At 48.9% G+C, this 55,233-nt stretch carries 62 protein-coding genes, 1 tRNA gene and 1 pseudogene; 18 read left to right on the top strand and 46 right to left on the bottom strand.

Features of this window, described 5'->3' with window-relative positions; genetic code table 11:
• Positions 1-154: 154 nt before the first annotated feature.
• Together BLS58_RS09550 and BLS58_RS09545 are read right to left on the bottom strand one after the other, a co-directional pair.
• Positions 155-2,317, bottom strand: coding sequence for a transglycosylase domain-containing protein (locus tag BLS58_RS09550; protein ID WP_090398321.1), 2,163 nt, complete (start codon positions 2,315-2,317; stop codon positions 155-157).
• Positions 2,318-2,427: 110 nt separating this feature from the next.
• Positions 2,428-3,174 carry a LiaF domain-containing protein gene (locus BLS58_RS09545; RefSeq protein ID WP_176764693.1) on the bottom strand — a complete coding sequence of 249 codons (747 nt, stop codon included), beginning with the start codon at positions 3,172-3,174 and terminating at the stop codon, positions 2,428-2,430.
• Positions 3,175-3,365: 191 nt separating this feature from the next.
• Between BLS58_RS09545 and BLS58_RS09540 the strand changes: the two genes are divergently transcribed.
• A complete protein-coding gene (locus BLS58_RS09540; RefSeq protein ID WP_090398318.1) occupies positions 3,366-4,085 on the top strand; it encodes a cytochrome c biogenesis CcdA family protein in 720 nt (239 codons plus the stop codon).
• A gap of 46 nt (positions 4,086-4,131) precedes the next feature.
• Positions 4,132-5,310, top strand: coding sequence for an amidohydrolase (locus BLS58_RS09535; protein ID WP_090398316.1), 1,179 nt, complete (start codon positions 4,132-4,134; stop codon positions 5,308-5,310).
• A gap of 116 nt (positions 5,311-5,426) precedes the next feature.
• Here BLS58_RS09535 and BLS58_RS09530 read toward each other — a convergent pair whose 3' ends face one another.
• The 3 genes from BLS58_RS09530 to BLS58_RS09520 are packed head-to-tail and all read right to left on the bottom strand — an operon-like array spanning position 5,427 to position 8,152.
• Positions 5,427-6,146 carry an EcsC family protein gene (locus BLS58_RS09530; RefSeq protein WP_245723125.1) on the bottom strand — a complete coding sequence of 240 codons (720 nt, stop codon included), beginning with the start codon at positions 6,144-6,146 and terminating at the stop codon, positions 5,427-5,429.
• Between the two features lie 45 nt (positions 6,147-6,191).
• Entirely contained in the window at positions 6,192-7,412 is a 1,221-nt protein-coding gene (locus BLS58_RS09525) for an ABC transporter permease (RefSeq protein WP_090398314.1), read from the bottom strand.
• On the bottom strand, positions 7,409-8,152 hold the full coding sequence (locus BLS58_RS09520; protein ID WP_090398312.1) for an ABC transporter ATP-binding protein: 744 nt from the start codon (positions 8,150-8,152) through the stop codon (positions 7,409-7,411). Before BLS58_RS09520 ends, BLS58_RS09525 begins: the two co-directional genes overlap by 4 nt.
• Positions 8,153-8,285: 133 nt before the next feature.
• On the opposite strand from BLS58_RS09520, the gene BLS58_RS09515 reads away from it, so the two are divergent.
• Both BLS58_RS09515 and serC read left to right on the top strand, forming a co-directional pair.
• Positions 8,286-8,702 carry an HIT family protein gene (locus BLS58_RS09515; RefSeq protein WP_090398311.1) on the top strand — a complete coding sequence of 139 codons (417 nt, stop codon included), beginning with the start codon at positions 8,286-8,288 and terminating at the stop codon, positions 8,700-8,702.
• Between the two features lie 66 nt (positions 8,703-8,768).
• Positions 8,769-9,878, top strand: coding sequence for a 3-phosphoserine/phosphohydroxythreonine transaminase (gene serC / locus BLS58_RS09510; RefSeq protein WP_090398309.1), 1,110 nt, complete (start codon positions 8,769-8,771; stop codon positions 9,876-9,878).
• A 444-nt stretch (positions 9,879-10,322) separates the two neighbouring features.
• On the opposite strand, the gene BLS58_RS09505 is transcribed toward serC, so the two are convergent.
• The gene (locus BLS58_RS09505) at positions 10,323-10,886 is read right to left on the bottom strand and encodes a YpmS family protein (RefSeq protein WP_090398308.1); all 564 of its coding nucleotides are present in this window, start codon (positions 10,884-10,886) and stop codon (positions 10,323-10,325) included.
• Positions 10,887-11,019: 133 nt separating this feature from the next.
• On the opposite strand from BLS58_RS09505, the gene BLS58_RS09500 reads away from it, so the two are divergent.
• The gene (locus BLS58_RS09500) at positions 11,020-11,211 is read left to right on the top strand and encodes a hypothetical protein (protein WP_090398306.1); all 192 of its coding nucleotides are present in this window, start codon (positions 11,020-11,022) and stop codon (positions 11,209-11,211) included.
• 54 nt (positions 11,212-11,265) lie between these two features.
• Here BLS58_RS09500 and BLS58_RS09495 read toward each other — a convergent pair whose 3' ends face one another.
• Together BLS58_RS09495 and BLS58_RS09490 are read right to left on the bottom strand one after the other, a co-directional pair.
• Positions 11,266-11,364 (bottom strand): YjcZ family sporulation protein, encoded by a 99-nt coding sequence (locus BLS58_RS09495; RefSeq protein WP_143018896.1) that lies wholly within the window; start codon positions 11,362-11,364, stop codon positions 11,266-11,268.
• 24 nt (positions 11,365-11,388) lie between these two features.
• Positions 11,389-11,478 (bottom strand): YjcZ family sporulation protein, encoded by a 90-nt coding sequence (locus BLS58_RS09490; RefSeq protein ID WP_090398302.1) that lies wholly within the window; start codon positions 11,476-11,478, stop codon positions 11,389-11,391.
• Positions 11,479-11,632: 154 nt separating this feature from the next.
• Here BLS58_RS09490 and BLS58_RS09485 point away from each other — a divergent pair, with 154 nt between their 5' ends.
• Complete coding sequence (locus BLS58_RS09485; protein WP_090398300.1) at positions 11,633-12,556, top strand: peptidylprolyl isomerase; 924 nt, start codon at positions 11,633-11,635, stop codon at positions 12,554-12,556.
• 82 nt (positions 12,557-12,638) lie between these two features.
• On the opposite strand, the gene BLS58_RS09480 is transcribed toward BLS58_RS09485, so the two are convergent.
• The 9 genes from BLS58_RS09480 to BLS58_RS09440 form a co-directional block, all read right to left on the bottom strand.
• Complete coding sequence (locus BLS58_RS09480; protein ID WP_143018895.1) at positions 12,639-12,911, bottom strand: sporulation YhaL family protein; 273 nt, start codon at positions 12,909-12,911, stop codon at positions 12,639-12,641.
• 71 nt (positions 12,912-12,982) lie between these two features.
• On the bottom strand, positions 12,983-13,924 hold the full coding sequence (gene yhaM, locus BLS58_RS09475; protein ID WP_090398298.1) for a 3'-5' exoribonuclease YhaM: 942 nt from the start codon (positions 13,922-13,924) through the stop codon (positions 12,983-12,985).
• Between the two features lie 46 nt (positions 13,925-13,970).
• Positions 13,971-15,329 (bottom strand): sensor histidine kinase, encoded by a 1,359-nt coding sequence (locus BLS58_RS09470; RefSeq protein ID WP_090398296.1) that lies wholly within the window; start codon positions 15,327-15,329, stop codon positions 13,971-13,973.
• Positions 15,326-16,006, bottom strand: a complete 681-nt coding sequence (locus BLS58_RS09465; protein ID WP_090398294.1) for a response regulator transcription factor — start codon at positions 16,004-16,006, stop codon at positions 15,326-15,328. Before BLS58_RS09465 ends, BLS58_RS09470 begins: the two co-directional genes overlap by 4 nt.
• A gap of 148 nt (positions 16,007-16,154) precedes the next feature.
• Positions 16,155-16,589 carry a hypothetical protein gene (locus tag BLS58_RS17545; RefSeq protein WP_090398292.1) on the bottom strand — a complete coding sequence of 145 codons (435 nt, stop codon included), beginning with the start codon at positions 16,587-16,589 and terminating at the stop codon, positions 16,155-16,157.
• A gap of 105 nt (positions 16,590-16,694) precedes the next feature.
• Positions 16,695-17,480, bottom strand: a complete 786-nt coding sequence (yidC, locus tag BLS58_RS09455; protein WP_090398290.1) for a membrane protein insertase YidC — start codon at positions 17,478-17,480, stop codon at positions 16,695-16,697.
• 28 nt (positions 17,481-17,508) lie between these two features.
• Positions 17,509-17,787: a hypothetical protein gene (locus BLS58_RS09450; RefSeq protein WP_090398289.1), complete on the bottom strand. Its 279-nt coding sequence runs from the start codon at positions 17,785-17,787 to the stop codon at positions 17,509-17,511.
• 62 nt (positions 17,788-17,849) lie between these two features.
• On the bottom strand, positions 17,850-19,136 hold the full coding sequence (locus BLS58_RS09445; RefSeq protein ID WP_176764692.1) for an ABC transporter permease: 1,287 nt from the start codon (positions 19,134-19,136) through the stop codon (positions 17,850-17,852).
• Complete coding sequence (locus tag BLS58_RS09440; RefSeq protein ID WP_090398285.1) at positions 19,129-20,031, bottom strand: ABC transporter ATP-binding protein; 903 nt, start codon at positions 20,029-20,031, stop codon at positions 19,129-19,131. Before BLS58_RS09440 ends, BLS58_RS09445 begins: the two co-directional genes overlap by 8 nt.
• 171 nt (positions 20,032-20,202) lie before the next feature.
• On the opposite strand from BLS58_RS09440, the gene BLS58_RS09435 reads away from it, so the two are divergent.
• The gene (locus BLS58_RS09435) at positions 20,203-20,382 is read left to right on the top strand and encodes a YhzD family protein (protein ID WP_176764691.1); all 180 of its coding nucleotides are present in this window, start codon (positions 20,203-20,205) and stop codon (positions 20,380-20,382) included.
• Positions 20,383-20,548: 166 nt separating this feature from the next.
• Here BLS58_RS09435 and BLS58_RS09430 read toward each other — a convergent pair whose 3' ends face one another.
• The 3 genes from BLS58_RS09430 to BLS58_RS09420 form a co-directional block, all read right to left on the bottom strand.
• Entirely contained in the window at positions 20,549-21,406 is an 858-nt protein-coding gene (locus BLS58_RS09430; RefSeq protein ID WP_176764690.1) for an HAD-IIB family hydrolase, read from the bottom strand.
• 122 nt (positions 21,407-21,528) lie between these two features.
• The gene (locus BLS58_RS09425; protein ID WP_090398280.1) at positions 21,529-21,891 is read right to left on the bottom strand and encodes a YlbF/YmcA family competence regulator; all 363 of its coding nucleotides are present in this window, start codon (positions 21,889-21,891) and stop codon (positions 21,529-21,531) included.
• A gap of 92 nt (positions 21,892-21,983) precedes the next feature.
• A complete protein-coding gene (locus BLS58_RS09420; RefSeq protein ID WP_090398278.1) occupies positions 21,984-23,126 on the bottom strand; it encodes a DUF445 family protein in 1,143 nt (380 codons plus the stop codon).
• 80 nt (positions 23,127-23,206) lie between these two features.
• Between BLS58_RS09420 and BLS58_RS09415 the strand changes: the two genes are divergently transcribed.
• The gene (locus BLS58_RS09415) at positions 23,207-23,434 is read left to right on the top strand and encodes a DUF5342 family protein (protein WP_090398277.1); all 228 of its coding nucleotides are present in this window, start codon (positions 23,207-23,209) and stop codon (positions 23,432-23,434) included.
• A 44-nt stretch (positions 23,435-23,478) separates the two neighbouring features.
• On the opposite strand, the gene BLS58_RS09410 is transcribed toward BLS58_RS09415, so the two are convergent.
• The 6 genes from BLS58_RS09410 to BLS58_RS09385 form a co-directional block, all read right to left on the bottom strand.
• The gene (locus BLS58_RS09410) at positions 23,479-23,679 is read right to left on the bottom strand and encodes an alpha/beta-type small acid-soluble spore protein (protein WP_090398275.1); all 201 of its coding nucleotides are present in this window, start codon (positions 23,677-23,679) and stop codon (positions 23,479-23,481) included.
• A gap of 258 nt (positions 23,680-23,937) precedes the next feature.
• Positions 23,938-25,461 carry an acyl-CoA carboxylase subunit beta gene (locus BLS58_RS09405; protein ID WP_090398273.1) on the bottom strand — a complete coding sequence of 508 codons (1,524 nt, stop codon included), beginning with the start codon at positions 25,459-25,461 and terminating at the stop codon, positions 23,938-23,940.
• A 12-nt stretch (positions 25,462-25,473) separates the two neighbouring features.
• Positions 25,474-26,256 carry an enoyl-CoA hydratase-related protein gene (locus BLS58_RS09400; protein WP_090398272.1) on the bottom strand — a complete coding sequence of 261 codons (783 nt, stop codon included), beginning with the start codon at positions 26,254-26,256 and terminating at the stop codon, positions 25,474-25,476.
• A gap of 12 nt (positions 26,257-26,268) precedes the next feature.
• Positions 26,269-26,481 (bottom strand): acetyl-CoA carboxylase biotin carboxyl carrier protein subunit, encoded by a 213-nt coding sequence (locus BLS58_RS09395; RefSeq protein ID WP_090398271.1) that lies wholly within the window; start codon positions 26,479-26,481, stop codon positions 26,269-26,271.
• 13 nt (positions 26,482-26,494) lie between these two features.
• Positions 26,495-27,826, bottom strand: a complete 1,332-nt coding sequence (locus tag BLS58_RS09390; protein WP_090398270.1) for an acetyl-CoA carboxylase biotin carboxylase subunit — start codon at positions 27,824-27,826, stop codon at positions 26,495-26,497.
• 18 nt (positions 27,827-27,844) lie between these two features.
• Complete coding sequence (locus tag BLS58_RS09385; RefSeq protein ID WP_090398268.1) at positions 27,845-28,990, bottom strand: acyl-CoA dehydrogenase family protein; 1,146 nt, start codon at positions 28,988-28,990, stop codon at positions 27,845-27,847.
• Between the two features lie 407 nt (positions 28,991-29,397).
• On the opposite strand from BLS58_RS09385, the gene BLS58_RS09380 reads away from it, so the two are divergent.
• Complete coding sequence (locus BLS58_RS09380) at positions 29,398-29,949, top strand: LemA family protein (protein WP_176764689.1); 552 nt, start codon at positions 29,398-29,400, stop codon at positions 29,947-29,949.
• A gap of 236 nt (positions 29,950-30,185) precedes the next feature.
• Here BLS58_RS09380 and BLS58_RS09375 read toward each other — a convergent pair whose 3' ends face one another.
• Complete coding sequence (locus BLS58_RS09375) at positions 30,186-31,583, bottom strand: SpoVR family protein (protein WP_090398264.1); 1,398 nt, start codon at positions 31,581-31,583, stop codon at positions 30,186-30,188.
• 126 nt (positions 31,584-31,709) lie between these two features.
• On the opposite strand from BLS58_RS09375, the gene BLS58_RS09370 reads away from it, so the two are divergent.
• A complete protein-coding gene (locus tag BLS58_RS09370; protein WP_245723123.1) occupies positions 31,710-31,982 on the top strand; it encodes an acylphosphatase in 273 nt (90 codons plus the stop codon).
• Here the strand turns inward: BLS58_RS09370 and BLS58_RS09365 are convergent.
• The 3 genes from BLS58_RS09365 to BLS58_RS09355 are packed head-to-tail and all read right to left on the bottom strand — an operon-like array spanning position 31,976 to position 36,067.
• On the bottom strand, positions 31,976-32,821 hold the full coding sequence (locus BLS58_RS09365; RefSeq protein WP_090398261.1) for an arylamine N-acetyltransferase: 846 nt from the start codon (positions 32,819-32,821) through the stop codon (positions 31,976-31,978). The genes BLS58_RS09370 and BLS58_RS09365 overlap by 7 nt on opposite strands.
• A gap of 15 nt (positions 32,822-32,836) precedes the next feature.
• Complete coding sequence (locus BLS58_RS09360) at positions 32,837-34,576, bottom strand: phospho-sugar mutase (protein ID WP_090398259.1); 1,740 nt, start codon at positions 34,574-34,576, stop codon at positions 32,837-32,839.
• 30 nt (positions 34,577-34,606) lie between these two features.
• Positions 34,607-36,067, bottom strand: coding sequence for a phospholipase D family protein (locus BLS58_RS09355; protein ID WP_090398257.1), 1,461 nt, complete (start codon positions 36,065-36,067; stop codon positions 34,607-34,609).
• A gap of 255 nt (positions 36,068-36,322) precedes the next feature.
• Between BLS58_RS09355 and msrA the strand changes: the two genes are divergently transcribed.
• From msrA to BLS58_RS09340, 3 genes are all read left to right on the top strand, one after another.
• Positions 36,323-36,850 carry a peptide-methionine (S)-S-oxide reductase MsrA gene (gene msrA, locus BLS58_RS09350; RefSeq protein ID WP_090398255.1) on the top strand — a complete coding sequence of 176 codons (528 nt, stop codon included), beginning with the start codon at positions 36,323-36,325 and terminating at the stop codon, positions 36,848-36,850.
• Between the two features lie 303 nt (positions 36,851-37,153).
• Positions 37,154-37,230: transfer RNA gene (locus BLS58_RS09345), tRNA-Pro, on the top strand.
• 501 nt (positions 37,231-37,731) lie between these two features.
• Complete coding sequence (locus BLS58_RS09340) at positions 37,732-38,766, top strand: hypothetical protein (RefSeq protein WP_090398253.1); 1,035 nt, start codon at positions 37,732-37,734, stop codon at positions 38,764-38,766.
• A 301-nt stretch (positions 38,767-39,067) separates the two neighbouring features.
• Here BLS58_RS09340 and BLS58_RS09335 read toward each other — a convergent pair whose 3' ends face one another.
• The 7 genes from BLS58_RS09335 to BLS58_RS09305 all read right to left on the bottom strand — a co-directional run bounded on the left by BLS58_RS09335 (position 39,068) and on the right by BLS58_RS09305 (position 42,252).
• Positions 39,068-39,865, bottom strand: coding sequence for a VLRF1 family aeRF1-type release factor (locus BLS58_RS09335; protein WP_090398251.1), 798 nt, complete (start codon positions 39,863-39,865; stop codon positions 39,068-39,070).
• Positions 39,866-39,882: 17 nt separating this feature from the next.
• The gene (locus BLS58_RS09330) at positions 39,883-40,065 is read right to left on the bottom strand and encodes a hypothetical protein (RefSeq protein WP_090398249.1); all 183 of its coding nucleotides are present in this window, start codon (positions 40,063-40,065) and stop codon (positions 39,883-39,885) included.
• A gap of 80 nt (positions 40,066-40,145) precedes the next feature.
• Positions 40,146-40,397, bottom strand: coding sequence for a hypothetical protein (locus BLS58_RS09325; protein ID WP_090398248.1), 252 nt, complete (start codon positions 40,395-40,397; stop codon positions 40,146-40,148).
• Positions 40,398-40,413: 16 nt separating this feature from the next.
• On the bottom strand, positions 40,414-40,695 hold the full coding sequence (locus tag BLS58_RS09320) for a hypothetical protein (protein ID WP_090398246.1): 282 nt from the start codon (positions 40,693-40,695) through the stop codon (positions 40,414-40,416).
• A 24-nt stretch (positions 40,696-40,719) separates the two neighbouring features.
• Complete coding sequence (locus BLS58_RS09315; protein ID WP_090398244.1) at positions 40,720-41,166, bottom strand: universal stress protein; 447 nt, start codon at positions 41,164-41,166, stop codon at positions 40,720-40,722.
• A 35-nt stretch (positions 41,167-41,201) separates the two neighbouring features.
• Positions 41,202-41,636: a universal stress protein gene (locus BLS58_RS09310; RefSeq protein WP_090398242.1), complete on the bottom strand. Its 435-nt coding sequence runs from the start codon at positions 41,634-41,636 to the stop codon at positions 41,202-41,204.
• A gap of 43 nt (positions 41,637-41,679) precedes the next feature.
• On the bottom strand, positions 41,680-42,252 hold the full coding sequence (locus tag BLS58_RS09305) for a recombinase family protein (RefSeq protein ID WP_090398240.1): 573 nt from the start codon (positions 42,250-42,252) through the stop codon (positions 41,680-41,682).
• Between the two features lie 263 nt (positions 42,253-42,515).
• Between BLS58_RS09305 and BLS58_RS09300 the strand changes: the two genes are divergently transcribed.
• Positions 42,516-42,899: an STAS domain-containing protein gene (locus BLS58_RS09300; protein ID WP_090398238.1), complete on the top strand. Its 384-nt coding sequence runs from the start codon at positions 42,516-42,518 to the stop codon at positions 42,897-42,899.
• A complete protein-coding gene (locus BLS58_RS09295) occupies positions 42,896-43,174 on the top strand; it encodes an extracellular matrix/biofilm biosynthesis regulator RemA family protein (RefSeq protein WP_090398236.1) in 279 nt (92 codons plus the stop codon). The genes BLS58_RS09300 and BLS58_RS09295 overlap by 4 nt, the downstream gene beginning before the upstream one ends.
• A gap of 821 nt (positions 43,175-43,995) precedes the next feature.
• On the opposite strand, the gene yhbH is transcribed toward BLS58_RS09295, so the two are convergent.
• Together yhbH and lepB are read right to left on the bottom strand one after the other, a co-directional pair.
• A complete protein-coding gene (yhbH, locus tag BLS58_RS09290; protein WP_090398234.1) occupies positions 43,996-45,171 on the bottom strand; it encodes a sporulation protein YhbH in 1,176 nt (391 codons plus the stop codon).
• A gap of 143 nt (positions 45,172-45,314) precedes the next feature.
• The gene (lepB, locus tag BLS58_RS09285) at positions 45,315-45,854 is read right to left on the bottom strand and encodes a signal peptidase I (RefSeq protein WP_090398232.1); all 540 of its coding nucleotides are present in this window, start codon (positions 45,852-45,854) and stop codon (positions 45,315-45,317) included.
• 190 nt (positions 45,855-46,044) lie between these two features.
• Between lepB and BLS58_RS09280 the strand changes: the two genes are divergently transcribed.
• Positions 46,045-47,010, top strand: a complete 966-nt coding sequence (locus BLS58_RS09280) for a hypothetical protein (protein WP_090398230.1) — start codon at positions 46,045-46,047, stop codon at positions 47,008-47,010.
• Between the two features lie 55 nt (positions 47,011-47,065).
• Here the strand turns inward: BLS58_RS09280 and BLS58_RS09275 are convergent, their stop codons facing one another.
• On the bottom strand, positions 47,066-48,967 hold the full coding sequence (locus BLS58_RS09275; protein ID WP_090398228.1) for a PrkA family serine protein kinase: 1,902 nt from the start codon (positions 48,965-48,967) through the stop codon (positions 47,066-47,068).
• A gap of 506 nt (positions 48,968-49,473) precedes the next feature.
• Between BLS58_RS09275 and BLS58_RS18000 the strand changes: the two are divergent.
• Positions 49,474-49,707: pseudogene (locus tag BLS58_RS18000) on the top strand (hypothetical protein); the annotation flags it as partial.
• On the opposite strand, the gene BLS58_RS09265 reads toward BLS58_RS18000, so the two are convergent.
• The 5 genes from BLS58_RS09265 to queG all read right to left on the bottom strand — a co-directional run bounded on the left by BLS58_RS09265 (position 49,657) and on the right by queG (position 53,349).
• On the bottom strand, positions 49,657-49,959 hold the full coding sequence (locus BLS58_RS09265; protein WP_090398226.1) for an antibiotic biosynthesis monooxygenase family protein: 303 nt from the start codon (positions 49,957-49,959) through the stop codon (positions 49,657-49,659). The pseudogene BLS58_RS18000 and the gene BLS58_RS09265 overlap by 51 nt on opposite strands.
• 275 nt (positions 49,960-50,234) lie before the next feature.
• The gene (gene trmL, locus BLS58_RS09260) at positions 50,235-50,708 is read right to left on the bottom strand and encodes a tRNA (uridine(34)/cytosine(34)/5-carboxymethylaminomethyluridine(34)-2'-O)-methyltransferase TrmL (RefSeq protein ID WP_090398225.1); all 474 of its coding nucleotides are present in this window, start codon (positions 50,706-50,708) and stop codon (positions 50,235-50,237) included.
• A gap of 13 nt (positions 50,709-50,721) precedes the next feature.
• Positions 50,722-51,615 (bottom strand): amidase domain-containing protein, encoded by an 894-nt coding sequence (locus BLS58_RS09255; RefSeq protein WP_245723122.1) that lies wholly within the window; start codon positions 51,613-51,615, stop codon positions 50,722-50,724.
• An 86-nt stretch (positions 51,616-51,701) separates the two neighbouring features.
• A complete protein-coding gene (locus BLS58_RS09250; protein ID WP_245723121.1) occupies positions 51,702-52,208 on the bottom strand; it encodes a methylated-DNA--[protein]-cysteine S-methyltransferase in 507 nt (168 codons plus the stop codon).
• A 13-nt stretch (positions 52,209-52,221) separates the two neighbouring features.
• The gene (gene queG, locus BLS58_RS09245; RefSeq protein WP_090398223.1) at positions 52,222-53,349 is read right to left on the bottom strand and encodes a tRNA epoxyqueuosine(34) reductase QueG; all 1,128 of its coding nucleotides are present in this window, start codon (positions 53,347-53,349) and stop codon (positions 52,222-52,224) included.
• Positions 53,350-53,416: 67 nt separating this feature from the next.
• On the opposite strand from queG, the gene BLS58_RS09240 reads away from it, so the two are divergent.
• Positions 53,417-54,109 (top strand): B3/B4 domain-containing protein, encoded by a 693-nt coding sequence (locus BLS58_RS09240; protein ID WP_245723120.1) that lies wholly within the window; start codon positions 53,417-53,419, stop codon positions 54,107-54,109.
• Between the two features lie 162 nt (positions 54,110-54,271).
• Here BLS58_RS09240 and BLS58_RS09235 read toward each other — a convergent pair whose 3' ends face one another.
• Positions 54,272-55,126 (bottom strand): helix-turn-helix domain-containing protein, encoded by an 855-nt coding sequence (locus BLS58_RS09235; protein WP_090398221.1) that lies wholly within the window; start codon positions 55,124-55,126, stop codon positions 54,272-54,274.
• Positions 55,127-55,233 lie beyond the last annotated feature (107 nt).

Genomic DNA, 55,233 nt, shown 5'->3' with positions numbered 1-55,233 from the left:
CAAATCGGGTGAATGGATTATTTGGGGGGCGAGGGACGCTCCAGCACACCCCAAATCGGATGAATGGATTATTTGGGGGGGCGCTGGCTACTCCCATCGAGCTTGCCCTGGGTTCCCGCTCAAAATTGTCCGACCCCGCCCTGTAAACACGCCGCTAAAGCCAGGACGCGAGGTGAACATCAGCGACGTTTGACGGTTCGCCTTCCTGGCCGGTCTGGGGGTTGTAGGGGACGACCATATACTCGTTGAGCGAGAACATATTGGCCCCGTTGATCGTATAAGAGCCTTCGCCCTCGACCTCTCCGACTTTATTGGCTTCGTCCCCGTCCACTTCATAAACGTTGTAGACGAGACGCTCATCTTCATCGGTGGACCATTGCAGCTCCACATTCAGAAACCCTTCGCCCTGCAAGGTGAGACCCGCTGACAGGTCATCCACGGATGCCAATTGCACGGGGGCTTCCAAATCTTCAACCCCCTCGGGCTTCTGAAAGGCAATCGCTTCCTGATCAACCGTGGCGTTATTCATAATCGACTTGAACATATTGGTCGGATAGGCACTGCCTGCTTCCAGATACGCATCTTCGGTCGTCTCGTCATACCCCATCCAGAGCGCACCGGTATACTGCGGCGTATAGCCGACAAACCAGGCATCACGATTACCGCCGGCAACCTCTTCAAAACCGGTTGTCCCCGTTTTGCCGGCAAGCGCGTGATCGGTATCCCCGGCCTGGCCCGTGCCTTCGTCCACAACATCTTCGAGCATCCGCGTCATATACCAGGCATCCTGCTCTGATAACAGCCTTTCCTGTTGTTGTTCATGAACAAATAGTTCTTCTCCGTCTGCCCCTGCAATTCTGGAGATAAAATAAGGTTCCGATTTCACCCCATCGTTGGCAAACGTCGTGTAAGCGGTAGCCATATCCAATGGCGAAACCCCTTCGGAAAGCCCGCCGAGAGCAAAGGATAGACCTTCATCTTCAAAAGGCTCGATGGCGCTTTCTGCCCATTCTTTGCTTTGCTCCACGCCCATTTGGTCGAGCAACCAGACGGCAGGCGCGTTGGCAGACTGCACGATGGCATCCCGCATCGTCATCGACCCGCTGTACTCGCCGCTGATATTTTGCGGAGCATAATCATCATAATCTTCATAGACGAGCGCTTCGTCTCGTAAGTTGGAGTAAGGTTTGTACTCGCCGGAAGCAAGCGCAGGTGCGAACACCGAGATCGGTTTGAAGGCCGAGCCCGGCTGCCGGGAGACGAGGGCGCGGTTCAACCCTTTTCGTACATAGTCCCTGCCTCCGTGAATCGCCTCCACAGCCCCGGTGTTATGATCGAGCAAAACAAAGGACGCCTGCACACTTTCATTATCCCCGGGGAAATGATCCTGATTTTGCATCGCTGCAAATGACGCTCGCTGCATCTGTTGATTAATCGGAAGCTGGATCGTGTAGCCGCCGGTCATCATTTCGTTTTCACTCATATCGAAGCGGTCGCGCCCTTCTTCGATCACCATATCTATATACGTATACAGTGATTCATCCATGGCAGGCTTTTCATGGAGCTCGGAAGAAATCGATTCTCCTTCCGCGACTTGTTGCTCGTTTTCATCGATAAAGCCATGCTGCTCCATAAGCGCGAGAACGGTGTTGCGCCTCGTCTCCGCATTATCCTCGTCAGACGCCGGAGAATAAATATAGGGGCCCTTTGGAATAGCGGCCAGCAAAGCCCCTTCGGCAACGTTCAATTCTTCGACGTCTTTATCGAAATACGTTTCGGCTGCACGGGAGATCCCATATGTTCCGTGTCCGAAATATGTTTGATTTAAATACATTTCCAGAATGTGATCTTTGCTGTACTTTCGTTCCAGATGCATGCTGATCAATACTTCTTTTGTTTTGCGCATCAATGTCTGGTCCTGATCGAGGAAAACATTTTTCGCCAGTTGCTGGGTGAGTGTGCTGCCCCCTTCAACAGCTTCGCCGGCGAGAATATCCCGATAAAGGGCGCGGCCAATCGCCCAGATATCAATACCCTGATGTTCATAAAAGCGATGATCTTCGACAGCCAGAAAGGCTTCCTGGACGGGTTCAGGCACTTCATTGATGGAGGCATTTTCACGATCTTCGGTGAATAAGCGGCCCAACTCTTCCCCTTCTTCATCCACGATAGTGGTTGTTTCGGCAAAGTCGAGTTGTGATTCATCTGCCAGCAAACTGCCGGAAATGAGCGCCAGCGCGTAGCCGCCAACGGCGATAACAAGCATGGAAAGAATAATAACGATCGTTATAAAAAAGCTCTTTTTGAACCGTTTCATAATTTCCTCCAATGGTTCGACTCTCACCTATTATAATATAGAAGTTTCCACAAAAACATGTACGTGTACGGCATATGTGTGAAAAATGATGGAAAAACCGCGATCTGCCCCTATTTTTGTTTTGGCTGGTGAATCTTCACATCCCCGAGAACCGTCGTGATTTTGAGGTTGAAGTGACCAAACGCGTGGTCGGGATGACCCACTTGCATCGTTTCGCGCTGGATGAACCCATCTTCCTGATGGCCAAGCGCTTTGACGCTCCCTAAAAGCGTGTTGATCTCAACCGTTGCCGACCATTCTTGCGGCAGTTTGATTTTGGCATCGCCGAGAACGTTCATGACGGCGATATCCATCGAATCCGCTTCAATGATCGCCCGGCTCAAATCGATCGTCGCGCTGCCGAGAACGATGTTCAATTCCAACTCATCACTGATAGAGAAGGCCTGTTTCTTGAGTTTATAATCCCCGAGAATCACCCATTTCTGCTTCGGGACAACGACATGGCTTTGGGAAGCCGGCACTCGTTCCCCTTCATCGGCCGTAAAATCTTTATCCACATCAATCTCCCTGACCGGCTTTTTGAACATGGAGAGGAGTAAAAATAAAACAGGGACACCGGCGAGAATAAGCCAGGAGTTCATGGTCGTCCAGTAGCCGACCATAAGAGCAGCGGACAGTACCATGAAAAAATAAGCCGCACTCTCGTGGCGATTCAACACCGAAAACAAAGTGATAACAGCAAAAATCAAGGGAAGAATAAAAGCGAATGGGCTCCATGCCCCTGCAAATATAAAATTAAAAATAAGTCCGAAGCCGAGCACGGTCATGCCGAGCATTAATATACGTTGTTGATTCATGTAAATCCTCCCCCGGTTTCCCCGTCTTTTGTTTTTTGCCTCTTTCATTGTAAAATAGTGCTATGAGGTCCCTTTTGACAATTTTACTACAATCCCCTGGAATGTGCATGTTTGAGACAAACGGTTGATATAATGGATATAGAATAAAGACTGCTAGACGCCACCAGTCATAGAGTCTTGGAGGTCATATTATGGACGATATTTCACTCTGGCTTGCCCTCGTTGCCGGTGTGGTCTCGTTTTTTTCCCCATGTATATTCCCACTTGTGCCGGCGTACCTGGCGCAATTGACCGGGACGAACATCTCCGACGGGGCCGTTAATGCAGAGCGGCGGATTATTATGTCCAGAAGTGTCGGCTTTATCGTAGGCTTTACCACTATTTTTTTACTTATGGGCGCTTCCGCGACGCTGATTGGCGAATGGTTCCAGATGTACAGCGGAGCCCTTGAACAAATCGGCGGCATTATCATCATCCTCTTCGGCTTGCAAATGACCGGTGTCATATCGCTGCGCTCGCTGATGACCGAAAAAAGGTTCGGCAACAAATCGCCGAAAAAATCGACGAGTTTCCTCGGATCCGTGGCCTTTGGCCTCGTATTCGCGGCAGGATGGACCCCCTGCATCGGCATCGTCCTCGGTTCCATTCTTGCCCTTGCCAGCACCGAAGGATCCATGCTTGCCGGGTCGGGCATGCTCTTCGTATACTCGATGGGACTCGGGCTGCCGTTTATGGCCGTATCATTGATCTATGCACGCTCGCTGAATAAACTCAGCCGCCTGAACCGATTTTTGCCGATCGTGCAACAGAGCGGCGGGGTAATCATGATCATTTTCGGCATCCTGCTATTTTCCGGTTATTTCCAGGTTATTTCCAGTTATCTTGCGCGAATCTCTCCCGGTTGGCTCTGATATGCTACAATATATTTAGCCTATTGTTGACGGGGAGAGTGAGCACATGGAAAAAGAACTCTATCAAACATTGGATGATTCTTATCAGGAAATGGTTGATATCCGCCGATATCTGCATCAATACCCGGAAATTTCGTTCCAGGAAGTGGAAACGCCCGCTTATATTGCCCGTTATCACGAAGCGCTCGGCCTTGATGTGAAAACAGGCGTAGGAGGACGCGGGGTGGTTTCGACGTTAAAAGGCAGGAAACCGGGGCCAACCGTTGCCTTAAGGGCGGATTTCGACGCGCTTCCGATTCAGGACGAAAAAGACGTTCCCTATAAATCCAAGGTCGACGGCGCGCTGCACGGATGCGGCCATGACGGCCATACGGCGACACTCCTCGTGCTTGCCAAAGCCTTAAGCGAACAGGCGGAGAATATTGCCGGCACGATCGTTTTCATCCATCAACATGCTGAAGAACACGCGCCGGGCGGAGCCCAGCAGATGATTGACGACGGTTGCCTTGATAACGTGGATGTAATCTTTGGTAATCATCTCTGGGCGCCTGATCCGCTCGGAACGATTCAACAACGCAGCGGTCCATTTATGGCCGCCACGGACCATTTTTACATCGATATTAAAGGCCAGGGCGGTCACGGAGCGGCACCGCACACGACGAGAGATTCGATTGTGATTGGTTCGCAAATGGTGAATACCATTCAAACCCTTGTTTCCCGGCGTGTAGATCCTTTGGAGTCCGCGGTCGTTTCCATCGGCAGTTTCGTCGCCGAAAATGCGTACAATGTGATCGCCGGTACAGCCTCTCTCGTTGGGACGGTGCGCACGTTCAAAGAGGACATTCGTACCCAGATCGAGCAAGAGCTGAATGACATTGTCACCGGCACCGCGAAAACGATGGGCGCGGAAGCCGCGTTTAACTACGAGCGCGGCTACGCACCCGTCGTTAACGATGATGAGAGCAACCGCTATCTCGCCAGCATCGCGGAAACCGTGCCGGGCGTCGAGCGTGTAGAAACGCGTGAGCCCATTATGGCGGGCGAAGACTTCAGTGCTTATCTCAAACAGAAAAAAGGAACCTTTTTCTTTACCGGGGCCGCGTTTCCCGACCGGGAAGTCAACTATCCCCATCACCATCCCAAATTTGATTTCGATGAACGGGCGATGCTGATCGCGGCGAAAACGCTTGGCAAAGCCGCGCTGCAATATAAGGAAAAAGCATAAAGAGCCTTTTTGAGGGACGACAAGCTTGTCGTCCCTCAAATGTCGTGTATGGCACCACGAATTAATCAGTAGCCCCATGATTTATCAGCGACCTCGCGATTTTATCAGCGATCTCACTACCCCTCGGCCTTCGCGTCACTGAACCAACGAATCCGGTAACAATTCTTCGCTGCTTCGCCCAACAAATCAAGAAAATGATAATTCACCGTTGCCCCTACAAAGGCTCCGAAGCCGGGGATCAGCTGTAACGTTTTCGGCACATCGATATAATCGCGATACTCCAGTTGAAACGTGACCCAATCGATCGCTTCCTCGGCTGTCAACTCACCGGAAAAAGAAGCGACAAATCCATCCCAGTCATCGATGCGCGCAAGCGTCTCCTGTTTATTTTTTACTCCGGTAAAAGCCATTTGAAAGACTTGCAGCAAAAAGAGACGTTCTTCAACTCTCACCGGATCGAAACCGTAAAGATGAGCCGCCGTGAACAGAAAGCGCATTTTTATCCCCAGGAGCAGCGGAAAATCGGACATGCCCAAAAAAATGCCTCCGGCGCCCGTTCCCGCCCCTTCCACGCTCGCGGTTCGCTTATAAAATTTAATCGCTTCATCTACCTCATCTTCCCGTTCTTTTAATGTCCCCTCCGTAAGCGGTTCTGTCTTCGTCACATATTGAGAGCCGGAAAGGGTCGTCACGATCATATTCCGAACCGCGGAAGCCACCGTTTCGTGGACGCGCGCGGGAATCCGCTGATTGATTTTATTCTGAAACCCTTTCGTCCACGTCTTCGTCATCGACGGATTTCTGGAAATCTTCCTGCGCCAGTCATTCAGTTCCACCTGCACTTCTTTTTCATACTGACTTGCGATAACGTTCCCCTCCCCTTAAGTTGCTGCAAAATACTTATCCAGTGAAAATCTCGTGTAATAGAAGCTTACCGCCACACCCGTAACGAACGCGAGGGCTGCCACCACGATGGGCACAGGTGTCAACGCCGTGATCAGCGTAAACCAGAGTGTTTGTACAAGCAAAACGCCCCGTACCAGGGATTTCACCGCATGTCGACGGGCACTGTCAGGGACGGGATAGATCGACGGCCACAGCAATACCTTATGGTGAAAATAGATGGTGGCCATCTGTGCGCCCGTCATATAAATAAACAAGCCGACGATGGCGATAATCATCCAGGCCCATGCCTCAGGAGAGGCGTAAATCAAGAGAGCCCCTACGAGACCTAAACGAAGGCAAAGCCCGAAATAGTTCCCGGAACGGGCAAAGGTTTTCCCATATAAATATATATACGTATTCGCTTTTCGATGACTCACCCGCTCAAATCTTTCAGCCAGCCAGGATCGCTTGCGGACCGTTTGCCCAATATGACGCACGTCTGTAAACGCATTGGCGAATCTGTAAAAGGCATTGAGACGCCGGTGTTCTTGCTGAAGCAATGTTTCCCACTTAAGAAAGTGGTTGAAATACAATTGCCGATAATACGTGCCCAGCACGGCTAGCATGATGGCGGCGGTGATGCCTGTGAATACCCACGCGGTTTGTAGCAGGAAGAAAACAAACACGAGATTGACGACGAACCGCAGCCAACGATGACGCCAATGGGAGACGGAAAACTGTTGGCGAATTTCCACCCACTCGGCCACGACGTTCCATAACTTCGCCAGCACCAAAACGGCGATCGTCACGAATAAACCCGTTTCAGCCCCCGGCAGACGGTCCATATAAAGAGGCGCCAGCAAAAAGAAAAGAAGAAAGATGACCGCCCCTTGCATCAGCCAGCTATAGATGAGAGACCGGCGCATATATGGCCCTAAGCGCGCTTCAAAAGGAAGGAGAAAAACGAGATCTCCCTCCTTGACAAACGTACGGGTGGGACTGCGCGTGAGTAAAAACGCAAACACAACCGTAAGCACCTGCAACACCGGAAAATCAGCAGGCAGCCAGTCCAGAAAAGACTGATAATAGACCCCTATGATCAATAGAATGCCCAATGTAGCCACTGCCAAGCCACTGTTCGCCATCAAACGTATGTAACGTATGGCTTCATTCCAGTAATTCCGAAAACGTTCACGCCAAAGATCTACTGGGTTCATACGGAAGCTTCCTTCGTCATTTCAATGTAGAGCGTGTCCAGGTCCGCTCCCGGCATATTGGCTTGCTGGCGCAATGCCTCTATCGTTCCCTGCATATAAACGTAGCCGTTATGCAACAAGATGAATCGATCGCAATGCTTTTCCGCCGTTGATAAAATGTGTGTACTCATTAAAATCCCGGCGCCCTGTTCTTTCATCATGATCATTCGTTCCAGGAGCGACTTGATCCCGACCGGGTCCAGGCCGACAAAAGGTTCATCGACGACATATAACTCCGGTTCGACGAGAAAGGCGCACATGACCATCACCTTTTGGCGCATTCCCTTGGAAAAATGGCTCGGAAACCAATGGGTCATTTTTTTCATCTGAAAGGTTTCAATAAGCTGTTCCGCCCGTTTTTGCCACGCCTTATCATCGATCCCATAAGCCATCGCTGTTAAACGAAGATGCTCCCAGAGGGTCAATTCTTCATAAAGAATCGGCGTTTCCGGAATGTAACCGAGCGCTTGCCGATAGCTTTCCATATCCTCTCCCATCGTTTTCCCGCGTACTTGAATGACGCCGTCGATCGGTTCCATGAGCCCGAGGATATGCTTGATCGTCGTGCTTTTCCCGGCCCCGTTCAATCCGATGAGGCCGACGATTTCACCGGCTTCGACATGAAAAGAAACCCCTTTAATGACGGGCTTGTTCGGGCTATACCCGCCGGCCAAATCTTCGATATTGAGCAATGATGCCATTGACATGTTTCCCCCTTGCAACGTCTCTTTTCTTCTATTGTACCTGTTGAATGGGAAAAATGGAAATGCTTACGAGCGTAGATTCTGATATGATAGAGCATATCACCATGTTAAGGAAAAGGAGAGAATTTTTATGGCTGACTGTATTTTTTGTAAGATCGTCGCAGGAGAGATTCCCGCGAGCAAAATCTATGAAGATGACGACATGCTCGCGTTTTTGGATTTAAGCCAGGTCACAAAAGGACATGCCCTATTAATCCCGAAAGAGCACCAACAGGATATTTTTTCCCTGAAAGAGGACACGGCCGCAAAGCTGTTTACGAAAGCACCGACGATTGCCACTGCCTTGCAGAAAACGTTCGACTGCGAAGGCCTGAACATCGTCAACAACAACGGCGAACAAGCCGATCAGTCCATCTTTCACTATCACTTGCATTTCATTCCGCGTTACGGCAATGATCCCCTTTTCCGGTGGGCTGACAACAGCAACGACTATACACAGGAAGATCTACAGGCTTACGCGCGGGACGTCCGCGAGAATTTCTCATAGGAAAACCTGGCATCAGGGCGCACGGCGAATGATTGAACCCTGATGCCAAAACATGGGAGGTAACATATGACAACGAGAAAAAGCAGCCATAATTTTAACGCGGGCCCTGCCGCTTTGCCACCGGAAGTTTTACAACAAGTAGCCGCCGAGCTGGAAAATTTCGATGACACCGGCATGTCCATTATGGAACATAGCCATCGCGCGGAGCCTTATGAACGCGTGCATCATGAAGCGATTGCGACGGCCAAACGTCTGCTTGGTATCAGCGATGACTACGAAGTCCTCCTTTTACAAGGGGGCGCGAGCCACCAGTTCGCAATGGTGCCTTATAATCTGCTCGACGCCGATCAGCGCGCGAATTACATATTGACCGGCGCCTGGTCCGAAAAGGCGAAAAATGAAGCTGATATCCTCGGCGATACGTATAGCGGAGGGAGCGGCAAAGACCAAGCGTATAGGCGTGTGCCTGATTTTGACACGATCGACGCCGCGGCCGAAGACGCTTACATTCACGTCACCTCAAACAACACCATCTACGGAACGGCCTGGCAAGATTTTGCCCGCATGTCGGAATGGGAAGCCCCTGTCGTCGCCGATATGTCCAGTGATATTTTCAGCCGCACGTTTCCGGTGGAGAACTTTGATTTGATCTACGCAGGCGCGCAAAAAAATATCGGCCCTGCCGGGGTCACCGTCGTGATTATTTCCAGGGCTCTACTCGAACGGATTAAAAACGTCAACCCCCGTGTGCCAGCGATCTTGCGTTATGACACCCACGCGGACAAGCATTCGCTTTATCATACACCGCCTACGTTCGCCGTTTATATGCTCAAAAATACCCTGCACTGGATTGAAGAAAACGGCGGCCTGTCGGCGATGGAAGCCCGTAATCGGCAAAAAGCGCAACTGTTGTACGATACGATTGATAACAGCGCCGGTTTTTATCGAGGCCATGCCCATCGTGATAGCCGTTCTGATATGAACGTCACCTTTACGCTTCCAACCGAAACTATCACGAACCGTTTTCTGGACGAAGCCAAAGACATGGGCTTCAGTGGCTTAAACGGGCACCGCTCCGTGGGCGGCTGCCGCGCTTCGCTTTACAACGCGGTCCCCTATGAATCCGTTGAAGCTCTGAGGGATTTCATGGTCTCTTTTCAGAGAAAAAATCAGTGATCGTCACCCGTCTTGGGGACACCTGCCTGACGTCACAGAGGGCCTCGACGGTCATTTGGGGTATGATTTCGCGAGTATTGTACCTCTCGGGGGGCCTCGCCTGTCATTCGGGGTATGATTTCGCGGGTATTGTACCTCTCGGGGGGCCTCATCGGTCATTTGGGGTACGATTTCGCCGGTATCGTACCTCTCGGCAGACCTCACCCGTCGTTTGGGGTATGATTTTGCGATTATCATACCTCTCGGCAGACCTCGCCCGTCATTTGGGGTATGATTTCGCCGGTATCGTACCTCTCGGCGGGCCTCGCCCGTCATTTGGGGTATGATTTCGCCGGTATCATACCTCTCGGCGGGCCTCACCTGTCATTTAGGGTATGATTTTGCGGGTATCATACCTCTCGGCAGGCCACGCTGGTCATTATGGATGAGATTGCGCGTAAATGATTAACCGTCCGGTAGCACACCCTCCAACTGAATCGTCCCATCCTCGAAGTCAGAGGAGGCGATTCGCAAATACATTTGCTCGCCGATGTCGATGTCATTGATATGTACGTCAATGATCTGTTCTTCGGGATAAACCTGCACGTATTCGGGCAGGTCGGCTTGTTGGCGGATCGCTTCCAGCGCGGTCGAGGACGGTAAATTGAACGGACCGAGTGACAGCCCATTTTCCTCAAGGCGCAGATTGCCGCTGTCGGTCACGGTCGGGAGTAAATACAGGCTAAGCTCAGCCCCGACCCCGAAAAACTCATACGTGCCGGTGAATACGATTTCTTCCCCCTCCATATTAATATCGAGAACATCATCGGTTTCCATCTGCATATATGTACTAATCTGCTCCAGGGACGTCTCGGCGGAAAAAAACACTTCGCCTTCCGGGAGAGACCCCTCCGGTCTTTCCTCCGGAGAAGGCGTATCAGAGCCGATCGGCGAGAATAACAACCAAATACTGCCAAGCACCAATACATTTACTCCGAGGAGAATGAAAAATCCCCATTTCCAGTTCAACTGCGTTCACCTCTCACAACATCATGACTACTGTCATGATATCATACGAACGCCTCGACCATATGGGATTTCACTATCATTTTTTAGCGATGTTTGTTACAGTACAATCAAGAGACTTATGGGAGGTTCCGGGATGTCAATTTTCATATTTGTGGTTCTCGCAGGCTTTTATCTGGCTGTTATCAATACAATGACGAATTCACTCGTCGTACAAAAAGAGATGGAAGAAGAAAAAATTCCTAACGTATTCACAACCATCAATGTTTTGATTATGATTCTGCTCGCTTCTACATATGTAAGACTTCTGGTCATTCATGACTTTTAGTCATTGAAGAAGGGCTGGCGTATATGAGCCAACCCTTTCGCCCATCACGGATCCCTAGTAGTGACCGTATCCACCCCAGGATGCTCCGATGATGATGAGCAGGATAAACAATACGACAACAAGCGCGAAACCTCCGCCGTAACCGTAACTCATGAGTATTTCCTCCCTTTTAAATGTTTAGTACCAAGAGGCACCTACGATAATGAGCAGAATGAACAGGACGACGATGAGCGCGAAGCCACCGCCATATCCATAACCGGCTGACATGATGCCACCTCCTCCCATTCTGAATTATCTTATGTAACGTGACGGCAAGTCGGGTGGGCATCTTTCCCAAAAATCTTTTTTTCTTACCGATGTTTTTATGATATAGTTATAATGATCTTGCGAAACGTTTGAGTGAAATAAGGAGTGTACGAGATTGAAAAAAACAAAGATTGCCCTCGCGTTAAGCTTGACAGGGGCTATCATGATAACTGCCTGTAATGATGATGGGGACGCGGAGAACAACGCGGATGAGGAAATTGTGAATATCAACGGCACCTCGTTGACTGAAGGGGACCTCACCGACGAATTAAAAAATGAATTCGGCGAGCAAACCTTTAATCAAATGGTTCAAGATACCATTTTAAGGCAACAGGCAGAGGAGCTTGATATCGGAGAGGAAGAAGTGGAGGACGAGCTCGACGATATGCGTGAACAAATGGGCGTCGAGGATGATGAGCAACTATTGGAAATGCTGCAAATGCAGATGCAAATCCCGGTGGACTCCATCGAAGAACTTGAAGAAGACTTTTTGCTTCCCCAGGTCGTCATTCAGGAACTTTCCACGGCAGAGGTGGATATAAGCGAAGAAGATAAAGAAGCTTATTATGAAGAGAATGAAGAAGAACTTACGGAAGTCGAAGCGAGACATATTCTCGTTGAGGATGAGGAATCAGCCGAAGAAGTCATAAGCGAGCTTGAAGAGGGCATGGCGTTTGAGGACGCTGTCGAAGAATACTCAGAGGATACCCAAAGCGTTCAGGAAGGCGGTAATGTAGGGACGTTCCCCCAGGAAGGCCATCAGATGGATGAAAATTTCGCGGAAGCTGCATTTGACCTGGATGTAGGCGAGATTAGCGAACCCGTGGAATCAGATTTTGGTTACCACATTATCGAAGTGCTTGAGCGCAACGAAACGTATGAAGAACTCGAAGAGGAAATCGAATCCCGATTGACCCAGGAGCAGTCGCAAATGCCGGAAGAAGTCATCCAGGAGCTCATGGAAGAGGCGGATATAGATATCACCGACAGTGAATATGAAGACTGGCTGCAAGATCCCGAGTCAATGATGATGCAATGATCCAGAAGTCGGAAAATCGATGAAAAGAAGAACACAACCAAAAGCCCCCTCCTTGTCGATTGGGAGGGGGCTTTTTTTAATGTCATTGTTCACCTTCCGAGCGTTGTTGCCGTTCATGTTCCATCCTGCGGATGTAGACGCTCCCTTCCTGCTCGATCCATTCGGCTTCTGCCCTTTTCTCTTCCAGACTTGTCCGAATCCACATATATCCCGATATAACCGCTGCGACAATAACGGCAGTGACCCACCACGGAATCGTCGTGATGGCGGTATCCGACACGAACCTTTGTAAAACGGCGAGCCCAAGAAAAATAAGCACAAGTGTGAAGAGCATTCGTTTGGATCTCTCCTGCACATCGACCACCCCTTGTATACGATTCCACCTATGGCTAATCTATGTGGCAGAGAGGGCTTGTATGACAACCGTCACTCGTTTTTCGGCTTGTAAAATGTACGGTTTTCCAGAGCGGGGATGCGCTCGCTGAACTGGCCGGCAGCCGTTTTATCCAAAGCTTGTTCCATCATATTCATTTTCGCATCGAGATTATCGATATAATGCAGGATTTCCGCTTCTGGTAAAAGCGGCGGCTTCGGGCTCCCCCACTCTCCCTTGCCGTGATGGCTTAAAGCGATATGCTCGAGCAACACCGGCTCTTCGCCTTCGATGTTCAGTTCCTCGGCGGCCCGACGAATGTCCGAGGCCACGATTGAGATATGGCCGATGAGTTTGCCTTCCGGCGTGTACTCCGTATCGATCGGCCCTGACAATTCCCGTACCTTCCCGAGGTCATGCAAAATTACCCCTGCATAGAGTAAATCCTTGTTCAGGCTCGGATACAAGGGGACGAGCGCCTTTGCTATTTGCAGCATGCTTACGACATGATAGGCAAGACCGGACATAAATTCATGATGATTCCGCGTCGCTGCCGGCATCTCCAGGAAGGCGCCCTGATATTTTTTGAGTAAATAGCGGGTAATGCGCTGGACTTTGGCATTTTCGATATCAAAGACGAACTGATTTACCTGCTCAAGCATGTCATGTTTCTCGAGTGGGGCACTTGGGACGAGATCGGTGATCGTTACCTGCTCCTGCTCGTCCGCCGGACGAATACGGGCGATTTTTAACTGCAGACGTCCGCGGTAGTCAAACACTTCTCCTTTGACATGAACGATCGTTTTCCCCCGGTAGGTCTGTTCATCTTCCGGCTTGATGGCCCATAACTTCGCTTCTATATCACCGCTGTCATCCGATAGACGCAGTGTTAAAAACGGTTTCCCGTTGCTTGCTATACCGCGTGTTGCCTGGCGAATAAGCAGATGACGCTCAATTTTATCTCCGACTTTAACGTAATGAATTCCTTTTTGCATAAATCATACAGGCTCTCTGTTGCTGCCCGCTTCCCCTCCCTTTCGTTTATGGTTGACGTGGCAACGTCATCTGGAAAGAGATGCGCCCCTGTTCGTTGAACACGCCGTGCCTGCCGCGGTGAAGTTCCGTAATTTGCCTGACGATCGCGAGCCCAAGGCCGAATTGACCTTTATCGCCTTTCCGAAAGGGGTCAAACATCGTCTGCATGTCTTCCTCCGCAATAGGCTCACCGTCATTCTCAACGATAAGGCTAACCTCGTTTTTCGTTTGTTCGGCACGGATCCAAATGGTGCTCTCGGCATATCGCATCGCGTTTTCGATAAGGTTTTCCATGAGGATCTGAATATGCTCCTTATCCCCCTGAAAAACAATATCAGCCCCTTCGACGATGAAATGAAGATCATCTCTTTGCAGGCGGTAACGTTCTTCCAATGGATAAGCGAGCGCTCCAAACGACAAGTCTTCCAGATTGATTTTTTCTTTTTGTAAATTTCCCAGTTTTGTAAAATACAACATATCCTTGACCCGTTTATCCATACGGTCGGATTCCTGAAGAATCACATCCATCGTCTCTTCCACCGATTTTTTCGGAAGCACGCCGTCCTTTACCGATTGCGCGTATGTTTTCACGACCATAATCGGCGTTTTCAGTTCATGGGATGCATGTTGGATGAACGTCTTCTGCGCATCGTCATACCGGATCAGGTTTTGGCGCATGAGCTCAAACTGATCGGAGAGTTTCTGGAAATCATCATCGCCTTCCCAGTGAAAAGGCTCTTTCCAGTTTCTTTTCGCAATTTGTTCGAAATGATTCCCGAGCAGGCGCAAAGGTTTCCGCAGGTAACGCGTTAACCACAAGACCGGGAGTAAACTTAACGCTGACGTGATGATCATGAGATAGACGAGGTTTTCCCACAATTGGTTGACCATCGTATCACGATAGGCGTCCCACATAAAAGAAACATAGAAGGCCTCCTCGGCCTCTTCTGTCTCTACCCGGGTGACGACGTAGAAAACGGTAGAGTCATCGTAGGTATACTCATAACGCGCGCTCTCTTCTTCCTGCGTCATGCCTTGCTCTATCATCGCCTGGTACGCTTCCATAAGCTCATCAGACAAATCCTCAGGATCTGTAGCACTCCCCCCGACTTGATCGGCATAGTATAAATGGCCGACTTCCCTGGACTGGGGATCAATCAGGGCATCGTCCGGGCTCGGCGGAGAAAATTCCTCGCTTAACGGGCTGACGAGACCCCGTTGTTCCTGTTCGATGATGCGATAGGTTTCTTCCGTGAGCGTCCCCTGAATGGAGATCGGATAAATAATGATCATCGACAAGCCGACCAATACGAGTAAAGAAAGAAACGATAACCAAATTCTCCGCGTGAGATTCATCCGCATCATGATGAAAGAATCCTATACCCATACCCATATAAAGTTTCCAGATGAATGCGGGGCATTTTTTTGCGCACGCGCCGCACGACATCGTCTACAGCTCTCTCCGACCCGAAATAGTTCTCTCCCCATACCTCTTCGATGATATCTTCACGCGACAGGGCGGTGCCGACCTGCACCGTCAACAGCAAAATCAAGTCCATCTCCTTGGTCGTCAAATCCACGATCTGCCGCTCATTTTGCTCGTCGACGACGGTTCGTGATTGCGGATCAATCGTATAATCGTTAAGGTCGATTTTCTTATTTTCCTCCTGCTCGGTTCCGTACACGCGGGTGAGTAATTTCTTGACCCGAATGATCAGTTCCTGCGGCAAGAACGGCTTGGATATGTAATCATCGCTTCCCATTTCCAGGCCGAGCACTCGATCCAGATCCTGGTCCCGCGCTGATATGAATATAACCGGAATATCGCCCTGGATTTCCCGAATGCTTTTTAGAATTTGATAACCGTCAATGCCCGGTAACATAATATCGAGCACCCATAAATGCGGTTCTTCCTCTACGGCTCCCTGGGCGCTGTCGCCATCCTGAAACAGTTTCACCGTCCAGCCTTCTTTTTCCATATATGCCTGCAGTGCCTCTGATAAGTTTTCTTCATCCTCAACAAGATAAATCGTATAACTCATCAACATTCCCTCATTTCTTCGTATAGAGGTCGTTTCACTTTATATTATCAATCATTGGCTTTCATGCCAACCATTTAGAGGTGGGAGGTGAGAAGTGGGAGGCGGGAAGATGAAGACCTCATCCGCCATGGATGAGGTCTGTGATGACTTAAAACAAGAGTGAGAGGGCGGCCAATCCTGCGAGCGGCAGGGCCACTCTTCGCCAGCGGAAACGGGGCGGGCCGAATCCCGGTCCGTATCCGTAACCATAACCGGGGCCATATCCATAGCCGCCGAATACGCGGTGATCCATTTGCATTTGTGGTTGATAATGGCCCCAGTGACTGTTTTGGTGGCCATATTTCTGGTCATGCTTTTTATCGTGACCGTTCCCATAATAGTGCTCATTCCCGGGATGGTAGCCGTGATGATGTTGCCCATGGTCAGGACCCCCATCATCACTTTCCAGGACGATCAAGTATACGTTCTCCACATCCACTTGTTCAACAAATCCGTAAAAGTTCTGCCCATCCTGCATATCCGCCTTCACGTGTCTTCCCATATGTTGAAGACATTGATGATACATCTGCTCGTTACGTTGCATGATAAACGCCTACCTCCTTTTACAACACCCTATTCAACTTGGAGGTGAGAAGTGAGAGGTGAGAGGTTGGATAACTAAAAAAAAGACCCTAATCAGGGTCATTTTTTAGTCAGCTTCACTTACGGTTTGGTCGGAACGCTCCGTTTTGCGTTCATTGCGATGGATCAGCCACGTCTGGGCCATCATGAAGAGGCTGCCCGTAAACCAGTAGAGCGACAAGGCGGCAGGCAAGGCAAATCCTGCCCCGACGATCATGATCGGCATGACGTAATACATGAGCTTCATTTGCGCGGCCATTTCCGTCGACATATGGCGCGTGCTTAATTGCATCTGCAGAAACATGCCGAGCCCGGCCAGCAACGGCATGATCATGTAGGGATCCGGACTGCCGAGATCCATCCATAAAAAACTATGGGTCGCGATTTCTTCCGTGCGGATAATCGCGAAATAAAAAGCCATTAAAATCGGCATTTGCACGAGTAACGGCAAGCAACCGGCCACCGGATTAATCCCGCTATTTTGGTAGAGGCTCATCATCTCCTGTTGCATCTTTTTTTGCTCTTCAGGGTTTTTCTGATCATATTTTTCCCGTAACTTCTCGATTTCGGGACGCAATGTTTGCATCGCCTTACTGCTTTTATGCTGTTTTAAAAATAACGGAAACAGGAAGAGTCTGATCACGACGGTCATGGCCATGATCGCGAGTCCGTAGCTTCCCTGCAAAATGTGGGCGGTCTGAATGATCAACCACGATAATGGAAACACAAAAAAATGATCCCAGACCCCTTCGCTTTCCGAAGTAATCGGCGCCCGATCCATGCCGCAACCGGCGAGACCAACGCCTAACAGAATGACGAGTAACAATCCCAAGAGGTGCTTTCTTTTTTTCACCACTGATCCTCCTTATGAATAAAATCCGCTACGTAAAATAAGGAGGAAAGGATGTTTCGTCATCGTCATCATCGTGACTCCGGTCCTGTAAAGCCGGTATTTTTTGTTGGATCCGCGGAGCGAGGCACATCGGTTCCGGCTGCAAAACGAGCTCACTGTTTGTCGGCTGTTGTTCCCCGTCACCGGCCATCCAGTGGACCGGCCATGTGTGCAGGAGGTGGCAATGAAAACTTATGACCACCAGGCCGGAGAGGATAAACATGACATAAATCCATTCCATATCTGCGAGCATCTCAAGCATCAGCATTCGTGCCACCTCCCTTTCGCGGATGTTTTTCTTACAATCAGCTTATCCAAGTGTTGCCATCTTCATCCATTTTTTCTGGCTAAGAGCAAGGCCTGTTTTAAACTCTTCCATGTGCGTGCATGATTATACAGCAACACGCCGCCCCGGTAAACTCTCGCGGCGATCAACGTAAGCAGGACTATCGTAACGACCATCACCCCGACCGCGAGAAGGACTTCCCAAACGGTTGCTTCTCCCATTCCCACACGCAAAAACATAATCATAGGCGTAAAAAACGGAATGTAGGACGTAATGGTTACAATCGGTGAAGCCGGATTGCCCATACTAAAAATCGAAATCATAAACGCGAGGATGACGAGCATATTCATCGGCCCCACGGCCTGGCCCACGTCTTCGATACGAGTCACAATCGAGCCGAGCATCGCCGCCAGGGTCGCGTATAACAAATAGCCGAGAATGAAAAACAAAAACGCATACAGGAATAGTTCCAGTGAAAATACCGGTTCGCCCAAGGCAAACATGTCCTGCTGCTCTCCGAGCATTTCATCCGCCTCAGCCTCTACATCAACGAACTGGGCAAAGGAGACCAGGGCGATCAGAAAAATGAGCGAGTATTGCGTAAGGCCGATGAGACCGACCCCGAATATCTTCCCGAACATTTGCTGGACGGGAGAGGCGCTGGAAATGAGGAGTTCCATCACGCGCGAAGATTTCTCCGTCGCGACTTCCGAAGCGATCATATTCCCGAGAAAAAGGACGGAAAAATAAATGATAAACAGCAAAATATTCACGAACAAACGCGCCTGGTTGAGTTCCGCTTCCGAACGCGCGGTGTCATCCAAGGCTGATTGTTGAAAAGCCACGGATTCGTCGAGCGCAGCCAGGTCCTCTTCATCAATATCCAGATCATCTGCCACGCGCGTTTCCCTTACATTTTGCAGGCCGGACTCGAGTTGGGACGGCAGGAAGGTTTCATTCACCGTCGGCGCGTAGAAGTGACCTTCTATATCCTCATCTTCTCCCGCCACTTGCAAATAGGCATCATACGGCCCTTCCATAACGGCTGCCTCGGCATCTTCCTCATCCGCCTGCGAAGCCTCATTCGTCATAATCTGGGCATCCCCGCCCTCAATCTCGGCGGCCAATGGCTCGTAAAGATCACCGCTTTCATCGAGGATAAGGACATCATAGACCTGCTCGGAGGCATCTCCATCGAAAAACTCGATGATGTTGTCCAAATTCAGAAACAGGACCATAAAAAAAGCCATCATGAGCGTCGTAAACATAAACGTTTTCGACTTTACTTTCGTCCAGTATGTATGGGCAAGGACGATCAACATCTTATACATAGGAGCGGCCAACCTTCTCAACGAAAATGTCATGCAATGTAGGCTCTTCCACAGAAAAATGCCGGACGTATCCGCCTTGGTCCTGCAAAGAGGCAAAAATGGCTTCGGCTACCCCTTCATCACGAATATCGATCGTCGTCTCCTGTGCGCCGACCGTCATGTCTAGCACGCCATCGATATGTTCCAGGAAATCAATCGGAAAGTCCGCTCGAACATGAAGCTTGCGCTTTTCATATGTACGTTTGATGTCTTTTAATTTGCCGTGAACCACCGGTGTGCCTTCATCCATGATGCAGAGATTTTCGCACAGGGATTCGACATGTTCCATATCGTGACTGGAGAAAACGATGGTCGTCCCCCCGTCTCTGAGTTCCTTGACCGCCGTTTTAAGCAGATCAACGTTAATGGGGTCCAGGCCGCTAAATGGCTCGTCCAGAATCAACAAATCGGGGCGGTGCAAAACCGCGGCGATAAACTGCACTTTTTGTTGATTGCCTTTCGATAAGTTTTCGACTTTGGCTTTCCGGTAGTGGGGAATGTTAAAACGTTCCAGCCACATGTTCACTTCGGCCATGACCTCTTTTTTGGAAAGGCCGCGCAGACGTCCCAAATAAATCATCTGCTCCATCACTTTAAGTTTCGGATACAACCCTCGCTCCTCCGGCAAATACCCAATCGTCCGCGCGGACAAGGATTGTGGAGCCTGTCCATCCCAGGTGACTTCTCCATCATTGGGCTCAAAAAGACCGATCATCATGCGAAAGGTCGTCGTTTTACCGGCACCGTTCGCTCCCAGCATCCCGAACATTTCCCCGGGTTCAACGAGCATTGACAACTGATCGACAGCTATCTTTTTGCCAAATCTTTTCGTCACATTTTCGATTCGCAAAGCCATACGGCTCACCTCTTTGCCATACTAGCAGGACAGGCCGCTGTGAACAAGGGAAGCGGCGTTCGATTCTGGAGGCGGGAGGTGGGCGCGGCGTGTTCGCTTGTGAATCTTTTCAAAAACGCGAGCTTTTGCTACTATAAAGGCATAACGAGAAGCGGAGAGGAGCCCATCATTATGAACTATGCGTTAACGGTATTTGCTCAAACGGGGGAAATGTTACTCAATGAATCCTTCACATTCGACTCTGATCAGGAAGCCATCGACCATGGCCGCGAGCGGCTGCAGGAAGAATCCTATATGAAAACGACCCACCGCCTCGTACGCTCCGGGGAGTTGTTGTTGTTTTATCGTTAAACGGGGGCGGGAGCGAGACGGCAATTGCGTTTTTGTCTTACAACCATCGTGCGGTTGGACAGCCCAAAACGGGCGATAGATCATCCGCGAGGTTTCACCCATACCACCGGCTCATACCTCAAACCGGACAAATTAAATCTGCCCCTCCGTGGGACAGATTTTTTGTTTAAAGATGGTGTTGCGAGACGTTCATCTGCTTTCTGAACACTTCTTTAATCATATATGCGAGCCCATCCTGATCATTGGATCGTGTGACCCAGTCGGCCGCTTTTCGCAAAGAGACTGGCGACTGCCCCATAGCTACGCCCAATCCTGCTGCTTTCAGCATTTCTTCGTCTTCTGCTTTGGCTGCTGTCGCGACCATTTCTTCGGGGCGAATGCCCAGTTCATGGCCGAGATAACGGAGAGCCTCTGTTTTATTCGCTTCTTGCAGCCTAAGATGAAGCGACGGCAGCTCCTTCCCTTGATCCATCACACTTAAACCCGGAATTTTTTCCTGAACGTGGGCGGCGGCTGCTTCTTTTTCCTCGTTGGAATCAAAATCGGCTTTCATTCTTAACGGTGATATTCGATGTAGATCGATATGTTCGCTCATATTTTCAACAACCGTCTGCGGATAAAATAAAGACTCGCTCACGCTCACGGTCATTTTTCCCAACAGATTCTGCGGTTGGTTGAGCCGGTTGGTCAGTTCAAAATTTTCATGTTCGACGATGATCTGGCAGCCGAACCGCTCCAGTTCAAACGCGACATCCCGGGCCATTTCCAGGGGCATACGCTGAACGTACAGAGGTTTGTCGGCGCGTCCGGCGATAAGTCCTCCCCCGTAGCAAATGATCTCGTGATCCATGCGCAGGACCTTCGCGATTTTATTCGCTTGCTGATAGGAGCGATGGGTAACGAGCGTTACGTAGACCCCCTTGTTGCGGACAAACTCAATCGCTTCTTTCGTTGATCTTGATAACCGACTGTTGTCTTTTAAAATGGCGCCATCAACAGCCAACGCTAAAAGCCGGTAGTTCAAGGTCATCCCTCCTGTTCGTACTCCTTGCCTTATTAATAAACAATATGTCCGACAGCAGGGATTTAGAACTCCGGGGCCGTTTGCCATTCCTATACAAAAAAATTGAGAGCAGCTGCCCTCAATTATTGATCTTCGTCTTCAGGTGTCCCATAGAGTGATTCCAGCGGCTCTGTAATGATTTTGTTCATGTCGCCGATCACAGTGCTCATCTTCTGTTCCTGATCCATTAACTTGGAAATGACTTCATGCTGTTGGACCATTTCAAATTGCTTTTGCGCTTGACTGATTTCTTCTTCTGATGGTTGCTGGCCCTGCATCTGCTTTTCCTGCAAATCCAACTGCACCTTCCGGAAATTGGAAAGCATCCGGCTCGCGACATCATCCTCTTCCACTTCTTCATGAAGCGCCTGTAAAGTCTGGAACTCATCACTTTCCCTTAATGCTTGCGCCAGTTCATGCGCTTTATCATGTAAATTCTCAGCCATGATTGTCCTCCTTTTTCTTCTTCCATCTTTGCCGTTTATCGCTTGATTTACACCTTTTCGAGGATAACATGCCTGTCCGCAAAAAGATAGCCCTAGAAAAACAACAGGATCATGATGCCTTGAACGATACCGATCACACCGCCTAAAAGACCTCCCAAATATTTAATCATGCGCAGCTCCCGATTGGAAATCTGCACGACAATGGCTTCCAGACGATCTAACGGGAAGGCTCTCACTTGTTCAGTCACGATATGATCCAATCGCAGCGAGGGCAGAATGTCAGCGATCCTCGTTTCCAGAAAGCGCCCGGATTGATGAACAGCCGTATCGACAAGCTCATCAACGAGGTTTACATTAAACGTCTCCGCCCATTCTTTCACGGGCGTGTGAAAGATACGATCGACGGGGACCTGATCACTCAGAAGCCGAATGACTTCCTGGCGGTAACGGGCTATCGTCTCTTCAGAGAAAATGTCTGTACCATCTTTCCGGAGCGCTTTTTGATACTCTTCATGCAGTTTTTTCTCCAGCCACTGTTCAATCTCCCTGGATGTGAGAACATCAATCACTTCCGGATAGACTCTCTCGACGACTTTATCAGTTCGTACAAACGAGTCCAGGAATTGAACAAGAGACCCGCGGCTACGGACGAAGGTTTGCACGATCGATTGTATTTGTTCCTTCCCTTCCCTGGAATGCAAATAAACACTTAAACGCTGTATGATCCAGTGGGATACGCTCGGGATCATATCAGACCCCTTTCGAACGACATCAGCCGGGAGCATTTGCTCCAGGGTTTCGTTTTGCATTTGCTCCCAGTAGGCGTCGACCCGACGGGCAACGTCGGCGGCCACCCGCTCTTTTACTTTGCGATCAGGTGAAGACCAGGGGCCATATTCCCCGATGATATCCTGTACGGAGCGCTCTTCGCGCCCCATCCATTTTTTTACCCCTTCTTTCACCCATTCTTTCACTTCATTTTGAAACCTTTGTTCGGTTAAGCGCCCTTGCACCCCTTCCACGGTTAGTAAATGTTCCATGACGATGCGACCGAGGTGTTGGGCGATCTCCTCGTGGCGTTTGGGGATTAATCCCGGGGTCAGCGGCAATTTCCATGCACCCACATAAATCGGTTTCCGGGGACGAAAAAGCATGGAAACAGCAATGACATTCGTAATAAATCCGATAATGGCCGCCAATATGACGGTAAATAATAAAAGCAACCAGCCGTTCATCGCAAGACTCCTTTAAGACATGCCTTCCCCAAACATGATATCATAATGACAAGATTAATGAAGACGGGGAGGTCCCGGTTATGCTTACACATTTTCAGTTTAAAACCCTCAAGGATAATTGGATAAGTAAAAAATGGAAGATCTCTTTTTTTCATCGGGGCAAATATTGTGCCGCCATCTATACCCAGGACGGAACGATCGACTGGCAAAATGAGCCCGTCGAAGACGATGTGGAACAGGTGGAAATGCAAGTGCATGATTTAATGCTTTATCATATTTATGAAGACCATAATCCAACACAGATGTAAAAAAGGCAGCCGCAGCTGCCTTTTTAGTCATCTGTATGCGATTGTTATCGCTGGTAGCCGTTCATTTGCTGCTCGGCCATCTGCACGAGACGCTTAGTGATTTCCCCTCCAACAGACCCATTAGAGCGTGATGTGGATTCACCACCAAGCTGCACACCAAACTCTTGCGCAATTTCAGTTTTCATTTGATCCAGTGCCTGGTCAACGCCAGGTACTACAAGCTGGTTAGAGTTGTTGCTTGCCATTTGATCTCACCTCCCTTGCTTGGTAACCATTAGTTTGTAACGAAAACCAAACTCTATCCTTTATTTCGATTAGTAAGTTCATCCAATCAGCGCCTAAAGAAAACTTGGCTTATCGCCAAGCCTTTACGGCGATAAGCCTTAGTTGCACTTATGCATGATAAGAAAGTGGTTTATACTTTCTTACCTGCCGACGCGAAAGGAAGCGAAATCGACGATTTCGCTTCCTTTCTTTCCGGCTTTCCAAGGCATTGAGATCCGCTACACCGGATCCACGTTATGCTTTTTAGCGGGTGGGCGAACGTTTTTCTGCGCATACATGTCGAAACGCGAAACGAGTGTCTCCCTTAAATCGGTCGGTTCCACGATATCATCAACGACGAGTTCCGAACCCAGACGGTGAATGTCAATGTTCTCTTGATATTCTTTTCGTTTTTCTGCGATATATGCTTCTCTTTCTTCCTCGGGCAGCTCGGCAATTTTATTGGCATACACAGCATTCACCGCCGCTTCCGGGCCCATGACAGCGATTTGTGCGCTCGGCAAGGCGACACAATAATCCGGTTCGAACGCAGGCCCGGCCATGGCGTACAGACCCGCGCCATAAGCTTTGCGTACGATGACGGAAATTTTCGGTACCGTCGCGCTCGCCATCGCTGAAATCATTTTTGCCCCGTGGCGAATAATGCCGGCCCGTTCCACCTTCGTACCAATCATAAAGCCAGGCACATCCGCAAGAAACAGTAACGGAATATTAAAGGCGTCACAGAGATTAATGAAGCGCGCCGCCTTGTCCGCGGAATCATAGAAAAGAACCCCGCCCTTTGCTTTTGGCTGATTGGCGATGATCCCGACCACCCCGCCGTCCATACGTGCCAAACCTGTGATCAGCTCCGGCGCAAACAAACGCTTGATTTCAAAAAAACTCTCGGCATCAATGAGCTGATCGATCAGCTTATACATATCAAACGGGGCATTTTGATTGTCCGGAATCAAATCAGCGATATCCTTGCCTCCCGGACTCGGCGCTTGCGGCGTAACAGCCACCGCTCTTTCCCGGTGATTTGCCGGAAAATAGGTCATGTATTGCCGCGCCTTGCTGATCGCTTCAGTTTCATCGCTCGCGAGAACATCCCCACACCCGGAGACACTGCAATGCATCCGGGCGCCGCCCATTTCCTCGAGCGTCACGTTCTCACCGATGACCTTTTCCGCCATACGCGGTGACCCTAGATACATGGAAGCATTTTCTTCCACCATAATGACGAGGTCACAAAACGCCGGAATATATGCGCCTCCTGCCGCTGACGGCCCGAATAACAGGCACACTTGCGGCACCTGGCCGGAAAGTTGCACTTGATTGTGAAAAATCCGCCCTGCCCCGCGCCTTCCCGGGAACATCTCCACTTGATCGGTAATGCGCGCACCGGCTGAATCGACGAGATAAAAGATGGGACATTGCAGATTTTCGGCCTGTTCCTGAATACGGATGATTTTTTCAACCGTACGCGCTCCCCATGAACCGGCTTTTACCGTGGAGTCATTGGCCATAAAACAGACTTGCCGGCCCTGGACATGGCCCATGCCCGTAATGACGCCATCCGCCGGCAAATCACCGGCCATGACGTTGGCGAATTTCCCGTCTTCCTGCATGTCAGCCCCTTCATCCAATAACTTGCGCAAACGTTCGCGCACGAACATTTTTCCCTTGTCGGCATTGCTCTTGTGATAACGTTCCGGGCCGCCCTGTTCAATGTCTGCGACCACCTCTTCATGCTTAACCATAACTTCCCTCCATCATTCGCCGTGATAATCCGGGGCTCGTTTTTCCTGAAAAGCGCGGATCCCTTCCAGGCGATCAGCGGTCGGAACCGTTCGCTTATAAGCACCGGTTTCAATATCCAAACCTGTGGACAAGCTCGTATCCAAACCTTCGTCAATCGCCTTTTTCGCCTGTTGCAAGGCAATGGGGCCGTTAGAAGCGATTTTTTCCGCTAAAGCCATCGCCTCCTGTTCAACCGCTTCCAAAGACGTGCTATATTCCAATATGCCATCATTCAATGCTTCCTGCCCGCTGAGCAACTGTCCGCTATAAATAAGTGCTTTCGCTTTCCCGGGCCCAATCAAACGCGCTAAACGCTGGGTTCCGCCGGCGCCGGGAATAATGGCCAGCGTCGTCTCCGGCAGGCCGTATTTTCTATCATTCGCTCCTATGCGCAAGTCGCAGGCGAGGGCGAGTTCAAGGCCTCCGCCAAGCGCGCTGCCATTCATGGCCGCTATGACGGGTTGAGGCAGCTCGGCAATCCTGTTCACCGTCTCCTTAATCCCGTTCACGGCCACGATCACTTCTTCTTCGCTCATCCCGGCCCGTTCTTTCAAATCCGCCCCCGCGCTGAACACTTTTCCTCCCGCAGCTGCGATGACGAGGACGTAAGTGTCCGCGTCTCGTTTTACGTTCATAAGTTCATCTCTGAGGGCGGCCAGGAGCTCTTTTGACAAAGCGTTCGCGGCCTGCGGACGATTCAGCCTAAGCAGCGCGATGCCTCGGCCGGGTTTTTCCAATTGCACGAGGTCCTCCATCGGTAAACCCTCCTATTCCAGTTCGAATAACGCTTCGCCCTCGTCGACAAACTCACCTTCCGCTTTCAGAACCGCCTTGATTGCTCCGCCGGATTCAGCCTCCACCGGAATCTCCATTTTCATGGATTCCAGAATCGCGACTTCTTCCCCCGCTTGAACCTCGTCTCCTTCCTGCTTTAACAACTTCCATAGATTTCCTGCCATGCTTACTTCAATCTTTGCCATGATGGATGTCCTCCTAAAAATGGTCTTTCACAAAATTAATCGTCACATTTGAGCTGACAAAATCGGGATGTTCCAGCACTTCACGTAAAAACGGGAGATTCGTTTTCAGTCCCTGGATCTCACTTTCGTTCAACGTTTTTTGCATGTTTCTGACGGCATCTTCCCGGTCTTTCCCACTGACAATCACTTTCGCGAGCAACGGGTCATAGTGCGGGGTGACTTCCGTGCCGGCGCGCACGCCTGTATCGAGACGGATTTGCTCGCCTTCGGGCACGTGAAACACTTCAATCGTTCCGGGTGAGGGGAAAAACGTCTTGGGATCTTCAGCATAGACACGCGTTTCGATGGCATGCCCATGCCGCTTGACCTGGGCTTGGTCAACGCTTAACTTTTTCCCGGCCGCGACGCGAATTTGCTCCTTTACGATATCGACCCCTGTCACCTCTTCGGTCACCGGGTGTTCCACCTGCAGACGCGTGTTCATTTCCAGAAAGTAAAACGCGTCATCTTCCACGAGAAATTCCAGTGTTCCGGCATTTTCATAATTCAGCGACTCCGCAGCCTGAATCGCCGCCTGTCGCAGGCGTTGTAAAAGGTCTTCCGAGAGACCGAGCGCTGGTGCTTCTTCGATAACTTTTTGGTGCCGGCGCTGAATCGAGCAATCCCTTTCCCCGAGGTGGATAACATTTCCAATTTGATCACCGATGACTTGCACCTCAATGTGTCGCGGCGCTTCTAACGCTTTTTCCAGATAAAGCGATCCGGAGCCAAAATAGCTCGTCGCTCTTCTTTGGTTGCTATGAAACGCTTTTTCCAATGCTTCGGCGTCAGCTGCTTTTTCCATGCCGATGCCGCCACCACCGGCCGCCGCTTTAAGCATGACCGGATAGCCGATCTCTTCGGCAAAAGAAACCGCTGCCTCCGCACTTGCGACAGGATCATCCGTACCGGGCATGACGGGCACCCCTGCCGCTTTCATATGTTTGCGCGCGGACACCTTGTCGCCCATAATCGTCATCGTTTCCGGAGAAGGTCCGATAAAAACGATATTCTCTTTAAGGCAGCGATTTACAAAATCGGCGTTTTCGGACAGAAACCCGTACCCCGGGTGAATGGCATCCACGTTTGCCTCTTTGGCGACCGCAAAAATTTTATCGACATTCAGATAGCTCTCGAAAACTCTGGGCGGCCCTACGTCGTACGCTTCATCGGCAAGGCTCGTGTGCAACGCGTCCCGGTCGGCTTCCGAATAAATGGCGACAGTCTTAATGCCGAGAGCCCGGCAACTTTGAATCACGCGACAAGCGATTTCCCCACGGTTAACGATCAATATTTTCGTAAACATGTCTATGCCTCCCGCGAATCAGGGACAACCGATTTCTCTTGATATCACCATACGCTGGATCTCTGAAGTCCCTTCTCCGATTTCCATTAATTTAGTGTCCCGTAGCATTCGTTCGATTCCATATTCGCGCATATAGCCGGAACCGCCATGAATTTGCAACGCCTGATTGCAAACTCTCGTCGACATTTCCGAGGCATACAACTTGGCAAAGGCGGCTTCTTTTTTAAACCGTTTTTTCTGATCCTTCAACCAGGCGGCTTTATGAACCATCGTTCTCGCCAAGTCGATTTCCATGGCCATATCCGCGAGCTTAAACTGAATAGCCTGGAACTTACCGATCGGGGCGCCGAACTGTTTGCGTTCATGCGCATAAGCAAGCGCTTTTTGATACGCCCCTTCGGCTATCCCCAGAGCTAAGGCGCCAATCGATATACGCCCGCCATCCAATGTATGAAGGAACTGTCCAAAACCTTTGTCCGGATCGCCCAAAATATTCTCCTCGGGAACTTCAACGTCGGTCAGGACAAGTTCCGTCGTATCAGAGGCACGTACACCCATCTTGTCATATGGACGCGTGATCTTGAACCCTTCCGCATCCGTCGGGACGATAAAAGCGGAAATTTTGTTGTCGCCGTTTGCTTTTTTTCCGCTTACCGCAGTAATAATCACCGCTTTTGCATAGGTGGCATTTGTAATCCAGCATTTCTCCCCGTTAATGACATAACGGTCACCCTGTAACGTGGCAGTCGTTTTCGTCCCTCCTGCATCCGAGCCGGCATTGGGTTCGGTGAGTCCGAACGAACCTAGAGCCTCCCCCTTCACGATCGGTACTAAATATTCTTCCTTTTGGGCTTTGGTTCCGAAGGAGTCCAACGGACCTGCCCCGAGCGAAACCGATGCCGCATAACTAAGCCCTGTGCCTCCGCAAGCTTTGCCGATTTCTTCGACGGCCAGCGCGTACGAAATCGTATCGGCCCCCGCGCCGCCATATTCTTCCGAAATCGGAAGCCCCAGGATGCCTAAAGGTCCCATCTGTGCAAACGTTTCTTCCGGAAAACGGCCGCTCTGATCCACTTCTTCCGCTTTCGGGGCGATTTCGGCCTCCGCAAAATCCCGAACCATATCCCGGATCATCCGCTGTTCTTCCGTGTATTGAAAATCCATATTCCCCTCCCTTTATAACAGTAGTTATAAGCTGATCAAGCGCTCAATCAGTGCACGCAAAAAGCACCGGATTGTATTCGCTTACATTCAGCGTACTATAAGCAATGGTATCCGTCCAGCTTAAAAATGGTAAAGAAAACTTGGCTTATCGCCAAGCCTTTAAGGCGATAAGCCTTAGTTGCACTTATGCATGATAAGAAAGTGGTTTATACTTTCTTACCTGCCAAAAAACAACGTCGTTACCTATAATAATATTGGTAGTTCTAGAGCAAAAAGGGCAATCATAAAATGAGAAAATCAACCGCTGAGATCAAGGCATTTATATGATATACTTGCTGTGAACATTGTTTTAGCAAATAAGAAATATACAAAATCCGAACATTGAAGAGAAGGGAGGATCCCTTGTCTTGGGGTTTGCAATTATCCTTGGCATACTGATCACCATAACTTTACTGGCATGGTTGATCGGTTACTCCGTGCTTTTAAAATTCGTCACCTACATGGAAACACGGTGGCAGAGAATCACGCATCTCCTCTCCCGTGTAGAACGTTCGACGACCGATTTTCTGGCGATCCTTGACCAGCACGGCCTTTTACCGGCCGGTACGACCGAATCACTGGAAAAAGTGATGGAGGATATGCAGGATCCGGCCAATGAACGCAGCGATCAATTACACGCTTTTGCGATTCTTAACGATCGCTTACAATTTCTTTTCGAACAAGCTGAAGCCGACGACGATATCACCGATGCAGAACTCAGGGAGGTCACAGAAGACCTGAAAACGACGTTGACACTACTGGAGACCGCCAATCAATCCTATAATGACGCAGTTAAAAGATACAATAAGAGTCTCACGGTCATCCCGACGAAATACGTCGCCAATGTCCATCAGTTTAAACCGCAACTTATGCTTGAAGAAACCTCGAACCGGTTATCGTCAAGCCATCACGCGATATAACCGGGAGCGACGGTCGATATAACTAAAAGAATATTCACCAGCAATTTAGAAGAATAAAGCTACGAAAAGCATAGATAAACGGCTTATTTTCTTCCGGAACGCGATTGGAAGGGACCTGAAGGGGTATGCTATATTACTTTATAGACAGGGATTGGTTCCCTGCTACTTTTTAAGTACCTTCTTGATGCGTGTATGTTTGATCTTGGGCGACCGGTAAGGTCGCCCCCTTTTTTTCGTCATTTCGTTTTCCGTTGCACACGCTGACCGTCAAAGGTGAAAATCGTCTGTTTCGCCTGTACGACCGTCTCCAAATGGACCGGGCGGCCCCAGAGTTGAAAAATATAGGGAAGCGTTTTTTCCAAATAATCGACGTCCAGTTCCGTGCCCTCATAATTATGCGTTAAAAACAGCTCGCCTGCTTTTAAGTAGTCGCCATCGGTGACGGTTATATATGGAAATCCTCCGTTCACACGCGAGGCCACCAATTCGTCGCGAATGTTCGTCCAGTCTTTATCCACGACCTCATAATTGGACCCCTTTTTCGCAAATACGTACAAGTCTTCCCGTTCGACTAAATCTTTCGTCAAATAATTACGAATAAAAGACGGATCGTTTTCGAGCTCCCTGACTTCAAAGATCTTTTCCCGGCCGCCGCCGGGCTGAACACCTCTTGCTTTCATATCCTCATCCGGATGATCATAGCGTTCTTCAATATCTTCAAAAATTTTCAGGCCCAGGTAGTAAGGATTGATGAACGTTTTCGATGGGGTAATGACATTCGCATTCAGATTGGCAAATTCAATCGTTTCGGCAAAAGTTAAATCCATCTCCCGCAGAATCCTTGCGTGCCAGTAAGACGCCCACCCTTCATTGAGAATTTTCGTCTCCATTTGCGGCCAGAAATAAAGCATTTCTTCCCGCATCACCGTCATCACATCACGTTGCCACTCTTCCAGTTCCAGGCTGTTTTCTTCGATAAACCACATGACATCTTTTTCCGGTTCCGCCGGTATCTTCTGTTTTTTCTTCCTCTCTTTCGGCTTTCGGAGCTCATCCGCCTCCCATAAATCCGCATATGGCGATGGGGCCGACGCCTCAACCTCTTCTTCCTGGCTGTCATCGTGGGTGCGTGCCATCATCGTCGGATCGACGTGTTCCTGAATGGCGAGCACGGCATCGATGAACGATTCGACTTCCTGTTTGCCGTGGGTTTGTTCATACGTGGCAATGCGCTCGGCGGTCGCACTCATGCTTTCCACCATATCGCGCCTCGTATTTTGAAAGCGCCAGTTGTTCTTGAAAAAATCACTGTGCGCAAGCACATGGGCAACGATCAACTGATTTTGAATGAGGCTGTTGTTATTGAGTAAAAACGCATAGCAAGGGTTTGAATTGATCACCAACTCGTAAATCTTGCTCAACCCTAAATCATACTGCACCTTCATCTTGTAAAACTGCTTTCCAAAACTCCAATGGGAAAAACGCGTCGGCATGCCATAAGCGCCAAATGTATAAATGATATCCGCCGGGCAAACTTCATAGCGCATCGGAAAAAAGTTTAACCCGAATCCTTCGGCGATTTCGGTAATTTCCTCGATCTTTTTTTCCAGCTGCCGCCGTTCATTTGCAGGCATTTCCATCCCCCCTGTTTCTATCTCTATCTATATGAGAACGCTGCGCCATGAATGCATGGCATGTTTGATGAACGCGAAATACAGGGAATATACTTAAGATATCCCGTAAAAAAGGAGGAGAGAGCATTGGCTAACATACACGCTGTCGTCCACGGAGCTGTGCAAGGCGTCGGCTTTAGAAGTTTTGTCCATCAGGAAGCGCAAAAAAACCATCTTCACGGCTGGGTGAGAAACCGTGAAGATGGTGCGGTCGAGATCGCTGCCGAAGGGGACTCGGCTACGTTGGAGAACTTTATCGAAACGGTGAAAAAAGGGAATACTTTTTCACGTGTTGAGCAGGTGAACATCGAAGATGATGTCACCGTTCACCACAATCAGCAATTTTCCATTCGTTACTGAAACCCTCCGGATAGAGAACGTGCTTCTTTCCATGGCAAATGGCCGTTTTCTTCGAGCTTATCCAGGGCGGTTTCCGCCGGCAATTTCGGGAGCGAGAACGTGCTTACGAGCGCCTCCAGCAATTCTGCACGCGTTTTGAGTTCTCTTTTTATTTTGCCCCCGGTGTGGGTGCGGATAGTGAGTTCTTTATTTTTCAGCGACAACATCCGCCGTTTACGCGCACACCATTTTTCACAGCGCAGTTGCTGCATATAAGGCGCGCTCGGTTCGTAAGAACGGTGGATAAGGTCCTGAAAATCATGAAGCTGGTAGCGATGATCGATGGAAAAGCCCCATTTCCGGTCAACAATGCGGTCAGCGATCGTACGGATGTACGTATACTCGCCCTCTTTTTCCCCCGCCATCAAGATGACTTTTTCACCTGCAAAGAGAGGCACACGCGTCTGTTTATGCTTGCTTAACGGCAAGGGCGTCAGCAGCGGAACAGGCGTCCCTACATCGACATAGAAGGGTTGCCCTGATTCCGGTGCGCGCACGAGCAGCGCCATATGATCCCCGCCGGGTTTGAGAAAAAACACCTGAAAGCCGAGCGCATCCAACAGGCGCGAAAATTGCAGATTGAGAGTGATGCACGTGCCTCCGGTGTGATAGCGACGGTGCCGCCACAGAAAGCTCTCAACATCCGCTGTCACAAACGCCTCACCATTAAAGGTGAGTTTGCCCACATTTTCGAATGGGAAGACGTGGCGATGTGCGTTCATCAAGTTTTTTAAATAAGGGGTAGAGGCCTTTTTGTGGGGGGTTCCCAGCACTTGTAAATAATCTTGCACCCAATCCATACCCTTCACCTTCAATCATGTGTGGCTTTTAGTTAAGCGGCGATTGATGTCTGCCATGACGGCTTCCTGAAGATGCGTAAGACTCTGGGTGGCCGTCGATTGATCACGCTTTTTTACGCCAAAATAACATTTGACTTTCGGCTCGGTGCCCGAGGGTCTGACACATACCCACGAGTCATCGGCACACTTATACTTGATCACATTCGAAGCGGGTAAGTTCAAGGGGCTTCGCTGGCCGCTTTCAACATCGATTGCTTCACCGCGGTGATAATCCTCGATCATGGTGACTCTGTATTCGTCTCCGAATGCATGGGGCGGTTCTTCACGAAGGGAGGCAAGCAAGGAGCTGATCTCTTCTTCCCCTTCTTTCCCTTTCAACGTCAACGATTCAATATCCTCCCGAAAATAACCGAAAGTCTGATATAAACGCTCCAGTCGATCGGTAAGACTGCGGCCTGCACGCTTTTCGGCGAGGGCAATCTCGGCTACGACGAGGGCTGCCTGCAAGGCATCTTTATCGCGCACGAAGGAGCCGAGCAAGTAACCGTACGATTCTTCATAACCAAACAGGAATGTTCCATCCTCCACCCCGTCTTCAAAATGCTGCATCTTCTCGGCGATGTATTTGAATCCTGTCAATGTATCCTCGCAATCGACGCCGTAGTGCCTGGCGAGCTGGCGGCCGCTCTCTGACGTGACGATCGTTTTGAGCACCTTTCCGTTGGCGGGGAGCTCATTTTTGTCAGAGCGTTGGGCAAGCAGATAATCAAGAAGCAGAAAGCCGGTTTCATTGCCGGTCAATAAACGATAGCCATCGTCCGCACGCTCATCGGGAACGGCCACCCCCAGGCGATCGGCATCGGGGTCGGTGGCAATGAGTACGTCGGCTTGTTTTTCCCGCCCCCAACGTTTCGCCCACGCAAAGGCTTCTGCTTCTTCAGGGTTCGGTTTCGTCACCGTTGAAAAATCAGGATCAGGTCTCGCTTGTTCAGCGACGATATGTACATTGGTGTATCCGTTGCGGTTAAACGCTTTTTTTAACGGTTCCAGCGCCGTTCCATGAAGCGGGCTGAACACGAGCTGCAACTCATCGCCATAGTCTTCTCCCAGCCGGGGCTGCTCGAGAACGGAGGCGAGGGCCTCTTCGTAGCGGTCATCGATGGAAGCTGGCAGCGTTTGTACGAGTTCGTTTTCTGCCGCCACCGGAATCGTCAGTTCATCCTCGATCGCCTCTACGTACTCGATGAGCACGCCTGCCGGTTCAGGTGTCAGTTGTCCCCCGTTTTCATCATAGACTTTCAGTCCGTTATACTCCGCCGGATTATGACTTGCGGTAATCATGATACCGGCGTTCGCCTCGCGTGCACGAACGGCAAACGATAACAGCGGCGTCGGTCGCAAGGAGGGAAACAGATCGACAGCAATACCTTCGTGAGCAAGCGTCAGAGCCGCTTCCTGCGCGAACAAGTCGGAATGTCTCCGGGAATCAAACGCGATAACGACTCGGCCTTCCCCCGCGGTTGCTTTTAAGTAGCGCGCTAAACCGAGCGCCGCTTTTCGGACCGTATACCGATTCATGCGATTAGGCCCCGGCCCAAGTTGTCCGCGCATGCCCCCGGTCCCGAAGGTAAGGCTGCGATAAAAACAATCCTCCAGTTGCGTTTCATCCTGATTTTGAATCATCTCTTCCAATTGGGCGCTTAAGCGCGGGTCAGCACGCAACCCTTCGCGCCAACGTTCAACTACTCTATCCATGTTCCATCCTCTCCCTCATGCATGTAAATTCTAGAAAGATGAAAGCCCGCTGGATTCCTGGATCCGATACAACCAATACTTCCAGAATGCGCCATCACCATGTTCATTGAAATCATCGGTGTAATGGCTCTCCTCATTGTTCCAGAGCGCATGAAAATAGTGATCGACCTCCTCCATGAGTGTGTGGTCTTGCGGAGCTCTAAGCACCACATTCGTCTCCAGGTTAAGATCATCAAGATTTCTGCGCGTTAAATTCGTCGAGCCTGCATTAACGAGCGCTGTTTCACCATCCGTCATGTAGAACATTTTCGTATGGTATTGCTCAATGTCCGTATTATACCAACGCACCTCGATGTTCTCACTATAATGTTCAAGCTCATCGGCCACAGGTCGGTTGGGAACCCCGATCCTTTCCTGTCCAAAAGATTCTTCATTGGGGTCAAGGATCAGACGGACATTCGCCCCGCGGTCGGCGGCCGCTTGCAACGCCTCGATAACATCACGTTCCGACAGATAAAACATGCCCAGCCACAGGTCATCCCCGGCTTCTGCATCCGAAATCGAGCGCAGCAACTGTTCCTTAATTTTTCCTTCCGTGACCAGTTTGGCATCGACACCGCTGGATGTATCTGCCTGTTCTCCATTATACTGCATGTGATCAAAGGCTGTCGTGTCTGCCCCGGACATTTCCGCGACCGCACGTTCACTTGCAATAACATCGTTGACGATTTCCCCACGGACGGATATAGCGGCATTCGAATGGTGCGCGCTGGCATCATGGGGATTCGCTGACGTGACGAGCGCCTCCTGTTCATTGACAACCAGTTTACGATGATTCGCCTTAAAGTTTAACAGATCCAAATAGGAACGGACCGTCACCGGCTCTGCTTCCGGATCAAAGACACTCGGAAGCCAGCCTCCTTTGGGCGTGCCAAACCATTGCAGGGCGAAGCGCCATAGCCCGGAATAAATAACGTTGGAATCACGGAGGTCGTCTAGATCGGCCCATATCACCTGAATACCCGCCTCTTCCAGCCTTTGAATATGTTCCGGGGTACGCGAGCCATAAAAGCTGTTCATACGGTCAGTGGTAACCACAATCGTCAAGTCAGGGTTGGCCTCCTGTTTTTCAACCAGTAAGTCGCTGAACCAGGACGACAACTCCGGAAAGGACATATCCGGCGGATAGTCATCATTGTACAAAAACATATCGACCAATATAAAATCTTCCGCTTCCGCAATCATCTGCTCGATATGTTCGAAGATCTCGTGATCTTCCTGAACCTCACCATCTCGTTCATGGGTGATATCAAAAAGGATGTCAGCTTCTGTATCCGTATGCCAATCGCTTTCATAAGAAATATTCTCCGGCAACGGCTTAAACATTCCATAGAGCATAGTCGCCGCGTAGCCAACGAGGAATATACCGGCGACCTTCGCAGCTTGGTAGCGTTTCAGAGGTTTTTGTTCAAGCCTGCGATTGAACGACATATATGACACCCTTTCCGCTTGGATTATTATCTCTGTTGTACCTATGTACGTATAGTATTATTCTAACACGAACCGAAATCGTTTCCAGCGCATGTTTTCTGTTTATTATGTTATGATTTTGATACTAGCAGTCATACGATTGGAAAATGATTCGGGATACTTAAGCAGCCAGGATGGTACTATTAAATGGTCTCGAGTGACGCCATTGCAGGCGAGCATACAGGATTTTATGGCTCCAAAAAGGAGGGACCCTTAATGACATATGCAAAAGCGACGTTTGCCGGCGGCTGTTTCTGGTGCATGGTACAGCCATTCGAAGAGATGCCGGGCATCATCAGCGTGCGTTCCGGGTATACGGGCGGCCACCTCGACAACCCGACGTATGAAAAGGTAAAGAACGGAGACACCGGCCATTACGAGGCGGTTGAAATTATTTATGACCCGGAACGGTTTCCCTACGAGCAGTTGTTGGATCTTTTCTGGACGCAAATTGATCCCACCGACGATGGCGGCCAATTTCACGACCGCGGCCCGCAATATCGAACCGCGATTTTTTATGACAATGACTTCCAGCGGGAGCAGGCGCAAGCGTCAAAGGAACGACTCGCGTACAGCGGAAGATTCGGTGACGCTCCGATCGTCACCGAAATTTTACCAACTGTGACTTTTTATGAAGCAGAAGAAAACCATCAACAGTTTTACAGGAAACAACCTGAGGCTTATAAACAAGACCGTCAGCAATCCGGCCGCGATTCGTTCATTCAAAAATATTGGCACCGCTGAGTCGGTGCCACGATCCTCGTTACCGCGCCTTTTGTAGTTTCGTATCTCGTTTGGAGCGCCATATATCGATGTTGGCGACCTAACGGCTTATGCGTTCTCGCGTTAGGGCCTCATCAAACCGTGTTGGCGACTTAACGCCTTGCGCATTCTTTCGTTAGGGCTTCATCATTGCTTTTTGATACCTCTCAGCCCTTTCTCCTCCCCCCGATTGGGCTTCATAAACGGATAGCCATCCGTCTCCTCACGAAAATTTTAACTTTAACTTGCCCAACGAGCCAGTTCGTACTATAATATTCGTTGTGACGGGATGTAGCTCAGCTTGGTAGAGCACAAGCATGGGGTGCTTGGGGTCGCAGGTTCAAATCCTGTCATCCCGACCATGATAAATACTGTTAAGACAAGGGTTCCAGCGTTTGCTGGAGCTCTTTTTTATTTGCACTTGCGGTCAACTGGTCACGGATTGGTCACGTTTCGCGCGGTAAAGCAATAAAGCATATGTTTATGTTCCCCTTGCACAGAAATGTATGTTCGTATATAATAAACAGGAACGCATATTCTTTAGGGGTTATTTTATGTACTTCATTTACCGTGGAAGTGGACTAAGAATACATTAATGATGGGGATGGTCGAAAAGCTCACACTAAACATATGCAGGGAGAGAAGTAATTCGCTCATATATTTTGAGAGCGATTTTCCTCCCCTTCTACATATTTCGTCGAAAAATCAATCATCGAGCAACAACTACACGCCACAACAAAAAGTTATGATGACCCATATTGAACTTACAAAATATTGATGGAAATAGTTTCTGCATATCGCTACAAAAGTTTGAAATTCTATAGTATCATGTCAATTGTAACTATATTTAGGGGGTTAAATTTATGAGAAAATACTTAGTGGCTATTGGCACCATATCGTTACTCTCTCTATCTGCTTGCGGCAGCGGTGAAGAAACAGAAGAAAACACCGAGGCCGAAGCATCCGGAAATGACGAAAAAGAGATAGAAGCAGAAGGTTCGGAAGATGAAGAACCAGAAACACATGATATAGATTTAGAATCTGAATGGGCGATGGATGGAAATTCCATTGAAATAGATGGTGAAACAAACTTCAAAGACGGGACGAAGCTTACGTATCATGTGTCTAACTTAGATGACGAAGATGAAGAAGATGTAAAAGTAGGAACCGTTGATGTTGAAGACGGATCGTTCAATGCTGATATTGACATTGGCAATTTTAGCGACGGGGAAATTGAATTGCTTTTCGGATACCTGCCCGGACCTCAATCAGATGACGTGCTAGGTACATACGGTCAACAAAGTGAATATATTGAAAGCGATGACATCATTAATGGCGAGTTGATGTATGAAGATTTTTTCATGAACACGACACCGACAGAAGTAAATGGTGAAGGTGATGACGTATCCGAAAATTTTAATTTACAAAGTGGATTCGCTATCATCGACGCTGAACATAGTGGCGAGCGTAATTTTATAGTGGAATTAAATAATGAAAGCGGCGGGCAAGAATTAATCGTCAATACAATAGGTATTTATGAAGGTGAGTCATTGGCTGTGATACCGCAAGAAGGCGAATATCACCTTGACGTTGATGCTGACGGGTCATGGGAGGCCGAAGTCAGTCAGGAGTTACCTGATACTGAGGACATTTATAGCGAGGATGACCATATCGAAGGTTCCGGAGACTCCGTCGTCTTTGTGGATATGCAAAGCGGGAATAAACGGATCGATTTGACCCATACAGGCGAGAGAAACTTTATTGTCACGCTGAACGGTCAGGATTTGCTTGTCAACGACATCGGGCCATATGAAGGCGCTCAGTCACAATCGTTTGACAGTGGTGAACATATATTTCAAATTGAAGCCGATGGCGATTGGACGTTGGAAATCGAATAATAGGAGGATGTAACCATCGAGTAAATCGAGCCTCGAAACCGGGGCTTTTCTTTCATCTAATAATAGAACATAAGTTTTAAAAAGGGGCGCGTTTTGATGCTTACATCACTATCGAGGGAAATGTTACCAGCAGTTATAAAAGATTGGGGATCGTCCATATTCACGAATTAACATTAGAAACTATGTGCAATAGACTAGAAAGTTAGACACTCCTGCTTGCTCATTGTAAACCAGAAGGGCTTTTTTCATGGTTATAGCCATTCCTTTCGCTGTGCTCAATAAGGGAGGAATACGCCCTCCCTTACCGAATCTGATCGTTGTATACTTCGTTGAGAATTTCATGGCTTGGCTTGGATCCCAGGTTCTTCGGAACCGTTCCAATTACATGCGTTTCATCCAAATGTTGACCGAGATCGCGGGTGGATACTTTACTGCCGACAAGGTATACACCGTTTAAATTTCTATTTTTTATTTCTTTGGTTAATATAGAAGCTAGGCTCTTATACCAGCGATGTTTGTTTTCCTCAAAGCGTCGTTGAAAATGATCTTCGCTGGTGTCCGTTGCCGAAGGCGGTGAAGGATCCTGATAATCCACCCAGTCTTCTTTCTTCAAGTCCCAGTGGAACTTTTTCTCCTCCCGTATTTCGCCGAGTGCTGCCTGAATAAAGGTCACGTCTCTCTGCTGTGTCACGATAATACCCGTCTCCGGATACTCATGCAATAATTGTTCCAGTTGTCCCGTTTCTGCTTGTCTTTCCCAATGAAATGATGTTTCGACAGGAGCCTGGAGAATTTTCACTTTCCATAACTGCCCATCGGCCGAAGCCATAAGGACGAAGCTTTTCTGCATATCCTTTTGCTTGTCATAAATTTTGGTCTCAGCTTTATCCAAAAGATTTTTTAAGGCATTCTTTTCCTCCTGGCTCTCGCTTTTTTTGGCATAGTCCTCAAGATCATTCATGCCGTTTTTAAGACGGATTTGCCATTCCCCGCGCGTTTGGCTTTGGTCGCTGATGTCGGTGTTCAAATAAATCGTAAGGATACCAATGTCATCTTCTTTCTCTTTTATCCTTTTAAGCTCTTTTGCCATCGTGACCATAGAGGTTCCCTCCTTTGCTACGTTTGTTCTGAGACTTCGACGGAGACGACATCCTTTTTATCGAAAAAAACGCCGTTTTTATGATAATTTCCGGTTTCTCCCAGAATCTCATTTTTAATTTCGTGTTCATTCTCAGCATCTTCCGTCATGTGTATGGTGTGACCATTCCGTAAAGATACTGTGACGTTGTGTGGTTTCACCTTTCTCTTCCTTTCATACATAGCTTCGGGCTTAAGTCTCGTGCCCGAAGCTTGTGGTTGTGGTTAGTGGAGATTACGCTTTACGCTTTTTCAACCACATAGGCTTTTTTCTTTCGGAAATATTTCTCCCCATCTTCGGATGAATGTTCAAAAAAGCCTTCGAATTCATGCGTCACTTTATATTCCCGTTCGGGTTCTGTAAAGAGCTGGTTTTCATTAGTCGACATCAGCACAACGTCTGTCGTACTTACAAAACTGTCAAGTTCATAGGCTTTATAGTTCTGACCTGTTACTAACCTGTTTGGTCCTTGTTTCCCCCTTATCCTAATCATCCAGGACCCATAAATATTAACCTTTTTGCGTCAAATTACCGGCACTTTCCAACGTGACAATGTTTTCCTGTTTCGAACTGTCAATATCCGCGACAATCGCCCGTCCTTCGTAGGATCCTTTCTCGGTCTCAAACGTAAAGTACATCGGCGTTTTGGAACTGACCGCTTCGAACAAGAGATTTTGTTCGCCGACATTATGGAAGGTGGCGGTCCATTGGTCATTTTCGGTGATCGCAAGGTTACCGACACGGAAGTTTATCACTTTGCCATCATTGGTATATAATGCGTCGACTTTCATCGATTTAGCCTCCCTCGCAAGATTTTAATGTTTCTCTGCCTGAACGGTTAGTACATCACACGGCACCCGTCGGCTAAGGCGACGATCATTTTGGCCTTTTAACCATTGACGGATTCCTTTTTTCCGTCTCGTCCCGACAATGATCAGCTGAGGATCGTATTTTTCCATGATGTCAGTGGCCAGAATTTTCTCCGGTTGACCGAAAGCCAATTCAGCTTTCGGGTAAAATCCACCCTCTTGATAGCACATATGCTGATAATCCACCAGCATTTGCCGCCGCTTTGCCGCAAGGTTGGATCGAAATGTGATGTTCGTTCTGTCGATATAGTGATGGAGATTGAGATTGATCACGTGGACCAAAATAAGCTGAGCGTTGTGTTGAACGGCCATATCCATCGCCTTTTGGCGAGCGAGCTGCCCTTCCGGCCGATCATCGACGGCGACAACAATAGTGTTCGGGGCATGGCTCATCCTGAAAACACCTCCGTTTTGTTAGACATGGTTCTTCATTCCCGCACGGTCAAAACGTCACATTTCGCCTCGCGGATAATCCCTTCAGCGTCGCTTCCCAAGAGGATATTTTCCAGTTTGTTGCCCTGTGTAGCCCCCACAACAACCAGATCAATATCATACTCCGGAACTAAGTGCCGGGTGATCCTTGCTTTTGGGGAGCCGGTATCTAAAATCATCTTAACGTGGGAAACGCCTTTTTCCTTCGCCTGTTGCTGATAGTCCTCAAGAATTTCATAAGCCTGGCGTTTCAGTTCTTTTAATTTTGGATCCATACGTTCCTGTGTACTGGCGCCCTTTGTATTCAACACCGTCGCGATATGCAGGGTGGCATCATGATCCCTCGCATAGGCGCACGCTTGCTGAAAAGGCTTGTTCCCTTCCGGACCATGAACATCAACGCCGAGTAAAATATTTTTATACGCGCCCATAAGATATCCCTCCCTTCGACTATTGTTGATTTTATGCCCCTTTTTAACTCCTTCTTTTCAGCTCACGATACAACGAAGCTCTGGAAATTTGTGTGATTTCACAGATGTGCTTCACGGTATGACGGCCTTCGCGATAAAGCTCAATGGCATGATTCATGCCCGGATGATGGCTGTCATACGTTTTTTTGCGCCCTTGGTATTTGCCTTCGTGTTTCGCGGCTTCCACACCTTCTTGTCTGCGCATCTGCCGAATATCGCTGGTCAATTGTTGAAGCTTCTCAATAATGCTTAGGAAATAGTCGTTGTACGGATTGTGCTCGGAGAAATCCAGCCACGATTCGGCCAAGGAGTACAACAAAGCGTCTTTGTCTCGCAGGTGAAGAATCACATCAAACAAGTCTTCGGTACTTCGAACAAGTTTGGCTAAGTCTGTCACATGGATTTCATCGCCGGCTTCAACGTTTTGTAGTAACTGCTCTCGTTCGGGATACGATTGGCTCACCCCGGCGGCGTGCTCATGATAAAAATCGTCGATCCCCATCGCTTCCATTTGCTGCACCTGATCCCGTGCTTCCGCGTTCTCCGATACGACACGTGTATAAGCCAGCTTAACCAAGCGAAATCACCTCTAAATGATACAATTCAACTGATATAGTTGCACTTTCATCATAACGAATGTTCATAACAGAAGCAATAGGGTGATGCTATGTTATTCCCCCGTATGAACCCCCTTTAAACAATGTTTTTTTAACAGAATTTTTGGTTTGACATAAATTGATGAAGGGAATAGAATGAACTGCCCGTTATTTTGAAACAATCTTATTGAATCATATATAATGAAAAAATTCAGCATACTGCCCACACAAAGGAGGAAGCAACGTGAGCGCGCAACGAGCAACGAATCACCGATCGGTCCCCATCCTGAAAGTCACGAAAAATATCGGTCTTCTACCACTTCTGGTCAGTATAAACGACACGATCACCCAGGACGTTTTACAGCAAAGTTCCGAGAAGACATACGCCCATCTCATCATTGATCTATCGGGGATCCCTTCCAACTCTCCCGATAAGCTTTCCAGAATGATCCTCGCCCTGGAGCACATCGGCGTGAATGTAATCGTCAGTGGCCTCCGTCCTGACACAGCCCAGAAAATAGGTCATGATGGTATGATCCCACTTGATACCAAGCGCTGTTTTCCTGACATCTACCACGCCTTAACATCCCTCGATGTGCCCATGGAGCCAAGAGAGGCCGAAAAATGAAGCCTTATTTAAACATTGGCTATGGCAACACCGTAATGACAGATCGTATTTTGCGCATGGAGGAAACAACCGATGCATCTGTTCGTCGGATTATGCGAAAAGAACAGGATGAAAATAGGCTCGTCGATGGAACCGCAGGAAACAAAACACACACGTTGATTTTTATGGATAGCGGCCACGTGGTCGCCTCTGCTATGCGAAAAAACCGTTTAATTCGAAGGTTAAACGGAAAAAGACCGGATCCGGCCGGTGAAGCGAAAAAGAACCAGGATTAACGGCTTTAACGTCCATGAGGCCTCGTCCTCATGGACCGCTTAATGCACAAAGAGGCTTATAAAAACGGCATTGACAACAATACCGCTGTTTCTTACAATGATTTTCGGCATTTTGATACAATGTTAATGAAATATACATGGGGATGACCTCATGTACAGTAGCTAGAAACGAAAAGAAGGAGGAATGGATATGTTCGAACTCACAGATATACCCCGCTTACTGATGTCAGCCTTAATTATTTTACCTATCGTCATGCTCATCAGGGAAAGCGGTTATTATCTGATAGCTACATTGTTAGGTTCGACGTACAAAAAACTTACCATCGGATGTGGGCCGGTGTTATTGCAAAGACCTACGTTGGAAGTCCGGAAATATTTCTTTATTATAGCGTTCCCATACCCCAAAGACAAGGTATCTCGCTCCGAGAGGTACAAGAAGCGCATTGCCATACCCCAAAGGCAAGGTATCTTGCTCCGAGAGGTACAAGAAGCGCGTTGTTATACCCCAAAGGCAGGGTATCTCGCTCCGAGAGGTACAAGAAGCGCGTTGTTATACCCCAAAGGAAGGGTAGCTCACTCCGAAAGGTACAAAAAGCGCGTTCCCATACCCCAAAAGCAGGGTAGCTCACACCGAAAGGTACAAAAAGAGCGTTCCCATACCCCAAAAGCAAGGTATCTCGCTCCGAGAGGTACAAAAAGCGCGTTCCCATACCCCAAAAGCAGGGTAGTGAATGAGCAAAGCCTCCCCACACACAATCAGTCAGACTTCACCGAACATCTTAAAAAAGCACGGGCCAAATCCCGTGCTTTTTTCATTGCCTTTATACAAATGCCTTTGCCTTTTCCTCCTCCTTGCGGAAAAACCATTGCAGTGCGTCGAAGACGTGCTTTTTCTCCTTTAGAATATAGTGGCGAAACCGGGGGTCTTCAATCGACTGAAACACGTTCATTAACGTCGAGTGACGGCTGTAAGCGTTGACTTCCCCGTAACCGAACATGTTCGCTTTCTCCATAATACCTTTGAGCAAATGCAGGCAATACTTATTGTCGGAGGTTAAATTGTCGCCATCGGAAAAATGGAACGGATAAATATTGTAAAGCTGGGGGTCGTATTGCTGTTCGATGCGTTCCAACGCGAGTTCGTAGGCTGACGAACAAATGGTGCCGCCGCTCTCCCCTTTCGTGAAAAACTGTTCTTCATCCACGACTTTCGCCTCGGTGTGATGGGCGATAAACTCGATCTCCACCGATTCATACTTCGTCCGTAAGAAACGGGTCATCCAGAAAAAGAAGCTGCGCGCCATATACTTTTCCCATTTCCCCATCGACCCGGACGTATCGAGCATCGCCAGGATAATCGCTTTGGATTCAGGCTTTTCCTTATCGTTCCACGTCTTAAACCGCAAGTCGTCGCGATAGATAGGATTGATTCCCGTCCTTCCTTCCATAGCATTCCGTTTCAGCGCCGACAGAATCGTCCTTCTTTTATCGATATTGCCCTGCAGCCCTTTCTTGCGGACATCGTTGAACTCAATGTCCTCGACGATCAAATTGTCATCTTCCTTGCTCTGTAAATTCGGCAGTTCCAAATGCTGAAATAGCGCTTCCTCAAGATCGGCAATCGATACTTCTGCCTCATAATAATCTTCACCGGCCTGATCCCCCGGTTTGCTCCCATTTTGACCGTCCTGGCCTTTTTGCCTGCCCGAACGGGCCACGATATCACCGACTTCGCTATCCCCGTCTCCCTGACCGACATGTTTATTCTTGTCGTCGCTGTAGCGGATTTTATATTCATCAAGGGAGCGGATCGGAATACGAACGACATCTCTGCCGTTGGACATCACAATGCTTTCATCCGTGACGAGGTCCGGTAAATTTTTAGTAATGGCATCCTGTACTTTTTCTTCATGTCTGCGTTGATCTTGATAGCCTTTTCTGTGGAGGGACCAGTTTTCTTCAGAAATGACAAAGGATGGTTGTCGATTTTTGCTCATCATAAACCCCTCCTTTGGGTTTTTGTACTTCACACCGACGCCTCTCTCGGACACGTCGTGTTATATCATCGTATGCAGTAAAATCGTAGAATTGTTATGTATTTTAAGTCCATATGAAAAAAGACCCGGCACAGGTCTTCATTCTAATTGATAAACGTGAATTCGCTTAACGGCCAGTAGCGAAGATTGGCTTTGCCGACGACGTTTTCATAGGACACGTATCCGATCTCACGACTATCCAGGCTATTATTGCGATTATCCCCGAGCACGAATAAATGATCTTCCGGAACTTCCGGTTCCAGGTTCAACCCCTCGAGGGTAAAATCTTCGGTGATTTCCCCGTTAAAATCGTCATCCAGGTAAAGTTCTTCCTGGGGTTCCCCGTTCACATAAAGGGTATTGTCTTCGTAACGAACGTCATCTCCGGGCGTTCCGATCACCCGTTTAATATAGTCATTTTCTTCGTCAGCGTGAAAAACAACCAGGTCATCACGGTCCGGTTCCGAGATTTCGTAGCCGATCTGATTAATAATGAGCCGTTCCCCGCTCTCAATGGTCGGCATCATCGATTCGCCCTGAACCATATAATTGGCAAAGAAAAAGGCTCGCACGATGACGACGATAATGATGACAACCGCAAATGTAGTCACCCAATCCCATAATTCTTTTGCTATCTTGTTCACATCTATTCCCCCATTTTCGCTTCCACCTATTAATGTATCACTCATTCATGTGAACGACAATCGAAAGGTTGCCGCTCACCTTACATACTTTTTGACTTTTCGCTTGCATTTTTCCTTCTTTTTGTAAAGAATATGGATAGGCATGTAACGGATTCTTTTACATTTACGTCTCAGGCTGTGAGGTGAAATTATGAAGCGCTGGCTCGCATCTTTTGTGCTCGTCCCATTTATGTTGATCCCCGCAATCGCTCATGCCAATGGACCCATCGGAGACATCGATCAACAGATGGACAGTGACACGCCTCCGGCCGTCGAAATGGACCGGGAAGGCGATGAGGTGACGCTTGACTGGGGGCCGCACCCGAATACCGGTTACCAACTTTCCATCGTTGACAGCTATGAAGGGGACAATGGCTGGAATATTGTCTATGAGCTTTCTTATCCTCCCGAGGATGATCAATCGGGCATCCTGCATACACAAGTGCATCCTCGGGCAACGACAACGGTTCCCGAAGAGGTGCAGAATGTGAATTTATTTGAACAAAACAACGGGGACACCTTTGCCCAGTTGCCGAACACAGCCATCGATGAACGCCATTCATGGACACTGGAGTTCGACGAGGAGCTGGCCGGTGACGATATAAGCAATGATTTAATCTATGTCATGGATGAAAACAATGAAAGGCAGGAGAATGTCATCCTTATCTCTTCGCCTTCGCAAATTACCGTCTTTCCCCCTCCTGATGGTTATGATACAGGAGAATTATATCGTTTGTATATCGACCCTTCCCTGGAAAATGAAATGGGCCAATCGTTGGAACAGGGGTATAAGCAATCTTTCTACATTAGCGAAGATACGGATTATCACGAATGGCAACCGCCTAACATGATTGAAAGTCAGACCTTTAGTTTCGAATCCCCCTCACAAGAGGACGGAGACGACAATGAAGCGGATATAACGGAAGGGGAGCGCATTTACAGCATCTTTCCGATGGCACTCGAAGGGGAAGGCGGGGAGGCTTATGTGATCCGCCATCTTGAACCCGATCATGAGGAGGAGGTCGTCATCCCTCCTGTGACCACCCCCTCTTTCTTCTTGCCCGTTCACCCTTTCCTGCCGTATCCTCACCATTACGGGTTCAACCAGGAATCGTAAATGTGAAAAGGGGGGGCTTGAAAAAGCCCCCCTGAGCTGGTTATGCCCGCCATTTTTAACGGTTCAACAAACTTCCCACATATTTGAGCAGCTCATTGGCCGAATGGGTATTGTAGCCATGTTCATCCACAAGCCGCGCGATCACTTCGTTAATTTTTTTCAATTGATCTTCATCCGGTGTTTGTACGGACGTAGTTATTTTTACGACATCTTTCAAGTCTGCAAACAGTTTCTTCTGAATCGCTTCGCGGAGACGTTCATGGGAGTTGTAATCAAATTTCTGGCCTTTACGCGCGTAAGCGGAAATACGGATCAGAATTTCTTCGCGAAACGCTTTTTTCGCATTCTCGGAAATGCCAATCTGCTCTTCGATGGAACGCATCAATTTTTCATCGGCATTTAACTCATCACCTGTGATCGGGTCATGGATTTTATGGTTGTTGCAATACGCTTCCACATTATCGAGGTAATTGTTCACGAGCGTTTTCGCCTGTTCTTCATACGAATAGACGAATGCTTTCTGGACTTCCGTTTTCGCGATTTCATCATATTCACGACGGGCGACAGAAATAAAGTCTTTATAGCGTTCGCGGTCTTCCTTGCTGATGGAGGCGTGCTGGTCCAGGCCTTCTTTGAGTGACCGTAACACATCAAGGGCGTTGATCGATGCGGCATCTTTGCGGATAATCGCCGAAGAGATGCGGTTGATCACGTAACGCGGGTCGATGCCGGTCATGCCTTCATCCTGATATTCATTCCTTAAGTCCTTCACATCCTGGTCCTTAAAGCCTTCGACGATTTCCCCGTCGTACAGATGAAGTTTCTGCATTAAGTCCACACCTTGATTTTGCGATTCCTTGAGCCTCGTCAGGACGGTGAAAATCGCGGCTGTCCGTAAAGCGTGTGGGGCAATATGCACATGGGCCATATCGCTTTCTGCGATCATTTTTTCATAGATACGTTCTTCTTCGGTCACCTTGAGGTTATACGGCACGTTCATGACGATCATTCGCGACTGCAGCGCTTCGTTCTTTTTATTATTGATAAAAGAGCGATATTCCGCTTCATTCGTATGAGCGACGATCATTTCATCAGCGCTGATCAAGGCAAATCGGCCCGCCTTGAAGTTTCCTTCCTGGCTCAGGGAAAGCAAATGCCAGAGAAATTTCTCATCACTCTTCAGCATTTCCTGAAATTCCATCAACCCGCGATTCGCTTTATTCAGCTCCCCGTCGAAACGATACGCTCTCGGATCGGATTCCGAACCATACTCGGCAATCGTGGAAAAATCAATGCTGCCGGTGAGATCGGCAATGTCCTGGGATTTCGGATCCGATGGACTGAACGTGCCAATACCGGTCCTGTGATCCTCGGAGAAGAAGATCCGTTCAACCATCACATCTTCGACCCGACCCCCGTATTCTTGTTCCAGTCGCATCGTGTTTAATGGCGAGAGGTTCCCTTCTATGCGAATGCCGTACTCCTCATGGAACTCCTCCCGTAAGTGAAAAGGAATTAAATGCAGGGGATCTTCCTGCATCGGACAACCCTTAATCGCGTAAACGGCCCCCTCATCCGTATAGGAGTATGCCTCCAAGCCGCGCTTTAGGAGGTTAACGATCGTGGATTTCCCGCCACTGACCGGGCCCATAAGTAAAAGAATACGTTTTCGTACGTCGAGACGTCTGGCCGCGGAATGAAAATATTCCTCCACAAGTTGCTCAATCGCATCTTCAAGTCCGAACAGATGATCACTGAAAAAGGGATATTTTTTGACCTCCCCGTCTTCACTTTCCTCAATCCCCTGGTTTCTGATCATATTGTAAACACGGGAATGGGCTGTCTGGGCAATTTCCGGGCGTTCTTTCAACAATTCCAAATACTCTTTAAAGGTACCTTCCCACTTTAACCTCTCGTGATCATCACGGTGTTTTTGCATTTTACCTAAAATATCCACCGAATGGCCTCCCTTTTCATTTTTAATTCCTTGTAAAAGAAGCCTGAGCATTCTGCTCTCTGGGGCCCCCGGGCTTTTTGTATTTGCATTTGTTAAGTATTTGCATTCTATGCAGCCAAGCAGGCCTTGATAACCTTATGAGAAAAAAGGTCGTCCGGATGGATGTATGAACGAGATTGGATGAAAAAAACCGAGAAATTCGCCACATTATCCTTCCGGTGCAAATCCGGTAAACATTGGCTGTACCAGCGCACCCCAAAATGGAAGATAGGATATTTTAAGGTGCGCTGACTGCTCACCGCACACCCCAAATCAGAAGCAGGGCTTTTTTGAGAGGCGCTGGGGGATCACCGCGCACCCCAAATTGAAAGATAAGCTTGTTTGGGGTGCGAAAGCTGCTCCATTGTTCCTCAAAATAGAAGTTTTTCCCATTCCGGGGGACGATGAAATCATCGAAAAAATCCCGGCCATCAGCGTTATATCGCGCAAATGGATTTGCGCAAACACAGGTCGTCCAGTCATATGTATTTATCGAAGAACAGGATTTTCATCGCAAAGAAATCATCAATGACGATGTGTTATTCCGCATCGATCGCCTCGTTGAAGATACAGTTGTATTATCCGAAACCTATACGAAAATCCGCGAAGCAAAAGAAGAAAAAAACTCGGCCACGGCCGAGTTTCTCTTTTTATGTGTGCAACGCCACCTCAAAAGCGCGGAGCTGGTTCGTCGTCGTTGACGACTGTTCTTTTCCCGACTTCCCGCCATGCGCCTTTTTAAACGCATCGCTTTCCAGCCAGTTTTCATAACTTTCCTTCGTGTCCCATTTCGTATAAGCGACTAAAATATCCGTTTCCGTTTCACTTTCCAGAAACAGAAACTCCAGGCAACCCGGAACCTCTTTCATACGTTCCAGGCTTTTTTCAAATCGGCTTTTCAGGTCGTCTTTATGTTCCGGGTCCACTTTTAATTCATTCATGACGACATACATCTCGATAACGCCTCCTTTTCCCCTTTAGTATAGCAGCTTTGATAATGAAACCAAAAATCACGCGTATACAATTCGCTTTTTTTTCGTTATAATAAGGGTAAAGACGCTTGTTCAATACATAAGGAGGCCTTCTTTATGAATATACTGCTTGTCCTCGGTGTCTGTCTTGCCTTCCTCGTATCGATGTGGACAGCCGGACGTAATTCAAAATCCCATGAACATTGATTGCTGCAAAGACCCTTGCCGTCGAAACATGACGACAAGGGTCTTTTCGTTCACGTAAGCCCTGGAAACGACTGCTGCCGTAAAGCCTCATACACGACAATCGCGGCGGCATTCGACAAATTGTGCGACCGCACATGATTATTTTGCGGCAAGCGCAGACAGCGATCCGGATACTCATCTGCGATCGACGCCGGCAATCCAACTGTTTCTTTTCCGAACACAAAAAAATAATCCCGCTCCGGATCGCGATAATCAAACGTCGTATAAGGCGCGGACCCTGTCGTCTCCACAAAAAATAAATCCTCGCGATTTTTTCCCACTAAAAAGGCATCCAGTGAATCATGATGGGTAATCAGGACATTCGGCCAGTAATCGCACCCCGCGCGTTTCAACATCCGGTCTTCCGTTGAAAAGCCGAGAGGATGAATCAAGTGAAGGTACGTGCCCGTACCCGCGCATGTTCGGGCGATGTTGCCAGTATTACCGGGAATCTCAGGTTCATGTAAAACAATATGCACGCTCATGATGATAGCCACCTCAATCATTGATTTGAAAAAACTTATATGCGATATTCGGCGTCCAGGCCGTGGAATCTTCATAGCGCCAATAGCGATTACGGCTATTTTCGGTTTGGGCATTGACGAGGGGTTCACGGTTGCCGTCTTTGCTCACGACGATCGTAGTGTGGTCCCAATTGCCGTCTCCTTCAAAATCATAACAAATAATGTCCCCGGGTTGTAAGTCAGACGCCCGTTCGACCTCCGTAGCGGTCAACCCTGTCCGCGACCCGCTTAAATACCAGCGCATGGAGTGCGCCACCGCCCAGCTGTAACTCCAGTCATCTTGCCGGTACCACCAGCCCTTCTCCCGATCAGGCGCACCATGCATAAGGGCACCGCCCGCCTTTAAACATTGCGAGATAAAGTTCGTGCAATTATCCGTAAACTGATGGTATTCGGGATGATAATCATTCCACCACCGTTCGGCATATTTCACCGCTTCCAGACGATCATAAGCGGATCGCTGCAATGGCGCACGCTCTCCCGGATCCGCTTCCAGCGGTTCCTTTTCCCATGGCCCGACCTTCGGTGTGTGCAGGCGTTCGTCCCGGACGATCTTCTTACCCTTAACAACCGCACGGCGATGCTCGCGGCATTCTTCAAGATAATATTGCTGCTTGGATTGGATGAAACGGGCATAATCATACGTATAATAAACGGTGCGCCGACCGTCAATGGATACCTTTCGATAAGGCCTTAACCGTCCATTCGCCTTTAACACACGGGCATTCCGCTCTGTCATCTGCTTTTGCTCCCGTGCAAAACATTGGCGCTCCTCAGCAGGCATCGGCTTTACTTTCGTCCCATCCAGATGACAGCGGTTTAATTGAGTGAGGTGCTTTTCAAAGGCTTTTTTCATCTCATTGTCCATATCGATCCTCTCCTCCATGTTTCAAACCTGCGCTACTAACGTATGTATGGACAAATGAAAAAAAGACGGATTTTTCAACCCGTCTTCTAGGCTCCTTCCAATGCCAATAACTTTTTCTTTTTTTCAATGCCGCCGCCATAGCCGACGAACGCCCCGTTGCTGCCGATCACGCGATGGCACGGGATGATGATCGGGAGGGGGTTTTGATTGTTGGCATTTCCGACCGCACGAACAGCTTTCGGTGCACGGAGAGTGGTCGCCACTTGTTTGTACGATTGGGTTTCCCCGTAAGGGATGTGCCGTAAAGCTTCCCAGACATGTTTCTGAAAAGACGTTCCGTGTATATCGATGGGTAGGTTGAATGCTTGCCGTTCACCTTGAAAATATTCCTGCAGCTGCTCACGCACGTCGAAAAAATAGTCATCATCATGCTGGAGCTCCCCGCGAATGTTTCGCTTCGCCATCCATGCACGGATTTTCACATTCGTTTCCCTGTAATCGCCGAACAACAACTGGCACAATCCGTTTTCGGTAGCGACGAGCGTGATGATACCCACCGGGCTTTCCATTTCCGTAAATTTAATCGTTTGCACTTGTGGAACCCCCTTATCCCATCGTCAGGGCATGTTGGATCTCTTCTCGTACGGTTGGATCCTCTTCGCTTTCATTCACCTCTTGTAATGTCTCCCGGGCGTCGTCGGTTCCTATTTTTCCTAATGACCAGGCAGCTGTGCCGCGAATGACGGGACGGGAGTCATTCATAAGCATGGTTTGCAGCTGGGGCACCGCGCCTTCCTCGCGAAAATGTCCGAGGGCCATAATGGCGTTTCGTTGGATCGGTTTTTTGCCCCGCCACGACCCGGCCATATTTCCATATGTTTCCTTAAACTCCCGGTTGGAAATCGAAAGTAACGGCAAAAGCTCAGGTTTGACTTTTTCCGGTTCGGGCGTGAATTCCGGCTGGTATTCTTCCCCTTTGCCTTTATTCTCGGGGCAAACGACTTGACATGTATCACAGCCGTACAGACGATTGCCGATCTTTTTGCGATAGCGTTCCGGAATCATCTCTTTCGTTTGCGTGAGAAAAGCAATGCATTTATTCGCATCCAGTTGACCCCCTTGAATAAGGGCGTCGGTCGGGCAGGCGTCGACGCATTTATTGCAGCTGCCGCACTGGTCGTCAATCGGGATGTCCGGCTCCAAGGCAATCGTCGTGATCATCTCGCCAAGATAAACGTAGGAGCCAAACTCGGGCGTGATGATCGCGCAATTTTTACCGCTCCAGCCGATGCCTGCCCGCTCTGCGACGGCCCGGTCCGACAAAGCGCCCGTATCCACCATGGAAGCCATCTTTGCATTCGGCACTCTTTTTTGAATGAAGGTTTCCAGCTTTTGCAGACGGTCATTGAGCACGCGGTGATAATCTTCTCCCCACGAAGCTCGACAAAAAATGCCTCGTCGCTTACCTTTTACCCCTTTAGGCGGGTTCTCAAGCTTTGCCGGGTAAGCAAGGGCGATGCTGATGATCGTTTTCGCATAGGGCAGTAAGCGTTCAGGCTCCGTACGCAGATCAATATCTTCTTCTTCAAAGCCGGATTGATACCCTAATTGTTGCTGCGTTCTGAGTCGTTCTTTTAGCGTTAAAAAGGGATCGGCACTGGCAAATCCAATCTTGTCGATGCCGATGGTTTTACTGTATGCGATCAGCTCTTCCTTCAACTGGGCGTTTGTCACGGTTTCACCTACTTTCTCACATCTGATAAACTAAGGATCAGTATAACGAAGGAGTTGAACGGCTGTTATGATCCCAATAAGCTTGCATCCATCATTATTCCAAACCGTTCCGACATTTAAAATCGGTTGTATTTCCTATACATCGGTTACCATTGACACGCCACCCCAGGAATTGCAGGGGCGTATCGATTTATTCCAGAAAACGGTCGAACTCGACCTAGAAGAGCATCCTCTCACTTATTATGAAGGTGTAAAAGAGTGGAGGCAAGTCTTTAAGCAACTCGGTATGGACCCGGGACGTTACCGCCCCTCTCATGAAGCCTTATTTCGCCGTCTGAAACAGGGCAAGGGCTTTCCTTCGTCTGATTCGTCCGCGATCATGCTGAACAACTTTTTTTCCGCGTATTACCAAATACCTATAGGCTTATATGACTCGGATAAACTTAAGGAAAGTGTAGAAGTCAGGCTGGGAAAAGAAACCGATGAATACGAAGGGTTGAATGGAAGAATCAATCATATGAAGGGAAAATTAACAAACGTGGACCACCAAGGCGCGTTCGGAAGCCCGATCGTCGACAGCAAACGGAGTGCAGTCACGCCGGAGACAGAAAATATTCTGCAGCTCCTGTATTTGCCACCTTCATTATCTACCGACGATGCCAACGATCTCACCGAGAGCATCGGAGAGATGTTCCGGCAAATTCACAGCGGTTATGTGAAAACGGCCGTGCTCACAGAGCAGCAGCCGCAGACGCATTAATGATCTTTTGCCATCAGTTCACGGACAGCCGCATAGACCCCATAGGCAACGCCGACAACACCTAAAAACATCAACGTTAGCAGCACGAAATTAGACAATGACACAGGCCTCCTTTTGGCTTTATTTTCACGCATATGGGGACGATTTATGCAGCGGACTCGTCTAATCAGCGAGCAACCAGCCCGGCACATCCTCACTTGCAGCCGCAAGTTCCAGAAATTCCTCATAAATCATCTGATCGAAAATGCGCATACACGCACCATAAAAGTAACCCGCCAACGCTCCCCGCAGCCTGCCTGTCTTTTCCATGAAAATGGCACCCTTAAGCGCCTGGGCAAGCGTGTGGGCGAGGTCCTGATCATGGAGGTCGACGTCCATCTTCGCTCGTTTGTAAGCTTTTATGACAAGCCTCCAAAGTTCATAGATGCCGTTGACATCATAAAATGGCTTCGCGGCGATCACGAATGGGTTCGGTACATGAGCAGGAACATAAGTGCTGTCAAGGGAACCATTGACGTCCTTGCGTATATTACATTTTTTATCTGAAAGAGAGCCTGCTTCAAAAGACAAAGCTTCGGCAGCTTTTTTCACCGGTTGAGGCCTTGCCACAGAAGGCTTTTGCGGCTTTTCCCGATGGTTCATTTCCGCTCGCTCATCCGATGGCTCATGGATGACATAAACGTTGTGACCGTAGCCGCCGCGAGCGTTTCCGCGCAAGCGGGTCGTCCGGTGTACGTCGATCATGGACCGCTCCTTAAGCGCTTGAATGGAGCGTTTGACCGTCGACATCGACACGCCTGCCTGCCCGGCGATCGTGTCGTGCTTTAAAAAGGCTACCCCTACCGTCTTTATGGTGTGACGGGCGATCACCTTGAATACAGCCACAGCACCCCGGGACAATTCGTGCTTGTGGTCGTATAAATGACTTCTGATGGCATGGTTCAATGCGTCTACATCGGTAAAAGGCGAAAGCGATTGATATGTACTTACATCAGCATTGCTGAGTGTTGCGGTCATTTTTATCTCCCCCCTATGTTCCATATCGTATTTTGCTCAGAAAAAGGGGGGAGCGGGAGCGATAAAATAAATGAGTCGGACGATGTGATACCTCAAATGGAGAACGG

Source organism: Natribacillus halophilus (assembly GCF_900100185.1).
Taxonomy (GTDB): Bacteria; Bacillota; Bacilli; order Bacillales; family Marinococcaceae; genus Natribacillus; species Natribacillus halophilus.
Note: the sequence above shows the minus strand (reverse complement) of the source record. Positions and strands in the feature narration are given on the sequence as shown.

What these genes read in the sequence shown, in the direction of transcription:
- BLS58_RS09410 (WP_090398275.1), bottom strand. Translation starts at nt 23,679, where the DNA reads ATGGCAAGCAACAACTCTAACCAGCTTGTAGTACCTGGCGTTGACCAG.
- BLS58_RS09375 (WP_090398264.1), bottom strand. Translation starts at nt 31,583, where the DNA reads ATGCCTGCAAATGAACGGCGGCAGCTGGAAAAAAAGATCGAGGAAATT.
- BLS58_RS09435 (WP_176764691.1), top strand. Translation starts at nt 20,203, where the DNA reads ATGAACTATGCGTTAACGGTATTTGCTCAAACGGGGGAAATGTTACTC.
- BLS58_RS09415 (WP_090398277.1), top strand. Translation starts at nt 23,207, where the DNA reads ATGCTTACACATTTTCAGTTTAAAACCCTCAAGGATAATTGGATAAGT.
- BLS58_RS09550 (WP_090398321.1), bottom strand. Translation starts at nt 2,317, where the DNA reads ATGAAACGGTTCAAAAAGAGCTTTTTTATAACGATCGTTATTATTCTT.
- BLS58_RS09235 (WP_090398221.1), bottom strand. Translation starts at nt 55,126, where the DNA reads ATGACCGCAACACTCAGCAATGCTGATGTAAGTACATATCAATCGCTT.
- BLS58_RS09320 (WP_090398246.1), bottom strand. Translation starts at nt 40,695, where the DNA reads ATGAAAGTCGACGCATTATATACCAATGATGGCAAAGTGATAAACTTC.
- BLS58_RS09525 (WP_090398314.1), bottom strand. Translation starts at nt 7,412, where the DNA reads ATGAACCCAGTAGATCTTTGGCGTGAACGTTTTCGGAATTACTGGAAT.
- BLS58_RS09255 (WP_245723122.1), bottom strand. Translation starts at nt 51,615, where the DNA reads ATGGACAATGAGATGAAAAAAGCCTTTGAAAAGCACCTCACTCAATTA.
- BLS58_RS09340 (WP_090398253.1), top strand. Translation starts at nt 37,732, where the DNA reads ATGAGAAAATACTTAGTGGCTATTGGCACCATATCGTTACTCTCTCTA.
- BLS58_RS09335 (WP_090398251.1), bottom strand. Translation starts at nt 39,865, where the DNA reads ATGGTCACGATGGCAAAAGAGCTTAAAAGGATAAAAGAGAAAGAAGAT.
- yhbH (WP_090398234.1), bottom strand. Translation starts at nt 45,171, where the DNA reads ATGAGCAAAAATCGACAACCATCCTTTGTCATTTCTGAAGAAAACTGG.
- BLS58_RS09440 (WP_090398285.1), bottom strand. Translation starts at nt 20,031, where the DNA reads ATGGCTTTGCGAATCGAAAATGTGACGAAAAGATTTGGCAAAAAGATA.
- BLS58_RS09240 (WP_245723120.1), top strand. Translation starts at nt 53,417, where the DNA reads ATGATCCCAATAAGCTTGCATCCATCATTATTCCAAACCGTTCCGACA.
- BLS58_RS09515 (WP_090398311.1), top strand. Translation starts at nt 8,286, where the DNA reads ATGGCTGACTGTATTTTTTGTAAGATCGTCGCAGGAGAGATTCCCGCG.
- BLS58_RS09325 (WP_090398248.1), bottom strand. Translation starts at nt 40,397, where the DNA reads ATGATTAGGATAAGGGGGAAACAAGGACCAAACAGGTTAGTAACAGGT.
- BLS58_RS09420 (WP_090398278.1), bottom strand. Translation starts at nt 23,126, where the DNA reads ATGAACGGCTGGTTGCTTTTATTATTTACCGTCATATTGGCGGCCATT.
- BLS58_RS09405 (WP_090398273.1), bottom strand. Translation starts at nt 25,461, where the DNA reads ATGGTTAAGCATGAAGAGGTGGTCGCAGACATTGAACAGGGCGGCCCG.
- BLS58_RS09545 (WP_176764693.1), bottom strand. Translation starts at nt 3,174, where the DNA reads ATGAATCAACAACGTATATTAATGCTCGGCATGACCGTGCTCGGCTTC.
- BLS58_RS09280 (WP_090398230.1), top strand. Translation starts at nt 46,045, where the DNA reads ATGAAGCGCTGGCTCGCATCTTTTGTGCTCGTCCCATTTATGTTGATC.
- BLS58_RS09500 (WP_090398306.1), top strand. Translation starts at nt 11,020, where the DNA reads ATGTCAATTTTCATATTTGTGGTTCTCGCAGGCTTTTATCTGGCTGTT.
- BLS58_RS09450 (WP_090398289.1), bottom strand. Translation starts at nt 17,787, where the DNA reads ATGCTGATGCTTGAGATGCTCGCAGATATGGAATGGATTTATGTCATG.
- BLS58_RS09490 (WP_090398302.1), bottom strand. Translation starts at nt 11,478, where the DNA reads ATGTCAGCCGGTTATGGATATGGCGGTGGCTTCGCGCTCATCGTCGTC.
- trmL (WP_090398225.1), bottom strand. Translation starts at nt 50,708, where the DNA reads ATGAGCGTGCATATTGTTTTACATGAACCTGAGATTCCCGGTAATACT.
- BLS58_RS09295 (WP_090398236.1), top strand. Translation starts at nt 42,896, where the DNA reads ATGAAGCCTTATTTAAACATTGGCTATGGCAACACCGTAATGACAGAT.
- BLS58_RS09390 (WP_090398270.1), bottom strand. Translation starts at nt 27,826, where the DNA reads ATGTTTACGAAAATATTGATCGTTAACCGTGGGGAAATCGCTTGTCGC.
- BLS58_RS09465 (WP_090398294.1), bottom strand. Translation starts at nt 16,006, where the DNA reads ATGAGTTATACGATTTATCTTGTTGAGGATGAAGAAAACTTATCAGAG.
- BLS58_RS09535 (WP_090398316.1), top strand. Translation starts at nt 4,132, where the DNA reads ATGGAAAAAGAACTCTATCAAACATTGGATGATTCTTATCAGGAAATG.
- BLS58_RS09425 (WP_090398280.1), bottom strand. Translation starts at nt 21,891, where the DNA reads ATGGCTGAGAATTTACATGATAAAGCGCATGAACTGGCGCAAGCATTA.
- BLS58_RS09400 (WP_090398272.1), bottom strand. Translation starts at nt 26,256, where the DNA reads ATGGAGGACCTCGTGCAATTGGAAAAACCCGGCCGAGGCATCGCGCTG.
- serC (WP_090398309.1), top strand. Translation starts at nt 8,769, where the DNA reads ATGACAACGAGAAAAAGCAGCCATAATTTTAACGCGGGCCCTGCCGCT.
- BLS58_RS09310 (WP_090398242.1), bottom strand. Translation starts at nt 41,636, where the DNA reads ATGGGCGCGTATAAAAATATTTTACTCGGCGTTGATGTTCATGGTCCG.
- yhaM (WP_090398298.1), bottom strand. Translation starts at nt 13,924, where the DNA reads ATGCAAAAAGGAATTCATTACGTTAAAGTCGGAGATAAAATTGAGCGT.
- msrA (WP_090398255.1), top strand. Translation starts at nt 36,323, where the DNA reads ATGACATATGCAAAAGCGACGTTTGCCGGCGGCTGTTTCTGGTGCATG.
- BLS58_RS09520 (WP_090398312.1), bottom strand. Translation starts at nt 8,152, where the DNA reads ATGGCATCATTGCTCAATATCGAAGATTTGGCCGGCGGGTATAGCCCG.
- BLS58_RS09265 (WP_090398226.1), bottom strand. Translation starts at nt 49,959, where the DNA reads ATGTATGTCGTCATGAATGAATTAAAAGTGGACCCGGAACATAAAGAC.
- BLS58_RS17545 (WP_090398292.1), bottom strand. Translation starts at nt 16,589, where the DNA reads ATGCAACGTAACGAGCAGATGTATCATCAATGTCTTCAACATATGGGA.
- BLS58_RS09315 (WP_090398244.1), bottom strand. Translation starts at nt 41,166, where the DNA reads ATGAGCCATGCCCCGAACACTATTGTTGTCGCCGTCGATGATCGGCCG.
- BLS58_RS09470 (WP_090398296.1), bottom strand. Translation starts at nt 15,329, where the DNA reads ATGATGCGGATGAATCTCACGCGGAGAATTTGGTTATCGTTTCTTTCT.
- BLS58_RS09355 (WP_090398257.1), bottom strand. Translation starts at nt 36,067, where the DNA reads ATGTCGTTCAATCGCAGGCTTGAACAAAAACCTCTGAAACGCTACCAA.
- BLS58_RS09365 (WP_090398261.1), bottom strand. Translation starts at nt 32,821, where the DNA reads ATGGATTGGGTGCAAGATTATTTACAAGTGCTGGGAACCCCCCACAAA.
- BLS58_RS09360 (WP_090398259.1), bottom strand. Translation starts at nt 34,576, where the DNA reads ATGGATAGAGTAGTTGAACGTTGGCGCGAAGGGTTGCGTGCTGACCCG.
- BLS58_RS09395 (WP_090398271.1), bottom strand. Translation starts at nt 26,481, where the DNA reads ATGGCAAAGATTGAAGTAAGCATGGCAGGAAATCTATGGAAGTTGTTA.
- BLS58_RS09540 (WP_090398318.1), top strand. Translation starts at nt 3,366, where the DNA reads ATGGACGATATTTCACTCTGGCTTGCCCTCGTTGCCGGTGTGGTCTCG.
- BLS58_RS09385 (WP_090398268.1), bottom strand. Translation starts at nt 28,990, where the DNA reads ATGGATTTTCAATACACGGAAGAACAGCGGATGATCCGGGATATGGTT.
- BLS58_RS09495 (WP_143018896.1), bottom strand. Translation starts at nt 11,364, where the DNA reads ATGAGTTACGGTTACGGCGGAGGTTTCGCGCTTGTTGTCGTATTGTTT.
- BLS58_RS09445 (WP_176764692.1), bottom strand. Translation starts at nt 19,136, where the DNA reads ATGTATAAGATGTTGATCGTCCTTGCCCATACATACTGGACGAAAGTA.